This window comes from Microbacterium sp. LWH13-1.2 (assembly GCF_038397735.1).
Lineage (GTDB): Bacteria > Actinomycetota > Actinomycetes > Actinomycetales > Microbacteriaceae > Microbacterium.
Window position 1 is genome coordinate 3,593,704 of record NZ_CP151635.1, and the last position, 54,582, is coordinate 3,648,285.

Below are 54,582 nucleotides of genomic sequence, written 5' to 3' on the forward strand. Positions count from 1 at the left end.
GCTCTCGCCCCTGAAACGACCATCGCCATCGTCGGCGCCGGCCGTCTCGGCGGCGTACTCGCACGGGCCCTCCGCGCAGCGGGCTTCGTCGTCATCGGACCCCTCCGTCGCGACGACCGAGCGCCGGATGCCGACATCGCACTGCTCTGCGTTCCCGATTCCGCCATCCCGGCTGTGGCTTTCGCCGTGCGACCGCATGCGCGGCTCGTCGCCCACGTCTCGGGGGCGACACCGCTCACCGACGTCGACTTCAGCCTCCACCCACTGCAGACCTTCACCGGCACAGAGGCTCCCGAGGTCTTCCACGGCATCGGCGTGGCTATCGACGGCCGCACCCCCGAGGCGCTCGAGGTGGCCGAGCAGCTCGCGCGGGCGCTCGACGCGAACCCGTTCCACGTCGGCGACGCCCATCGCGCGGAGTATCACGCCTCCGCATCCTTCGCCTCGAACTTCGTGCTCACCGTGCTCGACGCGGCAGAACGCCTCGCGAAAGACGCCGGGGTCGACCGCGCCCACCTCGCACCGCTCGTTCGGCAGACGGTCGAGAACTGGGTGGCGTCTGGCGCGGCGTCCGCTCTCACCGGACCGATCGCGCGCGGCGACGAGGCGACGGTCGCGCGTCAGCGCGCAGCATCCGGCGACTACCAAGACCTCTTCGACGCCCTCGCCACCGCCACCCGCGCGGTCGCAGGGCGCGCGCCGCATGCGACCACAGACAAGACCACCGAGGAGCCCGAGGCATGAGAATCCTCCGCACGATCGCCGAGGTGCGAGCCGCGGTCCGCGACGCCAAAGCAGCGGGCCAGTCCGTCGGACTCGTCCCCACGATGGGCGCCTTCCACGACGGCCACCTCTCACTCATGCGCGCTGCGCGTGAGCAGAACGACCTCGTCGTCGTCTCGCTCTTCGTCAACCCGACCCAGTTCGCCGCGAACGAAGACCTCAGCACCTACCCGCGCGACGAGGCCCGCGACGCCGCGCTCGCCGAGGCCGAGGGCGTCGACATCCTCTTCGCACCCGAGCCCGCCGTGATCTACCCCGACGGCTTCGCCACGAACATCCACGTCGCGGGCATCACCGAGGTGCTCGACGGCGCGAGCCGCGGGCCCCATCACTTCGACGGCGTCGCCACCGTCGTCACCAAGCTGTTCGGCATCGTGCAGCCCGACGTCGCCTATTTCGGACAGAAGGATGCTCAGCAGGTGCTCGTCGTCCGCCGGGTCGTGCGCGACCTCGACCTCGACGTGCGCATCGAGGCCTGCCCGATCGTCCGCGAACCCGACGGACTCGCCATGAGCTCGCGCAACGTCTACCTCGACGCGGATGCTCGCGCCCAGGCGACCGCGCTCAACCGCGCCCTCGACGCCGCCGACGTGGCGCACCGATCGGGGGAGAGCATCCTGTCTGCCGCCCACGCTGTTCTCGACGAGGCGGGCATCGCTGTCGAGTACCTGGAACTCCGGGACGCCGAGACCCTGCAGCCCGTGACGGCCGTCGAACGAGACGCGCTTCTGCTCGTCGCCGCCCGTGTCGGCGCCGCCCGACTGATCGACAACCACCTGCTCCGGGCGGCCGAGACCACTTTGGCCAAGACCCACACCACCACCGACGGAAAGGGCGACGCCTGATGCGACGCACCATGCTGAAGTCGAAGATCCACCGCGCGACCGTCACCGGCAGCGACCTGCACTACGTCGGCTCGATCACCGTCGACCCCGATCTGCTCGAGGCCGCCGACATCCTGCCGCACGAGCAGGTGCACGTCGTCGACGTCGACAACGGGGCCCGCTTCGAGACCTACACGCTGGTCGGCGAGCGCGGATCCGGCGTGATCCAGGTCAACGGCGCCGCCGCCCGCCTCGTGCACACCGGCGACACGATCATCGTCATCTCCTACGCCGACTACTCGCCGGAAGACCTCGTCGACTACGAACCCGTCGTCGTGCACGTCGATCGGTCGAACGCGATCGTTCGCGTCGACGACGCCGTCGGAGAACTGGTGGTCACCGCATGAGCGCCCACGCCGCCCCGACCAAGCGCCTGACCCTCAGCGATCTGGCCGCGAAGAAGCACGCCGGCGCGCCCATCGTCATGGTCACCGCCTACGATTTCCCGAGCGCGCAGATCGTCGAGGAGGCCGGTGTCGACCTGGTGCTCGTCGGCGATTCGGCCGCGATGACCGTGCTCGGCTACGACAGCACCGTGCCCGTCACGGTCGACGAGATGCTCATGCTCACGAAGGCCGTGCGCCGCGGACTCGAGAAGCCGTTGCTGGTCGGCGACCTGCCCTTCGGCTCGTACGAGGCGTCGGACGAGCTCGCCCTCGCGACCGCGCAGCGCTTCATCAAGGAGGCGGGCGTCGACCTGGTCAAGATCGAGCGCGGCGGCACGACGGTCGACCGCGCCCGCGCGCTGGTGAATGCCGGCATCCCCGTGGTCGGGCACGTCGGGCTGACCCCGCAGACCGCGACATCCCTCGGCGGATACCGTGCCCAGGGGCGCACCGCCGACGCCGCACTCGCCGTGATCGACGATGCCCTCGCGCTGCAGGATGCCGGAGTCTCGCTGCTCGTGATCGAAGCAGTGCCGTCGGAGGTCACCGCGGCCCTCGCGCCCCTGCTGCGCATTCCGCTGATCGGCATCGGAGCGGGAGCGGATGCCGACGGCCAGGTGCTCGTCTTCCACGACCTGCTCGGCATCTACGCCGGCGGCGTCGCCAAGTTCGTCAAGCGCTACGCAGATGTGCGGGGAGTGTCGGTCGCGGGGGTCCAGGCGTATGCCGACGAGGTGCGCGACGGGGTCTACCCCGCGCCCGAGCACGGGTACGGAATGCCCGAGGCTGAGGCCGCGCGGCTGCGGGAACTGCTCGCGGAGCGGTAGGTCGCGGGGCCGTCCGCGGTCGGGCATCCGCGACCCTTACTCCGCCCGGCGCGCCCGCAGCACCAGCGCGACGAGCGCGAGCACGATGACCGCGACCCCGTATCCGACGCACACGACTCCGAGCCCGAACACCCCGACCAGCGTCCCGGCGACCACGGCGGGCACTCCGAACGCGAGGTAGGCGAGCAGGTAGATCACGGCGAACGTGTCGGCGCGGTCGGTCGCGGGGATCCGTGGCGCGAGCGAGGCGACGACCCCCGAGAAGGCGGTGCCGAATCCCATGCCGGTGATCGCGGTCGCGGCGAGATAGAAGGGGAGCGACTCGGCCGAGAGGGCCCAGAGCGACAGGGCGGTTCCCGTCGCGAGCGCCGCGGTGCCGAAGATCACGGAGGTGCGCGGCGTGCGGTTGCGGAACACGAACGCCGTGATCGCGCCGACTCCCGCGAGCATCGCGACCGCGAGCCCCTGCCAGACGTGCGCCTCGCCACCGAGCTCGGTGCGCACGATGTTGGCGCCGAGCGAGAGGAAGAGTCCACCGGTCGCCCATCCGGCGATGATCGCGGGCGCGCCCCGCCAGAAGTCCGAGCGGATGCCGGCCGGCACCGACAGGCGGAAGCTCAGCGACGCCAGCGCTCCCGGTCGAAGCGGTGCGGTCTCGGGCGCGAGGAAGAAGAGCGCGGCGAGCACGATGTAGACGACGGTCAGCGGCGCGAAAACGTCGAGCAGCGGCTGGCCGGTCAGGTCGAGGGCGATGCCCGAGATCAGCGCGCCGAGGGCGAGGCCGATGCCGGGGCTGAGTGCGTTCCACAGAGCGGCGACCCTCGACCGTCCGCCGGGAGCGAGGTCGAGCGCCGCGGCCGAGAGCGCGGCGATGAGCACACCACTCGCCGCGCCCTGGAGGATGCGCGCGAGCATGAGCGTCGCGACGCTGTCGGCATGCCAGAAGAGCAGCATGCTCGCGGCGAGCAGGAGGAGTCCGCCGATCGCGACGGGACGGCGTCCGACGTGGTCGGAGAGAGATCCGGCGGTGAGCAGCGCGAGCAGCAGGGCGATCGCGTACACCGCGAACACGGCGCTGATGACGATCGCGTCGAACCCGATCTCGGCCGCGAGCACCGGGTAGAACGGCGACGGCGCGCTCGCACCCATCATCATCGCGATCTGCGTGACGATCGCGAGCGCGAAGCCGAAGCGCGAGCGGCGGATCGGCGCGGCCGTCGTAGTGGCGATCGGTGACGTGGTCGTCATCTGTGCTCCCGCGGGTCTGGGGTCGAGTTCGAGGTCTCGAACGAGTTGGGTTCGAGAATCATCGAACTATCGGAGCGTACTCGCCTTCCCGCGATTGTTCAACTATTCTCGAACCATGCCAGGCGACCTTCCGCATCCGGATCGTTCCGAGATCCAGCTCACCGACGTGCTCTTCGCGCTCAGTGACCCCGAACGCCTGGCCATCGCTCGACAGCTCGCCGACGGTCCGCTCGACATGGCCGCATGCCACGCCACCGACCCGAACCTCCCGAAGTCGACCAAGTCGCACTTCATGAAGGTGCTGCGCGAAGCAGGAGTCATCCGCAACGAGCCCAACGGACGGCGACGGATGCTGACGCTGCGCCGCGATGAGCTCGACTCGCTCTTCCCGGGGCTGCTGGACTCGGTGCTGCGGGGGTAGGTCGCCGGGGCTCAGCGGAAGTACGACGCCCCGTTGAGGTCGAGCACCGTACCCGAGGCCCACGCGGCCGTGGGTGATGTGAGGTAGGCGACGGCATCCGCCACCTCTTCGGGAGTGCCCACCCGACCGAACGGACTCTGCCCGCGGATGCTGTCGCCCTGCTCTCCCTCGAGCTTCGCCGACTGGCGCTCGGTCGCGACCATTCCCGGTGCGACCGACGTGACTGAGATGCCGTGAGGGGCGAGCACCAGGGCCATCGACTGGCCGAACGCCTGCAGCCCCGCCTTCGTCGCGGCATACGCGGGGTGATCGGCCTCGCCGCGGAATGCACCACGGGAGCCGACGTTGACGATCGCTCCACCGGCACCGCGCTCGATCATGTGCTGTGCCACCAGCATCGTCACGTTCGACGCTCCGAGCAGGTTCACCGAGACCATCGCAGACCACGCGGCCTGCCACTCGGCGTACGACGTCGAGTCGACGCGATGCTCATTCGCCGCACTCGGCGCGACCGCCGCGTTGTTCACCAGGATCTCGAGCGAGCCCAGCGCGGCGATGGCCTCCTCGACCACGCGCTGCGCCTCAGCCGGATCACCCAGGTCGCCGCCCACGAGAGCATGCCCCGAACCGTCGAGCGAGGCGAGTGTCTCCTCGGCAGCGGCGCGATCCCGGCCGTAGTGCACGACGACCCGATCGCCTCGGCGGGCGAACGCCTGGGCGACAGCGCGGCCGATTCCCCGCGAACTGCCCGTGATCAGTGCATTCGCCATCTCAGGACGCGACCTGCACTCGTCCGATCGTGCGTACCGGCGGCTCGATCTCCGCCCACACCGAATCGAGCGAGAGGTGCAGCACGCCCGCGATCGCCGCGATCGTCGAGAACGCGGGAGTCGCCACGCGACCCGACTCGATCTTGCGCAGGGTCTCGGGCGAGACCCCGGCGTCGAGAGCGACGCTCAGCATCGACCGCTCGCCACGCGCTCGCCGCAGCAGGGCGCCGAGACGCTCGCCTCGTTCGACCTCGGCAGGGGTGAGCGGCATCCGAACCATCATGTGCCGATTCTAATCCCGGGATAGTATTACCGGGATAGTTATTGGAATGACCACGATGCCGGATGCGGAGAGCACCATGATCGAGATCCTCACCAGCGACGAACTGGCCAGGGCGAGGGATGCCGGGGCGCTCGTCGGCGGCATCCTGCAGTCCCTGAAGGAGCGCGCGACCGTCGGCGTGAACCTGCTCGATCTCGACCGCTGGACGAAGCAGATGATCGAGGATGCCGGAGCCGAATCCTGCTACGTCGGCTACGCCCCGTCGTTCGGCCGCGGACCCTTCGGACACTACGTCTGCACCGCCGTGAACGACGCGGTGCTGCACGGGATGCCGCACGACTACGCCCTCGCCGACGGCGACCTGCTCACGCTCGACCTCGCCGTCACGCTGCGGGGGATCTCGGCCGATGCCGCCATCAGCTTCGTGGTCGGTGAGAGCGCAGCATCCGCCGATCTCGCGATGATCGACACGACCGAGCGGGCGCTCGCCGCGGCCATCGCCGTCGCCCGTCCCGGTGCCCGCATCGGCGACCTCTCGCACGCGATCGGCGCGGTGCTCAGCAGCGCGGGATACCCGATCAACCTCGAGTTCGGCGGCCACGGCATCGGCTCGACCATGCACCAGGACCCTCACGTCGCGAACGACGGACGCCCCGGCCGTGGCTACAAGCTGCGCCCCGGCCTGCTGCTCGCCCTCGAACCGTGGGTCATGGCCGACACCGACGAGCTGATCACTGACGACGACGGCTGGACTCTGCGCAGCGCCACCGGCTGCCGCACCGCCCACACCGAGCACACGATCGCGATCACCGAAGACGGCGCGGAGATCCTCACGCTCCCGCGCTGAGGACGAGTCGGCACAGGCTCACTTCCGGCGCGACGCACTCCGCGAGCCGCCCCGCACCCGGCGCACCGCGCGGCCGGCGAGATCCTTCAACCGCCCACCGGGCCACTGGCGACGCAGCTCGACCGCGCCGCCGCGCCCCGCGACCGGAGTGCAGGTGCGACCGGCGAGCAACGGCGAGCGTCCTGCGGCGGCGAGCGTCGCCGCATCCGCCGTGAGGGGAACGTCGAACGTCCATCCGGCCCGCCGCACGCTCACGAACAGCCTCGCGCCGCGCGACTCGTCATCGGGGCCGAACACCTTCAGCGGATCGATCGCGAGAGCGACAGAGTCGAGGTCGCGCGGCTTCACGCGCGCCACGCGGCGCTCGAGCCCCGCAGCCTTATCGCGCAGCACGAGTTCGACCCGGTCGTTCTGCAGCTCGCGCCCGGCTTCGAGCAGTCCGGTGGGCAGGCCGTCCATCGCCACGGGGAGAGACGTCAGCACGCCGGTGCCTGGTTCGACGACGAGAGCATCCTGTCCATCGCGGGTGATCGACACGGCGACCGTCAGATAGAGTCCGCCACCCCGCGACCATCGCGCCGAGGTCACGACGGCGCGGCAGGTCGTCTCGACCTCGAATCGCGCGAATGTCACGAGATCCGCACGGCGGTCGGCCCGCAGCAGCGCCGCCCTGATCCGGTTCGGGAACGCGAGCCCGCCGTCGACGCCCGGTCCGAACCGACGCTGCGCGAGCGGCCCGACCACGTCGAGCAGCCGCTCGCGATACTCGTCGGGATACCCGAGGAACTTCTTGCCCGTCAGTCGCTTCAGGATCTTGCCGCGGAACCAGTGCCGCAGCAGTCGATCGCGCAGTCGCCCGGGCTCGGTGTACCGCTCGACCAGGTCGAGCACGGCCTCGAGGTGCGGGAAGTACGTCTCGGGGTCGATCCGCGACGAGCTCGCGCTGCCCGCGTGCTTGACCCAGGCGTAGCAGGGCTGGCTCGCGAGGATCGAGATGGTCGACGCCTCGAAGTACGCGCGCATGACGAACAGGTGGTCCTCGAGACGCACCTTGCCCTCGGGGAAGCGGATGCGGTTCTCGCGCAGGAACGACGTGCGGAACATCTTGTGCGGCGTGAGCATCTCGAGCAGCGGATCCTCGCCGAGCCGTGCCTGGGGCACATCGCGACGGAAGATCCGGCTCGGCAGTCGGCGCCCGATCCCGACCTCCTTGCCGACCATGACGTCGGAGCCGTGCTGGTCGGCGTAGTCGCACAGTGCCTCGAGCGCCCCGGGGTAGAGCCAGTCATCCTGATCGACGAACTGGATGTACGTCCCTCGCGCCTCGTCGATCCCGTGGTTGCGGGGCGTGCCCGGCCACCCGGAATGCGGCAGGAACGCCACATGCAGGTAGTCCCGATCACGGGCGACCTCGACCAGCCGTGCTGCGGTCTCCTCGCCCGACCCGTCGTCGCACAGCAGCACCTCGAAGCGTGAGTGATCGAGCGTCTGGGCGTCGAGCGAGGCGATGAGTTCGTCGAATGCCGCACCCGGCTTGAACACGGGGACGACCACGCTCACTCGGATCGAGGTGGACGCGGGCTGAACGGCAGGAGAATTCGACATCGACGGAAGTCAAACACTGAGAGCTATGCGGCGCACGGGGCTTGCGCTCAGGCGCGCGTGCATGCAGAGGAGCCCGAACTCCCACCTCATACTCAGCCTTAACGATATATCGTTGACTATCGCTCACCACTTCCGGGAGGTCACCATGAACAACGCATTCCCCTCTAACCCGTTCGGCGGATCCGGCTTCGGCGCGGGCCCCGGCGGCCCCGCATCCGCGATCTTCGATGCCATGGACCAGCTCCGCAAGACGTTCGAGCAGCGCCCCAGCGGCGGCTCGCGCATGGCGAAGGGCGACGTCCGCACCGCGGTGCTCTCGCTCCTCACCGAGAAGCCGATGCACGGCTACCAGATCATCAACGAGATCGCCGATCGCAGCGGCGGCTCGTGGAAGCCGAGCGCAGGCTCGGTCTACCCCACGCTGCAGCTGCTCGCCGACGAAGGACTCATCGAGGCCGAGGAGCAGAACGGACGCAAGACCTACTCGCTCACCGAGGCCGGTCGCGCTGTCGCGTCCGAGCACACCGAGACCCCCGCCCCGTGGGAGTCGCAGTCGAAGGGCGAGGGCTCGCACGACAACCCCCGCTACAGCGCACTGCCCAAGGCCGGTGTCGACCTCGCGGCCGCCGCCGCAGCCGTCGGTCGCAGCGGCAGCACCGAGCAGGTGCAGCAGGCGGTCGAGATCCTCGACGACGCCCGCCGTAGGCTGTACTCGATCCTCGCTCAGGACTGATCGCACACGACCCAGGGACGACACATGACGGATGCTGCGGCGCAGGGCGCCCATCGTGCCCGGTACCGCCGCATCCTCTCGTTCGCGGCGCGTGAATTCCTCAAGATCTGGTGGTTCGAGCTCGTTCTGCCGAAGTTCGGTCTGAGCTCCGTCTCGGAGCGCACCCGAGCGCCGCGCATGCAGCGCTTCGCGAAGCGCTTCCACCTGCTCGCGGTCGAGCTCGGCGGCCTCATGATCAAGGTCGGCCAGTTCATGTCGTCGCGCCTCGACGTGCTGCCGCCCGAGATCACGAAAGAGCTCGAGGGCCTGCAGGACGAGGTTCCGTCCGTGCCGTTCTCCGGCATCCGCGCTGCCGCCGAGGCCGAGCTCGGTATGCCGCTCGAACAGGCCTACGCCTGGTTCGACGAGACGCCGGTGGCCGCGGCATCCCTGGGGCAGGCGCATCGAGCCCGTCTCGCAGCCCAGGATGCCGTCGACACCGGACTCGGCAGCGTGGTCGTCAAGGTGCAGCGCCCCGGCATCGACGAGATCGTCGCGGTCGACCTCGCGGCTCTCCGCCGCGTGGCCCGCTGGCTGACCCGCGTGCGCCTGGTCGCCGACCGCGTCGACGCCCCCGGTCTCGTCGAGGAGTTCGCGCAGACGAGCCTCGAGGAGATCGACTACCTGCACGAGGCGGCCAGTGCCGAGCGGTTCCGCGAGAACTTCGCCGAGGATGCGCGCGTCAGCGCCCCCGAGATCGTCTGGGAGCGTTCGACCCGCCGCGTGCTCACCCTGTCGGACGTCACGGCCATCAAGATCAACGACACGGATGCTCTGCGCGCAGCGGACATCGATCCGTCGGAGGTCGCCGACGTGTTCGCCGAGGTGATGTTCGACCAGGTGTTCACGCACAGCTTCGTGCACGCCGACCCGCACCCCGGCAACATCTTCGTGACGCCGGAGCCCGCATCCACCACCGGCCGGAACTTCCGACTCACCTTCATCGACTTCGGCATGATGGCCGAGGTGCCGGCCAGCCTCCGCGACGGATTGCGCACGCTGCTCATCGCGGTCGCCGGCCGTGACAGCAAGGGGCTCGTGGCCGCTGCGCAGGAGATCGGCGTGCTGCTGCCGTCGGCCGACACCGCCGAACTCGAACGCGCTCTCCGGGCGCTGTTCGCCCGTTTCGGCGGCATGGGCTTCGCCGAGCTGAGCAAGGTCGACCCGAAGGAGTTCACGGACTTCGCCGACGAGTTCGGCGACATGGTGCGCTCGCTCCCGCTGCAGCTGCCCGAGAACATGCTGCTGCTGATCCGCGCCGTCTCGCTGACCTCGGGCATGTGCTCGAGCCTCGACCCCACCTTCAACGTGTGGGATGCCGCCGAACCCTACGCCGGGCGTCTGCTGCGCGACGAGTCCGGCAACCTCATGCAGGAGATGGCGCAGCAGGCCATGGAGACCGCGGCCGTCACCTACCGTCTTCCCAAGCGGATCGACGCGATCATCACCCGCGTCGACGACGGCAATGTCACGTTCGACACCTCGCGCCTCGAGCGTCGCCTCGACCGGCTCGAGGGCATCGCCCGCCGCATCGGATCCGGCGTGCTCTTCGCGGCGATGCTCGTCGGCGGGGCGCTGCTCGTCCCCTCCATCCCACCGCTCGGCATCACCCTCCTCTGCGTCTCGGCCCTGCCCCTGCTGCACGCGGTCTTCGGCGGGCGCCGCCTGCGCTGACGGTCCTCCCACCCCGGCCGCAGAATGCCGGCATGGGAGAATGGGTTCTCATGGACACTCCGGACGATAAGACGCCCCCGAGGAACGACGCTCCGAAGACCACCACCGCCGCTGTCCGGCAGGCCGCGAAGGCCACCGAGACCGCCCAGAAGATCGTCCGTGACATCGCCGCCGTGCCGCCGCGCGGCGTGCATCCGGCGCTCGTTCCCGGTGTCGCGGTCGAAGAGACGGGCCGCACCTACCGCACCGACCCGCTCGTCTTCGGCATCGCCGTCGCACTGACCGTCGCGTTCATCGCGTGGGGCGTGTTCGCGGGTGACAACCTCTCGGGCACGACGTCCACCGTGCTCGCATGGGTCGTGGAGTACTTCGGCTTCTTCTTCACGACGATCGCCACCGTCATCCTCGTCTTCATGCTGTTCATCGGCTTCAGTCGCTATGGACGCATTCCCCTCGGCCGAGACGACGAAGAGCCGGAGTTCTCGATGTTCTCGTGGATCTCGATGCTGTTCGCCGCCGGCATGGGCATCGGCCTCGTCTTCTGGGGCGCCGCCGAGCCGCTCACCTTCTTCGAGAACCCGCCGCCCGGCACCGTCGAGGCGAACACTCTCGACGCGATGCACACCGCGCAGGCGCAGGTGCTCTACCACTGGGGCCCGCAGGCCTGGGCGTTCTACGCGCTCGTCGGTGGCGCGATCGCGTACGGCGCCTTCCGCCGCGGACGCACTCCGCTGATCTCGTCGATCTTCGCGCCGCTGCTCGGCGAGGGTCGCACGACCGGACCCCTCGGCCGCACGATCGACGTCTTCTCGATCATCGTGACGCTGTTCGGCACCGCGGCCTCGCTCGGTCTCGGCGCCCTGCAGATCGGCCACGGCGTCGAGATCGTCAGCGGCATCGGCGAGCTCGGCAACGGCGTGCTCATCGCCGCGATCGCCGTGCTCACCGCCTGCTTCATCGCCTCCGCCGTGTCGGGTGTCTCCAAGGGCATCCGCGCGCTGTCGAACATCAACGCGGTCGTGGCCCTGCTGCTCGCGTTCTTCGTGTTCTTCGTCGGTCCGACGCTGCTGATCCTCAACGTCATCCCCTCGGTCGCCGTGCAGTTCCTCGGCGACCTGCCCGAGATGGTCGCCCGCTCGGCCTCACAGGGCGACGAGGCGCAGATGTTCCTGTCGAGCTGGACGATCTTCTACTGGGCGTGGTGGATCTCGTGGTCGCCGTTCGTCGGCATGTTCATCGCCAAGATCTCGCGCGGCCGCACGCTCCGCCAGTTCGTGTCGGTCGTCATCGTCGTGCCCGCCGTCATCTCGCTCATCTGGTTCGCGATCTTCGGGACCACGGCCATCCAGCAGCAGATGGACGGCGCGAACCTCACGGTCGATCCGCCTGAGGAAGTCCTCTTCGGCGTGCTCGAGAACCTGCCGTTCCCGCTGATCACCAGCATCGTGCTCATCCTGCTGATCGCGATCTTCTTCATCACCGGGGCGGATTCCGCATCCCTCGTGATGGGCACGCTGTCGCAGCAGGGGCGGCCCGAGCCGTCGCGCTGGGTCGCGGTCGTCTGGGGTGTGCTGGTCGGAGTCATCGCCGCGGTGCTGCTCGTCACCGGCGAAGAGGGCAGCGGCCTGAAGTCGCTGCAGAACGTCACCATCATCGCCGCCCTGCCGTTCGCGGTGATCATGACGTTCATGATGGTCGCGTTCATGAAGGACCTCCGGCGTGATCCGCTGATCCTGCGCGACCGCTATGCCCGGATGGCCGTGCGCCACAGCGTCATGGCGGGGCTCGAGGAGTACGGCGACGACTTCGCCCTCGTGCCGGTCGAATACGACCACTCCGAAGACGACCTCGCCTGGATCGACGAAGCCGACGTCGACGACAGCCTCGCCGAGGTCTACGCGACCGCGACCGAGGCGATCGACATCATCCCGGACGCCGGGGCGGATGCCGATCCCGGTGCCGGTGCGGACGCCGATCCCGGCGCCGACCCCGCGGGACTCGCCGAGCGCCCGTCCTGACGTCGGGTGCGCGAGTGGCCCCGCATGGGTTTCGGCCCGGTGCGGGGCCAGTTACGCATCCGAATCGGCTGATTGCGGTGCGAAAGTGACCCCGCGTGGAATTGCGGTGCGAAAGTGACCCCGCGCGGCGGGCGGACGGCCGGTGCGGTTCAGGCGACGGCGGCCGCCTCGGAATCCGCACCGGACGCATCGTCCGTCCCGGGCGCGACCGTCTCGACCGGAAGGGCCGCTGCGTCGGTGATCCGGGCGGCCATGCCCGCGAAGATGAACCCGTGGAACGGCAGCACACCGAGCCAGTACAGGCGGCCGGCGAGTCCACGCGGGAAGAACACGGCGCGCTGCTCGTAGCGTGACCCGTCGCCGTCCGGCAGTGCCCGCAGCTCGAGCCACGCCTCGCCCGGCACCTTCATCTCGGCGCGCAGGCGCAGCAGCCCGCCGCTCGCGGGGGAGTCGTCCGTCTTGCGCCCGGGCTCCTCGACGGCCTCGACGCGCCAGAAGTCGATCGCGTCGCCGACCCGGGCCTCGACTTTGCTGCGGCGCCCGCGGCGAAGCCCGACGCCGCCGACGAGGCGGTCCATCCACCCGCGCACCGCCCACAGGAACTTCGACGAGTACCAGCCGTTCGACCCGCCGATGCCGATGATCACGCGCCACAGCCCGTCGACCGGCGCGGCGGTCTTCAGCTTGCGGGTGTCGGTGAAGACGGTGCGCCCGGCCCAGTCGGGGTCGCTCGGCAGCGGATCGCTCGGGGCGCCAGAGACCTCGGCATCCTGCCAGCTCGTCTCGATCGTGTCGGCGTCGAGTCGGCCCAGCGCCATCGACACGGCCTTGCGGTAGGGCGTCAGTCCGCCCTCGGGCTTCGGGATCAGGTCGTCGACCGCGTGGTCCTTCACGATGCACTCGTTCTGCAGCGACGCGACGAGCGGACGAGCGATCGATCGCGGAACCGGCGTCACCAGGTTCACCCAGTGCGACGCCAGGCCGGGGGTCAGTACGGGCAGAGCCGCGATGGCACGCTGACGAAGACCCGCTTCGAGCGCGTACCCGTTCATCATCTGGCCGTATCGCAGCACGTCGGGGCCGCCGATGTCGACCGCGCGGTTCACGTCGGCATCCACCCGTGCAGCTCCGAGCAGGTAGTGCAGCACGTCGCGCACGGCGATCGGCTGGATGCGGTTGCGCACCCACTTCGGCGCCGGCATGTACGGCAGCACGTCGGTGAGGTGGCGGATCATCTCGAACGATGCAGACCCCGAGCCGATCACGACACCGGCCTGCAGCACCAGCGACGGCACGCCGGATTCGAGGAAGATCTCGCCCACGCGCACCCGGGAGCGCAGGTGAGGGGAGAGCTTCGCGTCTTCGGGATGCAGTCCGCCCAGGTAGACGATGCGGTGCACGCCGGCAGCGGCCGCGGCACCCGCCACCGTCGTCGCCGCGCGCTCGTCGCTGTCTTCGAACCCCTTGCCGGCGGTCATCGAGTGGATCAGGTAGTAGACGACATCGACATCCTTCATGGCTTCGGCCACGGCATCCGCGTCATCGGCCGAGCCCTCGACGATCTCGCACTCCGAGCCCCAGGGGAAGGATGCCGCGCGTGCGGCGTCCCTCGCGAGCGTTCGCACCCGATATCCGGCGTTCAGCAGGCGCGGGGTGAGGCGGCCACCGATGTATCCGGTGGCTCCGAGGACGAGCGCGCGGGGCGCCGATCCGTCCTCGCGGGGGAGTGCGCGCAGGGCCTCTTCGTGCCCGGTGGGCTGGGTGAGCTCGGTCATGTGTTGAGCGTAAGCGGAATGCCTGAATATTTCGCTAGGGTGACAATTCACTAGTTCACCTAGTAATCTTTGTGCGGAGGAAGGTGTGACGCCATGACGACAGCAGCAGAAGCCCCCACGCGCCGCGATCTCCGAGCGCGCCGGATCGTGAGCCCCGAGGCATCGTCGGTCGCCCTCGCCCCGCTGTCGGCCCGCGAGGCCGTGGGCAGGCGCACAGGCATCGACCGCGTCGCTGCTTCCTCGTCACGCGTTTCGTTCGCGCAGGCTTCCTCGTCGCGCGCTCCGCTCTGGCAGGCCGCAGGCATCGTCGGTCTGATCGCCCTGATCGCCGCCGCGACGCTGCCCCTGATCGCCCAGATCCTCTCGCTCCCGCTGTGAGCGCAGAGCCGAAGTCGTGGACCGACTGAAGACCACCAGACCAACTGAAGACCACCGCTGATGAGAGAAAGGATCCCCCATGGGACTCGATGACAAGATCAAGAACGCCGCTCAGGACCTCGCCGGCAAGGCGAAGGAGGCCGCCGGCAAGGTGACCGACAACGAGAAGCTTGAGGCGGAGGGCCGCGCCGACCAGGCGAAGGCCAACGTCAAGAAGGCCGGCGAGAACGTCAAGGACGCGTTCAACAGCTGAGAACAGCCACACAGTGCGGGGAGGCGGCGACAGCCGCCTCCCCGTCGTCTGTCCGGCCCGGCCTACGAGGCAGATCCGGCACGAGAGAGAAGATGACTGCATGTCCGATCCACTGAAGACCGAGAACCTGACCCTGTGGCAGCGACTGCTCCGTCGCCTGCGACCGGCCAAGGGGGATGAACTGCGGCGCCTGACCGTCGAAGACGTCACGGTGGTCGACCGTCCGATGCTCCGCCGCGCCGTCGCGGGCACCGTGGTCGGCAACCTCATGGAGTGGTACGACATCGGCGTCTACGGCTACCTCGCCGTGATCATCGGGCGCGCGTTCCTGCCCGACGCATCGGCCGGTGCGCAGTCGCTCTTCTCGCTCGGCGTCTTCGCCGTGACGTTCGTCGCGCGTCCGCTCGGCGGCATCGTGCTCGGCCAGCTCGGCGACCGCATGGGTCGCCAGCGCGTGCTCGCATTCACGCTCATCATGATGGCCGCGGCGACGTTCCTCATCGGTGTCCTTCCCGACTTCTCGGTGATCGGCGTCTGGGCGCCCATCCTGCTGATCGTCCTCAAGCTCGCGCAGGGCTTCTCGACGGGCGGCGAGTATGCCGGTGCCACGACGTTCATCACCGAATACGCGCCCGACAAGCGCCGCGGCTTCTACGCCTCTCTGCTCGACCTCGGCTCGTACATGGGCTTCGCGATCGGCGCCGCATTCGTGTCGATCCTGCAGCTCACGCTCTCGGCCGAGGTCATGCAGGGCTTCGCCTGGCGCATCCCGTTCCTCGTCGCCCTGCCGCTCGGACTGATCGCGATCTACTTCCGGCTCAAGATCGAAGACACCCCCGCCTTCCAGGAGGCGCAGGATGCCGCCCAGCGCGCGGCCGACGACGCGAAGGAAGCGGTCGACGCCCCGAAGGGCGTCATCGCGCTGATCCGCGCGTACTGGCGCGAGCTGCTCACGGCCTTCGTTCTCGTCGCTGCCGCGAACACGGTCGGCTACGCCCTCACCTCCTACATGCCGACGTACCTGACCGGAACCCTCGGCTACGACGAGGTGCACGGCACGCTGCTCACGCTCCCGGTGCTCGTGGCGATGGCCCTCTGCATTCCGCTCACCGGCAAGCTGTCCGACCGCATCGGACGCAAGAGGGTCCTGTTCATCGGCTCGATCTCGGCGATCGTGCTGGCCGTGCCGTCGTTCCTGTTCATGATGCACGGCGAGATCTGGTCGACTCTGCTGGGCCTCGTGCTGCTCGCGTTCCCGGTCACGTTCTACGTCGCGAACCTCGCGTCGTCACTGCCGGCGCTCTTCCCCACGTCATCCCGCTACGGCGGCATGGGCATCTCGTACAACCTCGCGGTCGCGCTGTTCGCGGGTACGGCTCCGGTGGTGATGGAGGCGCTCGTGCAGCTGACCGGGTCGTCGCTCGCGCCGGCGTTCTACGTCATCGGCACCTCGATCGCCGGCTTCATCGCCGTGGTCGTGCTCAAGGAGTCGGCACGCAGGCCGTTGCCGGGTGCGATGCCGAGCGTGCAGACGCACGAAGAGGCCGTCGAGTTGGTCGAGACGCAGGAGGAGAACCCCGACCTGGACCTCGACGAGCTCTTCCCCGAGCGCCTCGAGAACGCGGAGTACGTGGCCGAACTGGCCGCGCAGGCGGAGCACGATGCGGTGGCCGGGCAGGCCTCGCGCGCAGACGAGCAGGGCGAGGGTCAGGCCGAGAAGGCCTGATCGACCTGTCGAGTGGTCGGCCGATTCGCGGCCGGCCCTCGGCAGTCACTCGCCGGAGGACTCCGACTCTTCGTGCGAGCGGATGACGTCGCGCAGCTCCTGATCGAGGTCGGATGCCTCTTCGATCGCCGACGTCATGCCCGCGAGGAAGTGCGTGACGATGCCGCGCTCCTTGTCGCTCATCTCATCGACGAGCGCGAGCATCCGGCGGTGCATCGCCCCGAGGGTCTCGCGCACCTCGTCGTCGCTGCTGACGGTCGGCACGACGACGCCGGCACGGCGGTCGGTCGGGTGCGGCTCGCGCTTCGCGTGACCGCCCTTCTCGAGCCGGTCGATCAGAGTCGTCGTCGAAGCGGTCGAGATGTCGAGCATGCGGGCGATGTCGATCGGGCGCACGATGCGACCGGCCCGCTGTTCGCGCAGCAGGAAGCGCAGTGCCACCAGATCGGTCTCGTTCATGCCCATCGACACCCGGGTGCGGGCGCGCATGGCGGTCTCGGCCGCGCGGTAGCGACGCAGCATGTTCAGCACGTCGACCGTGCTGGCGGTGCTCGAATCGGGGTACCAGTAGCCGGAGCGGCCGAACTCCTCAGGCTTCTCCATCACGCCACCTCGCCATCGTCGCTGCGTGCGTCGTCGGTCGCGCGTTCGTCGGCCTCGCGGGAGAGCATCTCGATCGCGCCGGATTCGACCTCTGCGGGAACGATCTGCAGGATGCCGCCGGTGATGGCGTCATGCTCGGCGGAGACGATCTGGTCGAGGCGCCACGTAGGGACGGACGGGAAGCGTTCCCGCAGGCGATCGAGCATGTCGGCGTACATGATGTACCCCGCATCCTCGAGTGTGAATCGCTCGACCATGGCTTCCCTTCCCGCAGACATCCATCTTCGCACCCGAACAGAGTCCCTGGTCGCATTGGATTTCGCTAGCCAGCCTGGTTACCTTTTCATCGAGTATCATGGGAGCGTCAGGGGGTGACACATGGCAAGCAGGACCGAGCTGCAGACCACGACTACCGAACTCGTCGCGCGCGTCGATGAGCTTCGTCGCGCCGAGGCGCAGTTGGGGCGTCGGCTGGCGGCCATGCGCGCGCCGAATGACACCGATCGCGAGGCGATGCGGTTCATCGCGGATGCTCCCTCGGACGCGCCGGCCACGCCGGGCGGCCTCGCCGCTCATTTGAACGTGAGCACTGCGGCGATCACGAGCCTGCTGCGTCGACTGCAGGAGCGTGGGCAGATCGTCATCGCCCCGCACCCGGCCGATGCCCGGTCGAAGGTTCTGCGCCCGTCGCTGCGGGATCTGCACTCACCGGCCGATGAGCTCACGCAGCGCATCGAGTCTCTCGCGAGCGAGTTCACGCCGGAGCAGACCGAGGCTGTGACGCGTTTCCTCCGCCGGCTCGCCGAAGAGATCGGCGACCTGCCTTAACTTCCGACTGGGATTTAGCTAGGTAACCTAGTAATCTATCTTTCAAGCAGTATTTCGCTTGAGGAGTGATCATGGGTTACCTGACGTATGGAAACACCGCAGCGCCGATCGAGGTCGACGACGCGCTGCTCACGCACCTGAGGCTCGTGATCGTGACGAAGCTCCGGCGCAATGAGTCCTTCCCGCTGACGCTTCCTCTGCGAAGCGGCGTGGCTGAGACGCTTTGGCTCCATGCTTCGATCCCGCTGCGATTCGCGATCGAAGACGAGGCGGCGATCGATCGCCCTCTGGTGGTCGCGATGATGAACGCCGCGAGCTCATCCGGCGGTCTCGACGTCACGCGTGAGGAGTTCGCCGCCTCCGCGGTCGGTGCTCGCACGCTCCATGCGATGAGTGCGTGACCCATGTCAGCTCGGATCAGAAAAGCGGCGAAGGCCGTCGCCGGCGTGCGTGCGCGCTCGGCGTCCCGGTCAGGCGGACTCTGGGTCGAGGTCGACCCCGGCTTCCATGTCGGAAATGATCGACGCCAGTTCCTCGGCTCCATCGCCGGAACGCCTCTCGAGGGGTTCCGCGCCTTCGGCCCGCAATCGGACTTCCTCGGAATGTTCGACGAGCTCGATGCGGCGAAGGTCGCTGTGGCCGCGGCTGCATCGAGCGCGGTGACCGCTCCCGAGGTTGAGCCGCAGCTGAACTGAGTCCCCTCGGCTGAGGCTCGGTGCGATTTCCAGACGATGCCGATGGGCGTGTACGGTCGTTGCTATGACTTCGATCGAATCGATTCGACGACCGGCACCGGATCGGGCTTCCCGACGTGCGCGCATCGCCGTCTCGGCGCTGTTCCTGACGAACGGCGCGCTGTTCGCCAACATCCTTCCGCGCTACCCCGAGATCAAATCCGCACTCGGTCTCGACAACGTCGGTTACGGTCTCGCGATCGCGGCGTTCCCCGCCGGAGCGATCGCCGCCGGCCTCCTCGCCGCAGTGCTGATCCGTCGGTTCGGCTCGGCGCGCATCGCCGTGTTCGGCACGATCGCCACCGGGCTCGGTCTGCTCGCCGCCGCCGTCGCGCCCTCCGGCATCCTCTTCGCCGTCGCGCTGCTGCTCGGCGGAGCGTCCGATGCGATCACCGACGTCGCGCAGAACGCGCACGGCTTGCGCGTGCAGCGCCGCTACGGACGCTCGATCATCAACTCGTTCCACGCGATCTGGTCGATCGGCGCGGTGCTCGGCGGCGGAATGGCCGCCGTCGCGATCGCACTGCAGCTGCCCCTCGGCGTGCACCTCGGCATCTCGACCGCGGTATTCGCCGCCGTGGCGTTCACCGCGCTCTGGTTCGGCCTGCCCGGCCGCGACGAAGAGGCGGATGCCGAGGCCACCGCCGAACCCGTCGAGCTGCAGACCGCGGTGCGCCGCGGCGTGAGCCCGCGCATCGTGATGATGGTCATCGCCCTCACGCTCATCGCGATGGCGGGTGCGATCGCCGAGGATGCCGGAAACTCGTGGGCCACGCTGTACCTCAGCGAGTCGCTCGGCGCCGCGGCCGCGATCGCACCGCTCGGCTTCATCGCCCTGGTCGGCGCGCAGTTCATCGGACGGATGCTGGGCGACGGCATGACCGACCGCTTCGGCCAGCGGGCGGTCGCCAGGGTCGGCGGTCTGATCGCCGCGGGCGGTATGACCCTCGCCCTGATCTTCCCGAGCGTGCCCGGAACCATCGCGGGCTTCGCGGCGGTCGGCTTCGGCATCGCGACGCTCATCCCCGCGGCCATGCATGCCGCCGACGAGCTGCCTGGACTGAAGCCGGGCACGGGCCTCACGATCGTGTCGTGGCTGCTGCGGCTCGGCTTCCTGCTCTCGCCACCGTTCGTCGGATTCATCGCCGACACCGAGAGCCTCCGGGCGGGGTTGATCGTGGCGCCGGTCGCGGCACTCGTCGCGGTGCTGCTCGCCGGCGTGCTCGACAAGCGCAAGGTCCGGGAGTAGGGCTTGGGGCCGGCGGCCGAGGAGGTCGACAGAGGCCTCTAGAGTGGTGCCGAGAGCGTCTTCCCGCAGCGGGCCGCGAGTTTTCGCAGTATACGTATTCAATCCTCAAGAATTCCTGGAATATAGGCTTCCCTAAGTCCGTTGCATACGTATACCATCAGCGTCATGGGACATATCAAGCATCGGGCACTGCCGGTACTCGCCCTCGCAGCGGTGGGCATGATCGCCCTCTCCAGCTGCGGCGCCGGGACCCGCACCGACAACGCGAACTCGACAACGGTGTCGTGTGACTACACGGCTCCGGAGGGCAAGACCACGGTCAACGTCCTCGCCTACAACTCCTCGGCGATCGACCCGTTCACCGACACCATGGTGTCGAGCTGTTCGAACGACGACGTGACGCTGAAGCACGACCCGATCGACTTCGGCGGGCAGGTGACCAAGACCACGGCGACGCTCGCCGGCGACTCGGGCACCTACGACATCCTCGAAACCTACGGATTCGTCATCCCGGGCTTTGCCGAAGAGAAGAAGCTCGTTCCGCTGAACGACCTCTGGGACAAGTATGCCGACGACTACGGTCTGGGCGAGATCAGCGAGTCGATGGTGGAGGGCATGTCGTACGACGGCGACATCTACGCCATCCCGATGCAGGCGCAGATGTTCGTCATGGCATACCGCACGGATGTCTTCGACGACCTGGGGCTCGAGGTGCCGACCACCTTCGACGAGATGATCTCCGCCGCCGAGGCGATCCAGGCCGAGGGGCTCATGGACTACCCGATCGCGCTGCCGTGGCTCGCGACGAGCGACGTCTCCACCGGTTTCCAGGCCGCGATGAACTCGCTCGGCGCCGACTTCGTGAACGCCGACGGCGACGTGACGCTCGACGGCCCCGAGGCCAAGCAAGCCGTCGAGGCGATGCTCGCGCTCAAGCCGTACATGGATCCGCAGGTCACGACCTTCGACCAGCCCAAGGTGCAGCAGCAGATGTTCAACGGCACTGCGGCCATGTCGATCATGTTCTCGGGCCGGATGATCGACCTGACGCTGCCGGAGAACTCGAAGCTCTCCGACTCGTTCGGCTTCGCGGGGGCGCCCAAGCTCACGACTGACGCCGACTACTCCTACAACCGCCTGTCGATCGACGGATGGTCGATTCCGTTCAACACGAAGCTCGACCACGACATGCTCTTCCAGATGATGGCCTCGGCCGTCAGCGAAGACGCGTCGACGGCATCCGTTCCGGCGGCCTACCCGGCCCGCGAGGGGATGGTCACCGAAGAGAACTCGCCGTACGGCGCCGCCGCCAACGACTCGATCGCCTCGGCGATGCCGCCGATCGTGTCGCCGGTGCTGGCCGACCTGACGAACGAGATCCGCCCGATCCTCGTCGAGATCCTCAACGGCAACGTCTCCGTCGACGACGGGCTGGCGCAGATGCAGGCAACCGGCGAGTCCTTCGTCGGCTGATCCAGGACCGCCGGTCCGCGGCTGTGGCCTGAGCGCGAGTTCAGGCCACAGCTCGTCCAAGGGAGGACGCTTATGAAGACACGCGAGTTCTGGTTGCTCTTCGCACCGAGCCTGCTGGTGATGGGGGCGCTCCTCGTGCTCCCCCTGGTGCGCACGGTGCAGTGGAGCTTCGAGCAGGTCCGCTACGGCTCACCCGGATCGTTCGTCGGGCTCGACAACTTCGTCTACGCGCTGACTGATCCGCGCTTCCACCGGGCGGTCGCCTTCACCGTGATCGTCACGGTCATCACGACCGTGATCCTGCTCGTGTTCGGGTACATCATCGCGACAGGCGTCAACAGGATCACGACGTCCCGTCCGCTGGTACTCGGCATCCTGCTCGTCTCGTATGTGCTGCCCAACCTCGTGGGGGCTGTGGCGTTCTCGTGGCTGTTCGACGACAGCTTCGGCGGCGTCGTCAACCGGTTCATCGGGTTGATGGGCGGCACCCAGGTGCTCTGGTTCACCGACCAGGTTCCCAACGCGATCCTCGTGATCGCGAACACTGTCTGGTCGATGCTCCCGTTCGCGATGCTGATCATCCTGGCGGGGCTGCAGGGGGTGCCGAACGAACTGAAGGAAGCCGCGAAGATCGACGGAGCGAACGCCTTCCAGACCCACATCAGCGTGATCATCCCGACCATTCGCGGGGTGCTCGGGTTCGTGACGCTGATCACGATCATGGACGTACTGAGGATGTTCGACAACCTGATCCCCCTGTCGCCGCAGGCGCAGTCGATCGGCAACGAGTCGATCATGCTCTACGTCTACTCGGTCGCCTTCGCCGACGGCGCACAGAACCTCGGCCTCGGCAGCGCGATCAACGTGCTCACCATCGTCCTCATCCTCATCATGCTGATCCCGTTCATCCGGGGCATCTTCAAGGAAGCGAAGGCAGAACGATGAGCCTCACGACCTCCGAGCTCTCCGACTCCGAGCTCTCCACCCGGGCGATCATCACCAGCGGCGCATCGAAGCGCAAGCGGCGCGGACCGAACCGCCCCCCGGTCGTCACCGGACTGCTGCTCGGCATCCTCTGCATCGTGATGCTCAGCCCGTTCATCTGGATGGCGCTGTCGGTCACGAAGCCCACAGACGTCGCGTTCTCGAACCCGCCGGTGTTCTGGGACTACGAGCCCACGCTGCAGGCCTTCGTCAACCTGTGGGAGACGACCTACTTCGCGGACTACCTCGTCAACACCCTCGTGGTCGCCGTCGTCTCGACCGTGCTCGCGCTGGTCATCGGCATCCCCGCGGCGTACGCGCTCTCGAGGTTCCCGAGCTATGTTTCGGCGCTGCTGCTGGTGCTCGCCCTGATCTTCCGGGCGCTCCCGCGCTTCTCGGTCGTGCTGCCGATGTACGACATCAGCAGGGCGCTCGGCATCTACGACACGACGTTCGCGTTGGCGATCGCCCTCGTCGCGATCAACCAGCCGTTCACGATCTGGCTGCTGCGCAACTTCTTCGCCGAGATCCCCCGGGAGCTCGACGAGGCCGCCATGATCGACGGATGCACCAGGATCGGGATGCTGCGCAGGGTGATGATCCCGCTGATGGGCCCCGGCATCCTGACGGCCGGTATCTTCGTCTTCCTGTTCGCGTTCCAGGAGTACCTCACGGCGCTCGTGCTCACCGACACCTCGTCGAAGACCGTGCCGGTGTTCATCGCCACCCAGCTCGGGCAGACCCTGCCGATGCTGCAACAGGCGGGAGCCGCATCCATGCTGCTCACGATCCCGGTGTTCGTGATCGCGTTCATCGCGCAGAAGTACCTCGTCGCCGGCCTCAGCGACGGCGCTGTGAAGGGCTGACATGGCGGTCGCGGTGCCGCCGCTCGTGCTGCTGGCCGGCATGAACTGCACCGCCGATCTATGGGAGGACGGCGGTTTCGGAGGGGGAGCAGGTGGGGCGATCCGGCCGGTGCTGGATCGCCCCACCGTCTCGGGGCAGGTCGATGCGCTGCTCGACGAGCTGCCCGATTCGTTCATCGTGGTCGGGCACTCGCTCGGCGGCATCGTCGGCATGGCGCTCGCGCTCGCCGCTTCGACGCGTGTCGCGGGGCTCTGCCTCGTGTCGACCAACGCCAAGGCGCCGACCGATGCGCAGCGCTCCGGCTGGACGAGCTGGCTGGATGCTCTCGAAGGTGGTGCTGAGCCGCGAGCGCTGCAGGACAGCATCCTCCAGCCTCTGCTCGGAGAGAACGTCGTGCGAGATCGTCCCGACCTCGTGGAGCGCACGCTGCGCATGGGCGAGGAGACCGGGGCCGAGCGGCTGCGGGCTCAGCTGCGGATGCAGCTCACACGCGCCGATCTGCTGTCGCGACTCGGCGGACTGACCATGCCGACGCTCGTCGTCTCAGGACTCGACGACGTCATCTGCCCGCCGCGCTTCCACACCGAGATCGTGTCGGCGATGCCGGACGCACGGCTCGTGTCTCTGGATGCCGGCCACCTGCTGCCGCTCGAGAGGCCGCGGGAATTCGGTGGACTCGTGCGGTCGTGGCGCTCGCACCTCCGCATCTGAGCCGACAGACGCTCGGGCGCCGTCGCGCGGCCTCCCGAAGGGTCGGGATGGAGCCGCGAGGCCCGAAGGGTGGGGATGCGGCGGCGGGCTCAGCGCTCGGGCGTCGCCAGGCCGCGCAGATGCGCCATGAGCGACGATGCGAGGTTGTAGACCACGAGGTCGGCGCCGTCGGCGAACGCCGCGCTCGCCGCATCCCGGGTGCCGACGATGTCCATGCGCAGCGAACCGGCCCGTGCGAGAGCAGAGTGCACCGCGGCGATCGCCTCGGGCACCGGCTGATCGTCGGGGCCGGAGCTGGCGGCGAGATCGGCGGGCCCGACCATGATGCCGTCGAGTCGCGGCACCGCGACGATGTCGTCGACGTTCGCGACCCCGCCCGGAGACTCGACCATGCCGAGCACGAGCGTGTTGTCGAGCCACCACTCGCGGTGGTCGGCGGGGTCGACCAGACCGAAGCGCCCTGCCCGGCTGTACGTCGCGAAACCACGCGACCCGACCGGGGGATACATCGCCGCGGCGACCAGCGCCTCGGCATCCGCAGTCGTGTCGAGGTGCGGAGCCAGGATGCCCTCGGCTCCCTGATCGAGCACCCGGAGGATCTGACCCCGATCGCCCTCGCCGACGCGCACGATGACCGGTACGTCGTGCACCTGCGCGAGCGCGATGTGCTGGCGCAACGCGACGAGGTCGGCCGGCCCGTGCTCGCAGTCGATCAGGACGAAGTCGAACTCGGCGACGGCGAGCATCTCGACGAGCTCTTCCGACGGCATGCGCAGCAGCGCGCCGATCAGCTTCTCGCCGGCGAGCGCGCGGGCGCGCAGCGACGGCATCAAGCCACCATCCCGGCCGAGAGGTCGATGTCGGCGCCGCACATGCCCGGCATCGCGAGCATCGCGATGACCGCGGCGCCGACCTCCTGCTCCGTCACCATGCGACCGAGGGCTGCACGAGAGACGAACGCCTGCTCCGCGTCGTCGATGCTGGTGCCCGATCTCTCGGCCTCGAGGCGGAAGTTGCGCTCCATGCGCGGTCCCTGCACCGGCCCCGGTGACAGTGAGTTCACGCGCACTCCGGCTGGACCGACCTCGAACGCGAGGGTCGAGGTGAGTCCGATCACGGCCATCTTCGAGGCGCAGTACGGGGTGCGGTGCGCGAGCGGTCGCTTGCCCGAGACGGATGCGACGTTGATGACGTCGCCGTCTCCGCGCTCGACCATGCCGGGCAGCAGCGCCTTGCAGAGCAGGAATGTGCCCCGCACGTTCACGGCGAACACCTCGTCCCAGTCCGCGGCATCGATGTCGGTGAGAGCCGCGACAGGGCCGGGGACGCCGGCGTTGTTCACCAGGATCGACACCTCGGTGCCGACGAGCTGTTCGTGCAGCGCATCGACGGATGCCGCGTCGGCCACGTCGCACGTGAGGGCGCGAGCACGCGAGCCCAGCTCGGCGACGACGCGGTCGAGCTTCTCGGCATCCCTCCCGACGACGACCACCTGCGCGCCGGCGGCGTGCAGCGCCCGGGCGATGGCCGCCCCGAGTCCGCTGCCGCCGCCGGTGACCACCGCAGTGCGACCGGCGAGGTCGGTCATCGCGCCGCCGCGCCGACCGCCGCGTGGCTCTCGTCGATCCACGCGAACTCGGTGCCGGCATGACGCCAGGCACGGGCGTCACCCGAGCGGGCGTGGCCCTCGAACAGCTCGACCCGGGCAGCGCGCCCGCAGACGGCGCCGAGCTCGGCCGACGACTCGGTGTTCTGCACTTCCTGATACGTCACGGTGCGCAGATACTTGCCGACCCAGAGCCCGCCCGTGTACCGGGCAGCGCCGAGCGTCGGCAGCACGTGGTTGGTGCCGATCACCTTGTCGCCGTAGGAGACGCAGGTGTTCTCGCCGAGGAACAGCGCGCCGTAGTCGTGCATCTTCGTCAGAGCCTCGCGAGGGTTCTGGGTGAAGATCTGCACGTGCTCGAAGGCAAAGTCGTCGGCGATCCGATAGGCCTCGTCGAGGTCGTCGGCGACGATCACCTGACCCCAGTCGCGCCAGGCCGGACCCGCGTAGTCGCGCGTGGGCATGCCGGGAAGGATCTTCTCGATCCAGTCCATGACCTCTTCGGCCAGCGCCTGCGACGTCGTGACGAGCACGGCGGGCGAGTCGGGTCCGTGCTCGGCCTGAGAGAGCAGGTCGACCGCGGTGAAGAACGGGTCGGCGTGCTCGTCGGCGACGATGAGGATCTCGGTGGGGCCGGCGAACAGGTCGATGCCGACCTCGCCGAACAGCTGGCGCTTGGCCTCGGCGACGTAGGCGTTGCCGGGCCCGGCGATCATGTTGACGGGCTCGATCGAGTCGGTGCCCACGGCCATCGCGGCCACGGCCTGCACTCCGCCGAGGATGTAGATCTCGTCGGCGCCGGCCATCTTCATCGCGGCCACGGTCGCCGCGGGGATCTCGCCGCGGATCGGCGGGGTGCACGCGACGACCCGAGGGACCCCCGCCACCTTGGCCGTGATGATCGTCATGTGCGCGGACGCCGTCAGCGGGTACTTGCCTCCGGGGATGTATGCCCCCGCAGCCTGCACGGGCACGTGCTTCTGGCCGAGGAACACCCCCGGAAGGGTCTCGACCTCGATGTCGACCAGTGAATCGCGCTGCGCCTGCGCGAAACGGCGCACCTGGCTCTGCACGAACTCGATGTCGGTGATCACCTGTGCATCGAGCGTGCCGATGATCTCCGTGATCTCCTCATCGGAGAGTCGGTACGAGTCGCGACTCCAGTTGTCGAACTGCTCGGCATACCGACGCACGGCGACGTCGCCGTTCTCGCGGATGTCGCCGATGATTCCCCTCACCCGCTCGGCGACGTCCTGCTGAGCGGTGTCCGCGAACGTCTTCGTCGGCGCGGTCTTGAGATGCAGGGGCATGGCCCTTCCTTCCGTTGCATACGTATGTGCTGATTATGACCGCGTATGCATTCGGGCGTCAAGAGCAGTAGAATCCGTGAGATCGAGGGGGAGGCGCCAGATGGTCGTCACGAGTCGTGATGTGGCCCGCTTGGCGGGTGTCTCGCAGCCGACGGTGTCTCGGGCGCTGCGCGACGATGCGCGGGTGTCCGAGGCGACGAAGCTCCGGGTGCGCGAAGCGGCCCAGCTGCTGGGCTACGTGCCGAGCGAGGCGGGGCGTGCCCTGTCGTCGGGTCGAACCCGGCGCATCGGCCTGCTGCTGACCGATCTCGACAACCAGTTCTACTCGCACATCATCGCCCCGGTGCACCGGGAGCTCGAGACCCTCGGCTACCAGCTGATGCTGCACACCGAGTCGGCCGACAACGACACGATCGTCGAACGGCTGCTCGCCAACGGTCTCGACGGCGTGATCCTCGCGACCACCACGGTCGAGTCCGTCGCACCGTTGCGCCTGAAGGACCGCGGCCTGCCGTTCGTGTACTTCAATCGCACCGGCTCGTTCGTCGAGGCGGATGCCACCGTCGTCGATCCCGCGCCGGGCTATCGCGACGCTGTCCGGCGGGCGGTCGAGCTCGGTCACACGCGCGTGGGAGCGGTGCTCGGACCGAGCAACACCAGCACGGCGCAGAGCCGGGAGGCGGCCTTGCGCGACGCCCTCGTCGCCGAGGGCGTGACGCTGCACGAGAGCGATGTGCGGCGGGTTCCGTACGGAGCAGCTGAGGGTGAGGCGGCGGCATCCGAGATCCTCGCCGGAGCGGACCGCCCGACCCTCCTGTTCTGCGGCAACGACGTGGTCGCATACGGGGCGCTCAACGCCGCCCACCGCGCGGGTCTGCGTGTGCCGGAGGACCTCTCGGTCCTCGGCTTCGACGATCTGCCCGAGGCTGCCTGGCCCATCATCGACCTGGCCACGATCGGATACGACATCGCCGGCATGGCGCGCGCCGCCGCAGACCTCATCGTGCGTCGCATCGAGGACCCGGACGCCGCACTCGAGAAGACGCGGTTCGAATCCGCTTTCGTGCCGCGGCGCACTCTCGCGGCCCCGCACGCCGGCTGACCCCGCCGCTCGGCGATGATCACCGTGTGCGCTGGATCTTCTCTTGCGCTGGTTTGTGCATACGCATACACTGACGAAGACGGAGCCAGCGATCACCGATGAACCGCAGCTTCGCATCCTGAAGGAGTGAAAAGCGTGTCTCTCGACCCGGTTGCTTACCTGCCGTACCAAGACCCCGACGACTTCATCCGTGAGGTCACCGATCTGATCTGGGTCGATCGGTCGATCAGCTTCATCCGTGAAAACTACGAGCCCGACTCGATCGTGCACGGCGCCTACGGCACCTCGACCACGCGGCAGGAGGTCATCGAGGGAACGCTCATGCGCATCTCGGCGACCCCCGATCGCACCGGGCAGGCGGAGGACGTCATCTGGGAGGCACGCGGCGACGACGCGTTCCTCAGCTCGCACCTCGTGCTCTCGGGTCATCTGCAGACGTCATCCCACAGCCGCACCATCGCCAACTGCCTCTACCGCAAGGGCCGCATGGTCGAGGAATGGGTCGTGCGCGATTCGCTCGCCGGGGCGCTCGAGCGCGGCGACGACCTCGATGAGCTGGCCCGTGCGCAGGCCTTCCGTGGCTACTCGGGCTCGTGGCTCGAGTCGGCACCCGCCGATCCGATCGCGAAGGGCGACTCGGGCGTGCGGCCCGACGACTACCGCTCCGAGGTCGAGACCGTGATCGACATGATCCAGACGGTGTGGAACGAGCGCGACCTGCAGAAGGTCGAGAAGTTCTTCCACCGCGACCTCGTGCTGCTGACGGTGGGCAACCGCGTCGTCATCCGCCCCGAGGGCTACCGCCGCGCGCTGCTGCGCTTCCTCGAGTCGTTCCCCGCTGGGCAGTTCGAGATCCGCGACATCCAGACCAACTACGACGTGCGGTACGCAGGCCTCCGCGTCGCGGTCACGTGGAAGTTCGTCGGCGACTACAACGGCGTCCCCAACTACGGCAGCCTCACCGGCAAGCCGATCGACCTGATCGGCATCTCGCAGTTCACGTTCCACCAGGGAGCCCTCGTCAAGGAGGTGCGCCTCTGGGACGACATCGCCCTGCGCGCTCAGATCGCGGGCGTCCGCGGCGACGAGCCCGCAGCATTCAGCAACATCTACTGATCAGCGACTGATCGACAGGGAGAAGAAGAAATGAGCAACGCCATCGTCGACCAGGTCGACGTCATCGTCCCCGCGGACGAGATCGAACGCCGCACCATCCGTCGCACCGACTGGGTGCCGTGCAACTCGGCCTTCATCGACTGCCGGACCCCGGGGTCGGACCGCAAGGAGAACTACTCCTTCATCGGTGCCGGCGTCTCGCAGAACGCGAGCCAGTACGTGAACCTCGAGGTGAACCACGGCTTCAACACCGGAGCCGCCGGCATGCCGAACGGCATCTCGAACAACCTGCACCTGCACTTCACGGCAGAGGTGTTCATCAACCTCGGCGGCGAGTTCCGGCTCCGGTGGGGCGTCGACGGCAAGCAGGGCGAGTACATCAGCCACGACGGTGACATCGTCACGATCCCCACCTGGATCTTCCGCGGCTTCACGAACGAGGGGCCGGACGACGGCATCCTCTACACGGTGCTCGGTCGCGACGACAACGGCGGCATCATCTGGGGCCCGTCTGTGCTGCGCGAGGCCGAGTCCTACGGGCTGCACCTCACGGCCGACAACAAGCTCATCGACACGGTCGCGGGCGATGTGCTGCCCGACGACGTGCCGCTGATCACGCCGATGAAGCAGCACTACATCGACGAGCTCACGACCTACACGGTCGACGACATGCGCTCGCGTGTGATCCAACCGGGTGACCGCAAGTACTCGTCGGCGGCACTGCTCTGCGCGGCGGTCGACGGCGGCCGGGTCGAGCTCGCCACCGCCATCGGCTACGGCATGAGCGAGAACCGTCGCCAGGTGCCGAACGTGACCGAGCCGCACTCGTTCACCCTCGCGTGGGTGCGTGCCGAGGCGGGCCAGGGCGTGCTCCGTCACCGCCACGACAAGACGCAGGCGCTGCTGTTCAAGACCGGCCGGTGGGAGGTCACCCTCAACGGCGACCCGTCGACCGCGGTCACGCTCGGCGCGGGCGACACGTTCTCGGTACCCGAGGGCAGCTGGCGCTCGTACGTCTGCGTCGAGGGCGACGAGACCGGCACCGGAACCGTGCTCGTCATCAACGGCGGCGACGACCGCGTCTACCTCGAGTGGGCTCCCGAGGTCGTCGAGGCCGCAGCCGCCGCCGACTGGACCATCGACCCCAACGGCTACCTGGCCCCGCTCGGAGTGATGGTCACCGCCACCGAAGATGACTGATAATGCAGGGGCGCGAGGGGCTTCCGGCTCCTCGCGCCTCGGCGACTCCTCGGCCCTCTCTGCGAACGACGCAGGTGGGGCGGATACAGCGGCGCTGCGCGTCGCGGCGCTGTCGCCCGAGATCGTCATCGGCGATCTGGAGGGCAACCTCGACCGCATCCGCTCGGCGATATCGGCGGCCGCCCGGCGGGAGGCGCAGCTGATCGTGCTGCCGGAGCTCGCCACGAGCGGTTATGTGTTCACGGATCAGGACGAAGCGCGGGGTGCGGCGATGAGCGCCGACGACCCTCGATGGTCGACGCTGCAGCAGGTGATCCCCGACGATGCCGTCGTCGTGGTGGGATACGCCGAGAGCGACGGCGACCTGCTGTTCAACACCGCCGCCGTGCTCACCCGCGATCGACGTCTCGCCGACTATCGCAAGTCGCACCTGTGGGGCGGCGAGAAGCTGGTCTTCGACAGCGGCGCGGAAGCCGGGGTCGTGGTCGATGCGCCGTTCGGTCGACTCGGCGTGGCGCTCTGCTACGACAACGAGTTCCCCGAGGTGCCTCGTCGCCTCGCGCTCGCCGGCGCCGATGTGCTCGCGCTTCCGGTCAACTGGCCGCTCGTGCCTCGCCCTGAGGGTGAGCACGCTCCCGAGCTGATCCAGGCGATGGCGTCGGCGCGGTCGTCGAGACTGCCGGTCGTGATCGCCGACCGGTGGGGAGCCGAGCGCGGGGTCGACTGGACCGACGGCACGGCGATCATCGACGAGCAGGGCTGGATCGTCGCCTTCCGCGCCGTGATGGGGGCGACCGCCGTTCTTTCGCTCGACGCCGCGCGCAGCAAGGCGCTACCGCCGCACAACGACCTGTTCGCCGACCGTCGGGCCGACCTGTACTGAGTGGAAATCCGGCGTCAGTCGAGCGCCGTGCGCCCCTCGTGCTCGGGCAGGCGTTCGCGCAGCATCCGCTCTGCCAACTCGGCGAGCTTCTGCGTCGCGGGTGACAACAGCACACCCTCTCGCTGCACGAGTGCGATGGTGTCGTGCATCGGTTCGGCGAACGGGAAGGTGCGGATGCCGACGGGGAACCCCTCGGACTCGGCGATCGAGCGCGACACGATCGTGTCGGCGGTGCCCGCCGCGACCAGACTGAGGGCCGTCTCGACATGCTCGACCTCGACCGCCGGTTCGATCGTCAGCCCCCGGAGTCTTGCGCGTTCGAGGAGCTGGCGTCTGGTCGGGTCATCCCACCCGGCGAACGCGTCGTAGAGCACGAGCTTGGCGTCGGCGAACTCCTCTGTCGTAACGGGGCCCGCCTCGGGCTCGCGCGTGGCTGAGGCGTAGAGCACCTCGTCGCGGAACAGCGGGCGCACCTCGAGGCCGTCTTCATCGACCGGCAGCACGAGCAGGCCGGCCTCGAGTTCGCCGGCGGCGATCGAACGAGCCACATGTGCGGAGTTGATGCCGACCAGCCGCAGTCGCACGTTCGGATGCCGGTGGTGGAAGGTCTCGGCGAGATCGGCGAGTGCGTAGTACGCCGCGTTGCGCAGCACGCCGAAGGTGCAGGTGCCACGATCGAGCGACGCGAGCGCCTGGATCGTGTCGATGCCGTTCTGCACCGCGCTCACCGCCTGCGCAGCGTGCGGTCGCAGTTCGAGCGCTGCGGATGTCGGCACGAGACGTCTGCTCCCGCGGGCGAACAGCGCGACGCCGAGTTCGCGCTCGAGCCGCGCGACCAGCTCGGATACGGATGCCTGCGTCATCCCGAGGCTCTTCGCGGCCGCCGTGAAAGAGCCGTCGTCGAGAGCAGCGAGAAAGGCCGTGAGCTGGGTGATCGTCACACCCAATGGTAAACCCGATGGCTAGCGCAGGATCACCAGGGTTGTCTCGTGGATCAGTCGGATCTAGCCTTCCTGCATGCGTTACTCCTCAGCAGTGCTCGCCCGCTTCGACGGCGACTTCCATCACCTCAAGACCCCGCTCATCGATGCGCCCGCCGCGCAGCGCGATCCCGCCGTCATCGAAACCGTGACCACCATGCTCGCCGACATCCGCGAGCGAGGCCTCGACGCCGTGCTCGACTATGCGCGAAAGCTCGACAACTACCAGGGCACCGACATCGAGCTCACCGCCGAGCAGATCGCGAGCAGCGGAGACCGGCTCGACCCGGATCTGCGTGCGGCGATCGAACTGGGCGCCGAGCGCACGCAGGCCTTCGCTCGCGCCTCCCGCGAGCACCTGACGGACTTCGAGACCGAGTTCGTTCCCGGCATCGTGACCGGCGCGAAGTACATCCCCGTCTCGCGTGTGGGTGCGTACCTTCCGGCGGGCCGCTTCCCGCTCACGGCCAGCGCCTTCATGACGGTCGGAGTGGCCAAGGCCGCCGGGGTGCCGACCGTGATCGCCTGCACGCCCCCGCAGCCCGACGGCGGAGCGAATGACGCCGTCGTCTACGCGGCGCACCTCTCGGGCGTCGACCGCGTGTTCGTGATCGGGGGAGTGCAGGCGCTCGCGGCGATGGCCTACGGCCTGCTCGGAGATCTGCCCGTCGACATGCTCGTCGGTGCCGGCAACGCGTTCGTCGCGGAGGCCAAGCGTCAGCTGTTCGGCACGGTCGCGATCGACCTGCTCGCCGGTCCCAGCGAAGTGGCCGTCATCTCGGACGAGACGGCCGACCCCGTGCTCGTCGCCGCCGACCTGCTGGGGCAGGCCGAGCACGGGCCGAACTCGCCCGCGGCGCTCATCACGACATCCGAAGAGCACGGTCATGCCGTGATCGCCGAGATCGAACGGCAGCTCGAGACGCTGGCGACCGTCGACATCGCGGGCGCCGCGTGGCGCGACTACGGCGTCGTCACGGTCGCGAAGGATCGCGAGACCGCTGCGGCCCTCATGGACGATCTCGCCCCCGAGCACCTCGAACTGCTCACGGCCGACGACGACTGGTACCACGAGAATCTGCACAACTACGGCTCGATCTTCCTCGGGCCGTGGAGCACCGTCGCCTACTCCGACAAGGGGATGGCGGGCACCAATCACGTGCTGCCGACAGCTGGCGGCGCCAAGCACAGCGCTGGCCTCTCGGTGTCGCGCTTCCTCAAGCCGCTCACCTATCAGCGCATCAGCCGCGAGGCGACGCCGGAGCTCGCGAACGCGGTGCAGGTGATCTCGGACTCCGAGGGCATGGCGGCGCACAGCGCGACGGCCACGCTGCGGCTGGACCGCCTCGCGTGATCACCTCGGGGGTGTGACCCCCGAGGTGGCCTGATCCGGCGCCGACGGGTAGGTCGGTGCCGAATGTAGGGCCGAAACGCGGATGCAGGGCGAGATCGCCGATCTCGCCCTGCATCCGTTCTTTCGTCCTGCAGGTGTGCCGCGCTGCGCACGGACACCGCGACTCAGAGGGCGGTGTAGCCGCCGTCGACGAGGTGGTAGCTGCCGGTGATGAAGCTGGCGGCGTCGCTGGCGAGGAAGGCGATGAGGTTCGCGACCTCGTCGGCCTGACCGAGACGGCCGATCGGGTGCTTGCTGATCAGGAAGTCCTTGGCCTCGTCACCCATGGTGGCGAGCAGCGGGGTGTCGATGAAGCCGGGGCCGACGGAGTTCACGCGCACGCCCTGCGCGGAGTACTCGAGGGCGGCCGACTTGGTCATGCCTACGACCGCGTGCTTGGCGGCGACATAGGCGGGCGAGTTCGCGAAACCGACGCTGCCGAGGATCGAGGCGATGTTCACGACAGAGCCGCCGCCGTTCGCGAGGATCGAGGGGATCTGCGCCTTCATGTTGCGGAACACGGCGTTGAGGTTGATCGAGATGACCTTGTCCCACGCGGCGTCGTCGTATTCGGCGGTGGGGGCGGATGCTCCGCCGATGCCGGCGTTGTTCACGCCGATGCGCAGCGGGGCGAGCGTGTTCGCGAGCTCGACCGAGCTGGCGATCCAGGCGGTGTCGGTCGCATCTCCGACCGATGCCTCGGCGATGCCGCCGGCAGCGCGGATCTCGTCGACGACCGCGTTCGCGTGCTCCGCGTTCAGGTCGTTCACGACCACGGATGCGCCGTTCTGGGCGAGCAGCAGAGCGGTCGAGCGTCCGATTCCGCTGCCTGCTCCCGTCACGATCGCCGAGCGGTTCGAGACGTCGTACTGAGCCACGAGTGACTCCTCTTCCGGACGATCGCGGTGCCGGGAGATCTTCTCGGACGGTCCGTCCTTCTCTCCAGCCTACGCCTGCGAGAGTGAGGTGGATGCGTGTGAATGGAATTTCTCGGTCAGCCCACGGAGCGTATCGAGGCCCGCTCGATGACCGGCATCGGGATCAGCACCGCGCCGAGCGGGCGCTCGCCGAGCAGCATCTCGACGGCCGTGCGACCCATGACGTCGTAGGGGAGCCGTGCAGTCGTCAGGCCCGGTCGCTGGAAGCTCGCGAGCTCTTCATCGTCGAACGATGCGACCGAGATATCGTCGGGAACCCGCAGCCCGCGCTCCGCGATCGCCTGGTACGTGCCGAATGCCACGCCGTCGTTGCCGGCCAGGATGGCTGTGAGGTCGGGGTGCGCGTCGAGCATCTGCAGCGTCCGCGTGTATCCGATGTCGGGGTTCCACTCGGGGACGTCGATGATGAGCGGGTCGACGCCCGCCTCGGCGAACGCGGCGCGAATGCCGTCGAAGCGCGGCCCGATGGTGACCGAGTGCAACGGCGACGAGACCGCGCGCGGGTTGTTGCCGATCACTCCGACACGACGATGTCCGGCTTCCGTGAGCAGGCGCGCCATCGCATGGCCAGCGGTGCGTTCGTCGGGGAGCACGGAGGGGTGCCCCGTCGTCGAGGTGCCGTTGACGATCACGACGGGAACGTCGGCGGGTGTCTCAGGTACCTCGATCATGCGGGCTCCGAGGAGTCCGATAAGGATGCCGTCGACTCGGCGATCGATCATCGCCTGGATCTCGTCCGAGATCGTCGCGTCGTCGCCCTCCGTCTCGGCGATGAGGACGGTGTGGCCGTGCTCCTTCGCCGCGGAGAGCAGGCCGCGGATCATCTCGGATGCGTAGCGGGTCACCGTGATCTGGTCGGAGATGAACCCGAGGGTCTTCGTCTTGCCGAGCCGCAGGCTCTGTGCAGCCGGGTTCGGGCGGTAGCCGAGCTCCTCGGCGGCGGCGCGGACCCGACGTGCGGCATCGGCCGAGAGGCGTGAACCGGGCCGGTCGTTCAGGATCATGCTGACGGCGGTCTTCGACATTCCCGAGAGCGCGGCGACATCGGCGAGCGTCGGCCTGCGATCGACGTTCTTCGGCACCGGCTTCCTCCTGTCGTGACATCTCCAGCTTAGGCAGTGCGCGAGACGCCTCGGAACCACCTGAGTTGAATTGATTTAGCAAAATGCTTGCAGCCCCCCATCCGCGATGCTAATCTCGGCGTGCTGAATCAATTCAGCACCTCCGCGCGGAGACTGCATCCCGCCTGCGGAGTCACTCACTCAGGAGAGAACATCGTGGTTGATCTCACTCGCAGGGCTCTGCTCGGCGCGATCGGTCTGGGCATCGTGGGTACCGTCGTCTCGTGGCCGAGACTCACCGGAGCCGACATCCCCGGCCGCGGCACAGACACTCTGACCGTCGCCCTCTTCGGCACTGCCCAGGACGCCGTGGCGCGTCAGGCGCTGGTCGACGGCTTCCAGCGCAAGCACCCCGGCATCGAGGTGCGCATCGTCGCCATCCAGGGTCAGGACTGGAGCGAGTACTTCGCGAAGATCCTCACGATGATCGCCGCGGGCACGCCGCCCGACGTCGTCACGGTCGCGACCGAGGGGGCGCAGCTCTTCGCATCGCGCCTCGCGCATCCTCTCGACGAGTATGTGCGCCGCGACGCGTCGGAGATGCAGGAGTACTTCGACGACGTGAACCCGACCCTCATCGAGGCGTTCATGTACCAGGGCAGCCTGTTCCAGATGCCCGACAACTTCAACGCGGCGAACGTCTTCTACAGCACCCAGGCCATGGAGCGCGCAGGGCTCGAACGCCCCGCCGACAACTGGACGCTCGAGGAGTTCCTCGGCACCGCCCGTGCGATGAAGAAGAGCGCGTCGGGTCAGTTCCTGCCCTACTTCTGGAACAACCGGCTGTGGGGCGGCGTCGTCCCCTGGCTGTACGTGAACAACACGAGCTTCCTCCGAGAGGAGAAGTCCGGAGGCGGTGACTGGTTCTGGGACCGCTTCTATCCGGACCAGCCTGCCCGCAGCGGAGGCTATGTGTGGAAGCAGGCCGACGCGCTCAACGAGCACGCGATCGAGAGCTTCTCGGTGCTCGAGCGCATGGTCTCGGAGGGCCTCGCCGCGAACCCCGCACAGGGTGGCGGAAACGAGCTGGTCTCCCTGTTCTCCACGGGGTCGGTCGGGATGACCCCCGCGGGAGGATTCTGGGTTCGCGGTCTCGAAGAGGCCGGCGTCGCCAATGACGCTTATGACGTCACCTACTTCCCGCGGATGTCGGGGCAGCGGCATCAGTTCGGCGCGGGCGGGTACGCGATCATGGAGACCTCTCCGCGCAAGGACGAGGCGTGGGAATGGCTCAAGTACTGCGTCTCGGTCGAGGGCATGAAGATCGCCCACCCGAAGCCCGACTCGTCGCTTCCGCGTCGCTCGCTCAACGCCGAACTGTACGGAGCCGGAGTGGGTCCCGCCCACTGGGAGGTCTTCTACGACACCCTCGACAAGTTCCCCGACACCGGCCCGATGCCGGCGCCTCCGCAGCAGGCCGCCGTCGAGTCGGCGCTGCTCAAGAACGTGGTGTCGACCATCACCAACGGCCCGTCCGGTGTGCGCCGGGGCCTGGAGACGATGCAGCGAGATCTCGAGATCGCGCTGGGAGGACGATGATGTCGGAGAGCACTCGAACCCTCACGGTCCCGCCGGGAGCACGCGCCGAGACCGGCACCGTCGCCCGCTCGGGCCGGTCCATCATCTGGGTCTTCCTGGCCCCCACGGTGATCGGCCTCGGGCTGTTCAACCTGGTCCCGATCGTCGGATCGTTCGTCCTGGCGTTCTTCCGCTGGGACATCATCTCGGACCCCGTGTTCGTCGGGCTCGACAACTTCGTCGACCTCGCAACCAATCCCACGGTGCGCGTGTCGTTCCTGAACACCATCGGCTTCGTCATCGTGGCGGTCATCCTGCAGCTCACGGTCGCGCTGGTGCTCGCCATCCTCGTCCAATCGAAGATGCCGACGTGGCTGCGGACCTTCTTCCGGTCGTCGCTGTTCTTCCCGCTGATCCTCTCGGCCGCATCCGTCTCGCTCATCATGGCGTACCTGTTCAACCAGGAGTTCGGGCTCGTGAACCAGACGCTCAACCTGATCGGCATCGCCGACGTCGGGTGGCTGACGACCGGTTTCGGGGCGAAGGTCGTGGTGCTGCTGGTCTACGTGTGGCAGAACTTCGGCTTCACGTTCCTGCTCTTCATCGGAGGTCTCGCTGCGATCCCGAGCGAGGTCTATGAGGCATCCTCGCTCGACGGCGCGGCCGGGTGGACGCAGTTCCGCATGATCACGCTGCCCCTCGTGAGCCCGACCCTGCTGGTCGCATCCGTCATGGCCATCATCAACGCGCTGCAGATCTTCGATCAGCCGTGGGTGCTCACCCGCGGCGGTCCCGGTGATGAGACCCGGACCGCCGTGATGGTGATCTACGAGTCCGCCTTCCGGGAGCTCGACTTCGGGGGCGCCTCCGCCATCGGAATCGTGCTGACGCTTCTCATCATGCTCGTCACGGCCATCCAGTTCCGGCTGAGCCGCCGATTCGTCTTCTACGGGTGAGGCCATCATGACTACGACAATCATCACGAAGCGCTCGTGGGCCCACAGCCTCGGCACAGGCGGAAAGTTCGTCATCCTCGGGCTGGCTGCGTTCCTCACTCTCGGACCGGTCGTCTGGACCCTCGTCACGGCGCTCTCGCCCACCGACAGCGTCACTCAGGAGGTCACCGTCGGCTTCGGAGCGTTCGCCGATGTCTTCACCAAGATCCCGCTCTGGCTGTACGCCTGGAACAGCGCGCTCGTGGTGATGCTCGTCGCGGCGGGGCAGATGCTCTCTGCGGCGATGGCGGGCTACGTCTTCGCCAAGTTCGAGTTCCGCAGCAAGAAGATCCTCTTCGCTCTGATCCTCGCGACCATGATGGTGCCGCTGCAGGTCACGATCGTGCCCGTGTTCATGCTCGTGAGGGGCATGGGGCTCGCCGACACGCTCCTGGCGCTCATCGTGCCCGCCCTGCCCACCGCGTTCGGCACGTTCCTGATGCGGCAGTACTTCATGGGGATCCCGACGGAACTGGGCGAAGCCGCGCAGCTCGACGGCGCAGGGCCCTGGCGCACGTTCTTCGGCGTCTACCTGCCGCTGGCGACGCCGGCACTCGCGATCGTCGGCATCCTCGCCTTCAACTATCACTGGAACGAGTTCTTCCGGCCGCTCATCATGACGATCAGCGACCAGAACTTCACCCTGCCATTGGGACTCGTGACGCTGCAGGGCAACCTCGGCACCGGCAGCATCTCGACGGTGCTCGCCGGCGTGATCCTCTCGATGATCCCTGCGCTCCTGGTGTTCTTCTTCGGGCAGAAGCCTCTGCGCGAAGGACTCACAGCGGGCGTCGGCAAGTGACGCACGCCCCCATCAAGGAGAAAGACGACTGCCCGGTGACCCCCACTGACCTTCCCCCGGTCCGCACCACGAGCCCGCGCATGCACTTCGCCCCGCGCAACAACTGGATGAACGATCCGAACGGTCTCGTCTTCCATGACGGCCTGTACCACCTGTACTTCCAGTACAACCCGCAGGGCGTCGAACACGCCAACCTCAGCTGGGGTCATGCGACGAGCACCGATCTGCTGCGATGGACCGAGCACGACCCGGCGATCCTCTGCGATGACGACGCGCAGATCTTCTCGGGCTCCGTCGTGGTCGATCACGGCAATACGTCCGGCTTCGCCACCGACCAGGATCCGGCGCTGGTGGCGCTCTACACGGCCGCGGCGCCGGGGCATCAGGCGCAGGCGCTCGCGTACAGCACCGACGGCGGGTACGTCTGGACGAAGTACTCGGGCAACCCCGTGCTCGACCGCGGCACGAGCGACTTCCGCGACCCGAAGGTGTTCCGCTACGACGACGGAGGAGACGGGTACTGGGTGATGGTCGCGGTCGAGGCACAGGACCGCCAGGTGCTGTTCCACCGCTCCGACGATCTCAAGACCTGGACCTACCTGTCGTCCTACGGTCCGGCGGGGCCGGTCGGCGGTGTGTGGGAGTGCCCCGACATGTTCCCGCTCGCGGTCGACGGCGATGACGACGACGTGCGCTGGGTGCTGCTGATCAGCCTCAACCCCGGGGGTATCGCGGGTGGTTCAGGCACGCACTACGTCGTGGGCGATTTCGACGGCACGACGTTCCGCGCCTCCGTTCCCCACCCCACTCCGACGCGTGCGCTGCTGAGAGACGGGAGTCAGTCGCGCGACGAGTTGGAACGCTACGGCTGGATCGACTTCGGACCCGACTGCTATGCCGGGGTCACGTTCGACGGCCTCTCGCGCAACGAGCGGACGCTCATCGCCTGGATGGACAACTGGAAGTATGCCGGTCGCATCCCGACCGACGATTCCGATGAACACCGCAGCGCGATGACTCTTCCCCGACGCCTCTCGCTCGTACGCGATCGGGACGGAGCGATACGACTCCGGCAGCATCCGGTGATGGATCTCGAGGCGCCGGAGACATCGGACCTGGGCTCGCTCACCGAGGGTGCCGCGCTCGTCGCGGACGCGTCGGATGCCGTGCGGATCCGGGTCTCGGCGCTGTTCGGGGAGGCGCAGAGCGTTGAGCTGCGCATCGGATCAGAGGCGGAAGGCGGCGCGGTCGTGGTCCGGCAGGACCATGCCGGTTCCCGCATCGAGCTCGACCGTCCGGAGGCGGGGATGCCGGACGGATTCCGGAGTTCGCCCTCCGCTCCTCTCGCCCGGGGCGACGAGATCGACTGGGAGATCTGGATCGATGCACTCAACGAACGGGTGTCATCACTCGAGCTCTTCGCCGAAGACGGGGAGAGGGTGCTCACCGCACTGATCCCCGCGTCGTCGTGCACCTTCGCGCTCGCCGCGGTCGGCGGCCGGCTCCTCCAGGCACGAGCGGACGTCGTGGAGATGCGGTGGTGACCGCTCCGCGCTGTCTCGTGGTCGGCGAGGCTCTCGTCGACGTCGTCGACGGCATGGCGCACCCGGGCGGCTCACCGCTGAACATCGCCGTCGGCCTCGCCAGACTCGGACTCTCGACGAGCCTTCTCACCCGGATCGGAGACGACGCGCACGGACGGCTGCTCGAAGAGCATCTGGTCCGAGAGGGAGTCGGGGTGCCGCTGGTGAGCATCCGACCAGGGACGAGGACTTCCCGTGCGATCGCCGTGATCGGAGCTGACGGCTCGGCCGCCTACGACTTCGACATCGAGTGGGAGCTGTCCGCGCGCGCCGCGATCGTCGAGGCTGCTGATGCCGAGATCGTTCACGTCGGATCGATCGGTGCGGCACTCGAGCCGGGAGCCACGGCCGTGCGGGCGATGCTCGCCACTATCCCTCGCGGGATCCTGCGCACATACGACCCGAACATCCGGCCGGCGCTGCTCGGACCGCGAGACGCCGCCGTGTCGCGCATCGAGTCGATCATGGCCGCATCCCACATCGTGAAGCTGAGCGATGAGGATGCCGACTGGCTCTACCCCGGTCGCACCGTCGATGATGTGCTCGCGCATGTGCTCGGCCTCGGAGCCAGGCTGGCCGTCGTCACGAGAGGAGGCGAGGGCTGCGTCACCGCGATCGCCGGCGCGGGAGAACCGGTGACGAGGCGTGCGTCGCCTGCGACCGTGGTCGACACGATCGGTGCCGGCGACGCGTTCATGTCCGGTCTCGTCTATGGGATCGTCTCGTCCGGCCTCGTCCCGGCGCTCACGGCCGCGATCTTCGCTCCCGACGCCGATGTCCCGAGCATGCTGGATCAGGCGACGGGAACGGCCCTCGCCAGTGCGGCGATCGCGGTGTCTCGTGCCGGGGCGGCGCCTCCACGCGCCGAGGACCTGGCGCGCTGGCCGAAGTCAGGAGGAAGCGCACCCCGTCTCGACTCTGCGCCCGCATCGGAGCGCATTCGCGTCGGGTGATCGCGATCGGAGGTGACACGCGTCGCTCGACTCCGGGATACTCGGCGAAGTGCGGGGTGCCGTCACGGAGCAGGGGTGCGACAATCGATGCAATCCGGGATGCCGTCGGCGTCGAACAACTCTCGGACATCGAGCCCGTCGACGATGCGGATGCTCACGGAGTCGAGAGGATGCCATGGGACTCGCCACGACACTCAAGCGGATCGAACTCGAGACGCGACCGATACATCCCGAGACCAGACGTGCTCTCGCCATCCGCTGGTCAGAGTTGCCCGAGCACGCGAAGACACCGAATCAGCTGCTCGGTCGTTGTGCGGTGGGATGTGAGGGAACCCATGGTGTCTTCCCGAAGTGCAACCTCACGTGCTCGCCCTGCTACCACTCGGCGGACGCCAACAAGGTGCGCATCGACGGTGACCACACGATCCAGAACGTCGAGCGTCAGATGTCGTATCTGCGTCAGGTGCGGGGGCCGCGAGCGCATGCGCAGCTGATCGGCGGTGAGGTCAGTCTGCTCTCGGCGGAGGATCATGCCCAGGCGCTTCTCGCCATGCGCGCGGTCGGACGCGAGCCGATGTCGATGACCCACGGCGACTTCGAGTACGACTATCTGCTCGATGTCGTGCTCGACCAGGATCGCAAGCCGAGGTTCGACAAGGTGTCCTTCGCCGCACACTTCGACTCGCTGATGCGAGGTCGCAAGGGTGCGGTCCGCCCACACAGTGAAGCCGAGCTCAATCCGTTCCGCGAGAAGTTCGCGCAGATGTTCATCGACCTCAAGCGCGATCACGGAGTCGACAGCTACCTCGCGCACAACATGACCGTGACGCCGTCCAATGTCGACGAGGTCGAGCAGGTCACCCGCGACGTGCTCGACATGCCGTTCGACATGATGTCCTTCCAGCCGGCCGCGTTCATCGGCGACGACCGGCGCTGGCGCGAGGACTTCGGCGAGGTCACCATCGACGCCGTGTGGGAGCGGATCGAGGCGGGTGCCGGCCACAAGCTGCCCTGGCAGGCGACCCAGTTCGGCGACCCGCGATGCAACCGCTCCACGGTCGGCGTGCGGGTCGGCGGCGGGTTCGCGGCGTTGCTCGACCCCGACGATCCGAAGGACATCGCGGCACGCGACCGGTTCCTCGATCACTTCGGTGGAATGATCTTCGGCGGGATCCCGAAGCCTGTGCTCGTCGTGAAGGTGGTCCGTGCCGTCGCCGGCCACCCGGGTGACATCCCTCCTCTCATCGGCCTCGCCCGACGCGTGCTCCGCCGTGCGGGCGGACTGCGTCGCGTGCTGCGCGAGGCACGTCGGGGCAAGGTGTCCTTCAAGACCTTCGTGGTGCACAACTTCATGGACGCCGAGCAGGTCGACCCGGCGTGGAAGCTCATGGAACAGGGCATCGTCGCCGATGATCCGCTGCTGAAGGAGACTCAGGAGCGCCTCGGTTCGTGCATGTACGCGATGGCGCATCCGGAGGACGGACGCCTGGTTCCGGCGTGCGTGCAGCACTCCGTGCTCGACCCGATCGAGAACGTCGAACTGCGGCGTCTGCTGCCGATCCCCTCGATCCGCGACGGTGTCGAACCCCAGGTCGTCTCACGGCCCTCGGGGCTCACGGGCGTCAGGGAGACCGGCGCAGCTCGCTCCGCCTCTCGCTGATCCGTGCGGCTCGTGGTGGCAGATCCGCTGCCTCGGGTGGCCGGATCAGTCGGCGACGACGTGCACGGCGGTCGTCGGCAGCATCACACGTATCCGATCGCCGAGCTGGCATCGCTGCGTCGGCGGCGCCTCCGCGTGCAGCAGGGCCTCGCCGCAGCGGACGGTGATCTCGGAGCGCGCGCCGGTCACCCGGATCGACTCGACCACACCTGCGATCGAACCGGTATCCGCGGGTCCGACGCCGCCGTCGAGGACCGCCACATCCTCCTGCCGGATCACGAGCGTCCCTGACCCTGTCGGTGTGTCCAGCGGCACCGGAACTGCTCCGAGCGCGCTGTGATGTCTGCCGTTCCGCACCTCGCCCGGCACCGCATTTCGACCGCCCATGATCTGCGATGCCCGCAGGTTCTGGGGGCGTCTGTACGCGTCGAGCACCGTGCCTTCGTGCAGGAGCACGCCGTGCTCGAGAAGGGCGATGCGATCCGAGGCTCGAGCCGCCTCGTCTCGGTCGTGGGTGACGAGCACGATCGTGGGCGAGACCGCCTGCCGCACGGAGTCGAGCAGGTCGTGCATGTCGCTGCGGAGAGCGGGGTCGAGTGCGCTGAACGGTTCGTCGAGCAGGAGCACAGACGGTTCGGCAGCGAGGGCCCTGGCGATCGCGACCCGCTGCTCCTGTCCGCCGGACAGCTCGCCGACCCGCCGATCCCCGAAGCCCTGCAGCTGCACCATCTCGAGGTACTCGCTGGCGCGAGAGCGCGCGGCCCGGCGGTTCATCCCGGAGACCCGGTCGGAGAACGCGACGTTGTCGAGGATCGTGAGGTGGGGGAACAGCAGCGAACGCTGGAAGACCATCCCGACTCCGCGGTGTTCTGCCACGACGTCCGCGACATCCGTTCCGCCGATGCGGACTGCTCCGGCATCCGGCGACTCCAGCCCCGCGATGACCCGCAGCAGGGTGCTCTTTCCCGAGCCGCTGGGGCCGAGAACCGCCGTGCATGTCCCTGCGGCCACGGTGAGCGAGAACCCGCGCAGCGCCGGGGTGGGCGAGCCGGGGAATCTCTTGTCGAGTCCGTCGAGGACGAGGTCGGCGCTCACGCGGATGCTCCTGAGGTCGTGGGGTGGGAAGACGAGGTGGAAGACGCGATGTTCGGGGCGGCGGATGACAGGCGGCGCCTTCCGGCGGTGGCTCGGCCGGATCCGCGCACCGCCAGCACGGCGATGAGCAGCAGCACCGGGGGGACGACCGCTCCGAGCGACATGACGGCGACGGCGGCATCGTTGCCGAGGCCGGCGGCGGCTCCTGCCACGATCAGCGGAAGGGTGACGAGTTCGCCTCCGCCGACGATGACCGTCACGATGTAGTCGCTCCAGGCGACGAGGAACGCGAGGAACGCGGCGCGAGCGAGCGCAGGAGAGATCATCGGCAGATGCACGCGTCTGAGCACCTGCGCGCGGGAGGCGCCGAGCAGTCGCGCCTCCTCTTCGTATGAGAGGTCGTAGGCTCCGTAGGCTGTGCGCATCACGAACGTCGTATAGGGCAGTGCAAGGACCACGAGCACCAGGACCACTCCGATGACGGGAGGGACGTACGCCCTCAAAAGCAGGACGTTGACGCCGAGGACCGCAGCGAACGGCGGCAGGGCGATGGGCGCCAGCAGCAGTGCCGAGATCGTGCGAGGGAAGGGGACGGTGCCGAAGGTCAGCGCCCGCGCGGCGAGGGCGCCCAGCGGTGTGGAGATCGCGGCGACGACCAGCCCGAGCAGCACCGACCGAGCGAATCCCGGAAGCAGCCCGAAGCCCAGCGCATCCTCGATGCCCTGGACTCCCCAGGCTGTGGGCAGCGGCGACGGGAACGACCAGCCGTCGGCGAACGCCCAGAGCGCGAGAGGAAGGAAGGGCAGGGTGAACCAGACGATCAGCAGTGCGGTGATGGCGAGACGGATGACGCGGCCGGGGCCGCGAGGGGTGGTGAGGGTGCTCGACGTCATCCGGTCACCGCCAGACAGCCGTGCGTCGCAGCGCAGCGAAGGTGAGTGCCACGACAGCGAGCGAGATCGCGCAGGTGACGAGCGCGACCGCGGCCGCTTCGGGACGAGATGCCAGCGAGACGCCCTGGAACAACCGGACGGCCAGCACGGGCAGAGGCTCGGGATAGGTGCGGCCGAGCAGCCAGGTCACTTCGTACGATCCGAGCGCGTAGACGAAGCTGATCGCCGCGCAGATGACGATGGTCGGCGCGGTCAAGGGTAGCAGGACGTGACGGAAGCGGCGCCACCGACCTGCCCCGAGCAGCGCGGCCGTCTCGTCGTAGGTGGCGATGCGGGTCGCGAGGGTGCCGGTGACCACGAGCGCGACGAACGCCGACTCCTTCCAGGCGAACTCGGCGATGGCCGCACCCCACAGGGGGCCGCCGACCCACGGCGCCCACACTTCGGGTGGGATGCCGAGCAGCCGCGGAAGCACTCCCGCGTCCGCGAGCAGGAGTCCGATGGTCGCGGCTCCGATGAGGTGAGGCACGGTCACGGTCGTCGCACCGAGGGCGGCGAGCAGTCGACTCCCTGCGCGTCCGGAGGCGATGACGACCGCGGCGCCGGTGCCGACGACGACCGCGATGACCGTCGACACCGCCGCGACGGCGATCGACACCGCGGTCGCGGCCGCGAGGTCGTCGGGATGGGCGAGGAACGCGTCGACGCCGGGAGTCACGGGCCCGGCGACCGGCATCAGGCCGAGTGCCTGGAACACTGTCGCGCCGATCCCGCCGCCCACGACGAGCAGGATCACGGCGGCCGCAGGGAGCACCAGCAACGCGCCGCTCAGGAGCTGACGAGCGCTCCCGCGGCGGCGCGCCACCGGCGCGAAGCTCATCGGCCGAGCACGCCGGTTCGCCAGCCCTCGTCGAGGGCGGGGACCCACTCTGCGGAGAGTTCGCCGTGCGCGTTCTCCGACAGCACCTCGTACCCGGGAACGACAGGCGATTCCGGGAGCGTGTCGAACAGGGCGCGGTCGGCATCCGAGAGGCCATCGATGTCGAGAACCGTGAACTGTCCCCACACATCGGGCTGCGCCTTCGCCACCTGCTGCTCGACCGAGAGCGCGACGTTCGCGACGACCATCGCGCCCGCGATCGAGTCGGAGTTCGCGGGCAGTCCGAGGAAGCTCGCGTTGCCCACGGTGCCGTCCTCGAGAGGCAGCACAGTGGTTCCCGGCGGGTAGGTGCCGTCGGCCACGAGATCGGTGAGCGTCGCCGGCCCATACGTCATCGTGATGTCGATCTGCCGGTCGGCGAAGAGCTGTCCGAGCTCGGCCTCGTTCGCCGGGTAGGTGTCGCCGCCACGCCACAGACTCGGGGCCAGGTCATCGAGCCGCTCGTAGAGGGCAGGGCTCAGTTCGTCGAATGCCTCGTCCGAGTACGCCGCGGGCACCTCGTCGGCGCCGCCCGAGACGCTCGCCAGCACCTCGCGAACGAACACCGAGCCGGTGAAGTCCGGCGGGGCGGGGTAGGTGAAGCGTCCGGGATGGGCTTCGGCCCAGTCGAGCACCCCGGCGAGAGTCGTCGGCGGGTCGGGGATCGCCTCGGCGTTGTAGGCGAGCGTGAACTGCGCTTTGTGCCACGGGGCCTCGCAACCGTCGACGGGCGTGCCGAAGTCCGACTGCAGCAGCGGGTCTTCGGGATCGGTGGCAGCCATCGACGGCAGCAGGTCGGTCCAGCCGCACAGCCAGGCATCGGCCTCCTTGCCGGTGCGGAAGTTGTCGCCGTTGACCCAGATGAGGTCGACAGTGCCGTCTTCGCGGCCGGCCTGGATCTCGGTGAACACCCTGTTCAGTGCATCTCCCGTATCGGTCACGGGCACGCGCTCGAGCGTCACTCCGTACTCCGCCACGGCCGGGGCGAGGATGTCGTCGACATAGGCGTTGCCCTGGTCGTCGCCGCCGTACATCCACAGCTGCACGGTCTGACCCTCGGCATCCTCGAGCACGGCATCCCAGTCGTCGTAGGTCGTCGACGCGCTGCTCTCGGGTGCCGCGCAGGCCGTGAGGGCGAGCAGCGGCACGGCGAGAGCGAGGGCTGCAGTTCTCCGAGGTCGTCGTGCGATGCTGCTCATCAGGGGTTCCTCGCTTCGGAATCGGTGTATCGGCATATCGCGCCGGGCTAGGGTATAGGAGTCGGGGAGGATGCTGTGGACGCTGGTGATTCGCGTGTCAGAGACGCCCCCTCGAAGCGGTCGGCGATCGTCCGCCTCGTGCTTCTCCTTCTGTTCGTCGCCCTCGTCGGAACGGTTGGGTATTTCCTCGCTCCGAGCGATATCGACGTGGTCAGAGAGTGGGCCGCAGGCCTCGGACCGGGCGGCGCGCTGCTCTTCGTGGCGGGGTATGCCGCCCTCACACTGACACCCGTGCCGAAGAATCTGCTCACGATCGCGGCGGGTCTCGTGTGGGGCTTCTGGCTCGCGCTCGTGCTCGTCTACGTCGGAGCCCTTCTGGGCGCCGCCGCATCGTTCGTGATCGGTCGAGCGCTCGGCAGGGAAGCCGTCGAGCGGCTCACCGGAGCTCGGGTCGCGCGCCTCGACGCCGCGCTGGCGCACCGCGGATTCCTCGCGGTGCTCGGGGCGCGGCTGGTGCCGATCATCCCGTTCACGCTCATCAACTACGGCGCCGGCCTGACGGCGGTGCGACGCCGCGACTACGCGCTGGGCACGGCCATCGGCATCCTGCCCGGGTCTGCCGCCTACGTGGCGCTGGGCGCGTTCGGGCTCGAGCTCGGGCCGCCCTTCTGGGTGGCGGTGGCCGTGCTGGGTGTGCTCATCCTCGGCGGCGTCGTGACAGCGGCGATCCTGCGCCGCCGGAACGGCGACCGCTCGTCGTCGGCGCAGAAGGCCGAAGGCGGTCTCGATGCTTGACCGTTCTCTGCGGGCCGTGCTCGCCAGACCACTGGAGGCGACAGCGGCGGCCCTGGACCGACCCGGGATCACGCCCGATCGGCTGACGGTGCTCGGGCTCGTGCTCGGCGTCGCTTCCGCTGTGACGGCAGGATTCCAGCTGTGGGGGGCCGCTCTCGTGCTGTGGCTCGTCTCCCGCATCGCCGACGGGCTCGACGGGACCCTCGCCCGACGTCGCGGACGGTTGGCGGAGTCGCAGGGGCGGGAGTCCGCGCCCTCGCATGCGGGCGGATTCCTCGACATCACCGCCGACTTCGTCGTCTACGGCGCCACGGTCGTCGGCGTCGCCTTCGGCGCCACGTCGCAGTTCGACGCCCCGTGGTGGCCGTTCCTCGTCGTGCTCCTGGTCTATTACGTGAACGGCACGGCCTTCCTCGCCTTCTCCTCGATCGCCGAGCGCACTGGGCGCACGATCGACGACGGACGCTCACTGTCGTTCCTCGGCCGGATCGCCGAGGGCACCGAGACCATCGCGGTGCACGCGCTGTGGCTCATCCTGCCGTTCTGGGCATGGCAGATCGCGTTGCTGTGGGCGCTCTTCGTCGCCGTGAGCGCCGTGCAGCGCATCATCGTCGGCTATCGCAGCCTGCGCTGAGTCGGGTCGGGCAGGCTCAGGCGCGGCGGCGGTGGCGACGGGCGAGAAGGCGGATGCCCAATGCGACGAGCCCGCCGCGGAGGCCGCGCTGCGCCTCTTTCACGACGGCGTTCCACCCGGCGTCGGAGTAGCTCGGGTAGGCGTGCATCGTCGTGGCCAGCGTGCGCACGTTCAGGCCGGTCTTCACCGCCACGGTGTACTCCGCGAGCGATTCGCCTGCCCGCGGCCCGACGATCGCGGCGCCGACGACCCGGCCTCGCCGATCGACCACGATGCTCGTGAAGCCGTCGGTGTGTCTGTCGGCGATCGCCCGATCGAGATGAGCGTGGGAATGCACGATCACACGCATCCCTCGTGCGCGAGCAGCATCCGGCGTGATGCCCACCGCCCCGACCTCGGGCGAGGTGAATGTGATGCGGGGAACGACATCGACGTCGGCCTTGCGGCCGAGCCCGAGCACCGCGTTCGTCGCGGCGACGCTGCCGTACATGCCGGCCGTGTGCGTGAATCTCGGCAGCGGGGTGACGTCGCCGGCGGCACGGATGCGGGGGTTCGACGTGCGCAGAGCGGAGTCGACGTCGACGGCTCCGTGTGGGTCGAGCCGCACAGCCGCTGCCGGCAACCCCAGACCCGCGGCTTCGACGCGACGCCCGAGAGCGGCGAGCGCTCGATCGAATGCGACCTGCGTGCCGTCGCTCAGTGTCGCGGTTCCTGACGGGGAGGGATCATCGTCGGAGCCGGGGGACTCGAAGGCGCGCACGGTCGTGCCGAGACGCACGTCGACGCCGTCCGCGCGCAGGGCGGCGAGGATGACAGCGCTCGCCGCGGCATCCTCCTTCGGCAGCAGTCGATCGCCCCGGTGCACCAGCGTGACCGCGCTGCCGAGACGCGCCATCGCCTGCGCGAGCTCGCAGCCGATCGCGCCGCCGCCCTGCACGAGCAGACGCCGGGGCAGCTCGTCGAGGTCCCAGAACGTCTCGTTCGTGAGCACGTCTATTGCAGCCTCGCCCTCGACCGACGTGCGCACCGGCATGCTTCCCGCCGCGATCAGCGCGTCGCGGAAGCCGATGCGCTCGTCGTCGACGACGACGGATCGAGGGCCGTCGAACCGCGCGCGTCCGGTGAGGGTGTGCACGCCGTCCCGGTTCAGCGTCTCGGGGGAATCCACCGGCTCGATCTCGCGGATCGCGGAGTGCACGTGCCGCATGACCGCTGAGAAGTCGATGTCGACCTCGGTTGAGCGCACGCCCAGGTCCGTGCTGCTGCGTGCGGCGTGAGCGGCGGCGGCCGAGGCGATGAGCGCCTTCGACGGGACGCATCCGGTGTGCAGGCACTCTCCGCCGAAGCGGTGGGCCTCGATCAGCAGCACGCTCGCACCGAGCGCGACGGCGGTGCGGGCCCCGACGAGCCCGGCGCTGCCGGCCCCGATGACGACCAGATCCCACGTGCGTGCGCCGGCTTCGCGGGCCGAGAGGGCACGCGCGGGTCTGCGAGAAGGAGTGCTCATGCCTGAAGCCTAGAGTGGACCCGGAGGCGGGAGGCCGGATGGCTGCACTGATGCGGCGGTACAGCGCGGGTGCGCGCTGGTACGACGCGCTCTCGGGTGAGCGCCTGGTGTATCGGGCCGGGCGGCAGGCGGGGATCTCGCTGCTCGCGCCGGGATCCGGCGACGTCGTCATCGATCTCGGATGCGGGACCGGCCTGAACTTCGCACCCCTGCTCGCGGCGACGGGCCCGTCGGGCAGCGTGATCGGCATCGACCGCAGCCCCGAGATGCTCGACATGGCCCAGCGGCGGATCGACCGGGAGGGGTGGGGAGACCGCGTTCGCCTGATCCGGACGGATGCCGCAGAGCTGCAACCGGAGACGGTGGCCCCGGCCGTCGCCGACCTGCGCGGCCCCGGTGACGGACGCGCGGATGCTCTGCTCGCGACGTACTCGCTCAGTGTGATCGCCGAGCGCGAGGAGGCGTGGCGTCGTGCGCGAGCGTGTCTGCGCCCCGGCGCGCGTGCGTGCGTCGTCGACATGCAGCCACCGCACGGCTTCTGGAGCGTGCTGTCACCATTGGCGCGGCTCGCGTGCGCGACCGGGGGAGCCGACATCGTGGCGCGACCATGGCGGATGCTCGAGCGAGATGCCGTCGATTCCTCGCCTGTGCGCCGGGTCGAGCGCAAGGGCGGTCATCTCGTCGCGGTCGTTGCGACGGTCGACGGCGGTTCGCCGCTCTGACCTGACCGAGGGGTGACCGGAGCGCCGTGCGGTCGGTGCCCGACCGCACGGCGCTCGTGAGTCACGGGACGATGACCGCGCGGCCGCGGATGCTGTTCGCGGCGAGGTCCTCGTACGCCTTCGGGCCGTCGTCGAGGGAGTAGGTCTCGGTCTGGACGTGGATCTTGCCGGCGCGAGCGAGGTCGAGCACCTCGATCAGCTCGGAGCGTGAGCCCCAGTACGGGATGCGCACGGCAGCGTCGTAGGCGATCGCACCGAAACCGAGACTCATCGTCCCGCCGCCGATGCCGACGATCGTGACGTCGGAGTCGAGCGCCGCCACGCTCTGCGCGAGGGCCATGGTCGGGTTGGCTCCGACGAAGTCGAACACCGCGTTCGCGCCGAGGCCGCCGGTGATCTCACGGATCTTCTCGGCGGCGGACGCGTCGCTGATCAGCACGTGATCGGCACCCACCTCGGTGGCGAGGGCGAGCTTGGTGTCGTTCACGTCGAGCGCGATGACGGTGGCGCCCGAGATCGCCTTCAGGATCTGGATGCCGACGTGGCCGAGGCCGCCGGTGCCGATGACCACCGCGAAGGTGCCTGCACCGAGCTTCGGGAGTGAGCGCTTGATCGCGTGGTACGGGGTGAGGCCGGCATCCGTCAGCGAGACGTTCTGCACGGGGTCGAGGTCGCCGAGCGGCACGAGGTGGCGGGCGTCGTCGACGATCATGTACTCCGCCATCGAGCCCTGGCTGCCGAGACCGGGAGGGCGGATGCCCTCAGCGGCGGCGTTCGTGCAGTAGTTCTCCATGCCCTGTGAGCAGTTGTGGCAGCGTCCGCAGCCCCACGGTCCGTAGACCGCGACGGCGTCTCCGACCTTCAGCGTCGAGTCGACGCCCTCACCGATCTCGTGCACGATGCCCGCGCCTTCATGACCGAGCGTCAGCGGCAGCGGGTAGCTCTGCTCGAGGTAGTCCTTCTCGGGGAGGCCCATGACGTAGTCGTCGGAGTGGCAGACGCCGCCCGCTGTGACCTTGAGCAGAACCTGGCCCGGCCCCGGCTTCGGAATCGGGATGTCGACGACGACGGGGGGCTTGCCGATCTCGACGTAACGGAGAGCTTTCATGTGATTCTTCTTCCTGGCGCACGAGCGGTCTGCCGCGCGGTGCGGAAGGCGGGAGCGCTCGGAGCCGTCTCTCCAATTATCCGCCCGCAGGAAGAGGCGGCGTTTCGTCTCGTCGGCGATCCCGGCTACGGTGGTCGGGTGAGTTCACCCGAAGCATCCACTGTCGAGCTGCCGGCACGCCGGTAGCTCACCACCTCGACATCGCCCCATCTGAGCGGGCGCTCTCCGCGATCTCGATCGCGTCTGTGTGAGTTCCGATGTGCTGGTCCGCCGTGACCGTCGCACCTCATCGAAAGACTCACCATGCCCTTTGTCATCGTCCTGCTCGCCGTCGCGGTCTTCGCGCAGGGAACATCAGAATTCATGCTCGCCGGGCTGCTGCCCGCGATTGCGAGCGACCTCGCGGTCAGCATCCCGCAGGCGGGGCTGCTGACCTCAGCCTTTGCCCTGGGGATGATCGTGGGGGCTCCGCTCATGGCCATCGTCGGCCGCCGGTGGTCCCCTCGGCTCGCACTGTCGGCCTTCCTCCTCGTCTTCATCGCCATGCACGTTCTGGGAGCGTCGACAGACGACTTCGGTGTGCTTTTCGTCACCCGGATGGTTGCGGCGATCACCAATGCCGGCTTCCTCGCCGTCACTCTCTCGACGGTCTCAGCCCTCGTGCCGGCTGACCGCACCGCCCGAGCGCTCTCGGTCATTCTCGGCGGAACGACTCTGGCGCTGATAGCGGGAGTCCCCGCCGGCGCGGCTGTCGGGGCTCTGCTGGATTGGCGTGCAGCCCTCTGGGGAGTCGCCGTCATCTCGGTGCCCGCCCTCGTCGCAGTGCTCCTCGCGACTCCCACGCGATCGATCGGCACCAAGCGTTCCACGACGCTCAAGGACGAGCTCGGGTCGTTGCGTCGTCCAGCGCTGCTCGTACCTCTCGGACTGGGGGCCCTGGTCAATGGTGCGACATTCTGTGCCTTCACCTACCTCGCTCCGGTCGTCACCGAGTCTGCGGGCCTGCCGGACGCAGCAGTTCCCGCCGCGCTGGTGATATTCGGTGTCGGATCATCTGTCGGAGTGTGGGTGGCTGGACGGTACGGCGATCGCCACGCGGCCCGCATCCTCACAGTCGGCGGAGTGGCCCTGCTGATCGGTTGGGGAGCATTTGCGACACTGTCGGCGATCCCCGTCGCACTGTTCGCGTTCGCCTTCGTCCAGGGCGCGCTCTCCTTCGCGGTCGGGAGCACGCTCATCGCGTCGTCGATCCGGGCTGCAGCGAATGCTCCGACGATGTCGGGATCGTTCGCGACAGCGTCACTCAATGTCGGTGCCGCCGCGGGTCCGGCCCTCGGTGGGATGGCCTATGCGACAGCCGCCGGCGCAACCGGGCCGCTGCTGGTCAGCGCAGCACTGCTCTGTGCTGCGGTTTTGGCGTTCACAGCCATGAGGGGCCTCGCGAAGCGAGATGACCTCCGAGATGACCGGTCGGGCGAAATGTCAGAATCGCGATGAAATCGGACTAAGTCCGATGTAAAGCGAGAATCAGGTTTTCCCGCCGCTCGTGTGCCCCGGTGTTGAGATCATACGAGCGGGGTCTGACATTCACTATCGTGACCTTCCCCGGAGCTTCTGCGGCTCTCGCCCAAACGTCGTGACAGGTGCCGACTCGAAGTCGGCCGGTTCAACGCCCATCGAGGCTCTCCGGTTCATCGCCAGTCGCTCTCGTTCTCCGGCTGTGGTCCGGCGGCGTACATCTCGGTGATCCCATCGAGCATGCCTCCCAGGAGCTCGAACTCGGTGTCTAGGATGGCGACTAAGTCGAGGAAGTCGAGAGTCTCCTGGATGTCGGGCATCTGCCCGGAGTAGGGGAAGGAGGTTCCTGTGCCGTCCGCTTCGTGCAGAAGAAGCAGCAGCTCCTTGATCGACTCTCGAAACGGCTCATCCGTTTCCAGGGCGTTGTAGTGACCTATCAACTCGTTCGTCTAAGCGTCAAGGTTGTGACCCAGGATGCGAGACGTTCGAAGCCGCTGCTCGATTTTCGCTGACGCAAGGTCCGGGTTGCCCGACTCATGAAAGCGCCGACGCAATGACGCGAATTCTCGGATCATGGCCCTCAGCCGGAGTTCGAACGCCTGCCGATAGAGCGTCAAGGATGGTAGAAGCATGGTGTCATCGATCGGCTCCCCTCTGAAGGGCCCGGCAGGGCGCCCGGCAGCCTGCTGGAAGCTCGCCGCGAGGAGCGCATCGTCCTGGTAGGGATAGCGGAAGATCAAGCGGTCGTACCGGTTGCCGGGAGCCTTAAAGAATAGGGACGTGGGCTCGCTCTTGCCGCTCTTGCCGCTCTTGCGCATCCTCGATCGTCGCATCGCGTACGTGGTCGGCGCCACCCTAGAAGCAGAACTGCACAGTCGCATGCGCTCTGGCAGCAGCGATCGCCTACTCCTACTTTTTGATCCGGTAGCCCAG

56 protein-coding genes (1 of these 56 only partly in view) are annotated in these 54,582 nt (G+C 68.4%); 35 read left to right on the forward strand and 21 right to left on the reverse strand.

Annotated elements, in window-relative coordinates; genetic code table 11:
* The 4 genes in view from MRBLWH13_RS17365 to panB are tightly spaced (each overlapping or abutting the next) and all read left to right on the forward strand, a layout consistent with a single transcriptional unit that may run on beyond the window.
* On the forward strand, positions 1-744 hold the 3' portion of the coding sequence (locus MRBLWH13_RS17365) for a DUF2520 domain-containing protein (protein ID WP_341956159.1). Its footprint begins 15 nt before the window's first position; the window shows 744 of its 759 coding nt (coding positions 16-759); its start codon lies off the left edge, out of view; its stop codon occupies positions 742-744.
* Positions 741-1,628, forward strand: coding sequence for a pantoate--beta-alanine ligase (gene panC / locus MRBLWH13_RS17370; RefSeq protein WP_341956160.1), 888 nt, complete (start codon positions 741-743; stop codon positions 1,626-1,628). Before MRBLWH13_RS17365 ends, panC begins: the two co-directional genes overlap by 4 nt.
* Positions 1,628-2,014 (forward strand): aspartate 1-decarboxylase, encoded by a 387-nt coding sequence (gene panD / locus MRBLWH13_RS17375; protein ID WP_341956161.1) that lies wholly within the window; start codon positions 1,628-1,630, stop codon positions 2,012-2,014. Before panC ends, panD begins: the two co-directional genes overlap by 1 nt.
* A complete protein-coding gene (panB, locus tag MRBLWH13_RS17380) occupies positions 2,011-2,880 on the forward strand; it encodes a 3-methyl-2-oxobutanoate hydroxymethyltransferase (RefSeq protein WP_341956162.1) in 870 nt (289 codons plus the stop codon). The genes panD and panB overlap by 4 nt, the downstream gene beginning before the upstream one ends.
* Positions 2,881-2,916: 36 nt before the next feature.
* Here the strand turns inward: panB and MRBLWH13_RS17385 are convergent, their stop codons facing one another.
* Positions 2,917-4,128, reverse strand: a complete 1,212-nt coding sequence (locus tag MRBLWH13_RS17385) for an MFS transporter (protein WP_341956163.1) — start codon at positions 4,126-4,128, stop codon at positions 2,917-2,919.
* Between the two features lie 115 nt (positions 4,129-4,243).
* On the opposite strand from MRBLWH13_RS17385, the gene MRBLWH13_RS17390 reads away from it, so the two are divergent.
* Positions 4,244-4,549 (forward strand): transcriptional regulator, encoded by a 306-nt coding sequence (locus MRBLWH13_RS17390; protein WP_341956164.1) that lies wholly within the window; start codon positions 4,244-4,246, stop codon positions 4,547-4,549.
* An 11-nt stretch (positions 4,550-4,560) separates the two neighbouring features.
* On the opposite strand, the gene MRBLWH13_RS17395 is transcribed toward MRBLWH13_RS17390, so the two are convergent.
* On the reverse strand, positions 4,561-5,319 hold the full coding sequence (locus tag MRBLWH13_RS17395; RefSeq protein WP_341956165.1) for an SDR family oxidoreductase: 759 nt from the start codon (positions 5,317-5,319) through the stop codon (positions 4,561-4,563).
* A 1-nt stretch (position 5,320) separates the two neighbouring features.
* Entirely contained in the window at positions 5,321-5,599 is a 279-nt protein-coding gene (locus MRBLWH13_RS17400) for a helix-turn-helix transcriptional regulator (protein ID WP_056512766.1), read from the reverse strand.
* A 79-nt stretch (positions 5,600-5,678) separates the two neighbouring features.
* On the opposite strand from MRBLWH13_RS17400, the gene map reads away from it, so the two are divergent.
* Positions 5,679-6,449, forward strand: coding sequence for a type I methionyl aminopeptidase (gene map, locus MRBLWH13_RS17405; RefSeq protein ID WP_341958344.1), 771 nt, complete (start codon positions 5,679-5,681; stop codon positions 6,447-6,449).
* Positions 6,450-6,467: 18 nt separating this feature from the next.
* On the opposite strand, the gene MRBLWH13_RS17410 is transcribed toward map, so the two are convergent.
* Positions 6,468-8,054, reverse strand: coding sequence for a glycosyltransferase family A protein (locus MRBLWH13_RS17410; RefSeq protein ID WP_341956166.1), 1,587 nt, complete (start codon positions 8,052-8,054; stop codon positions 6,468-6,470).
* 145 nt (positions 8,055-8,199) lie between these two features.
* On the opposite strand from MRBLWH13_RS17410, the gene MRBLWH13_RS17415 reads away from it, so the two are divergent.
* Genes MRBLWH13_RS17415 through MRBLWH13_RS17425 form a run of 3 tightly spaced genes read left to right on the forward strand, consistent with a single transcriptional unit; the run spans position 8,200 to position 12,518 of the window.
* Positions 8,200-8,787: a PadR family transcriptional regulator gene (locus tag MRBLWH13_RS17415; protein WP_341956167.1), complete on the forward strand. Its 588-nt coding sequence runs from the start codon at positions 8,200-8,202 to the stop codon at positions 8,785-8,787.
* Between the two features lie 24 nt (positions 8,788-8,811).
* A complete protein-coding gene (locus MRBLWH13_RS17420; RefSeq protein WP_341956168.1) occupies positions 8,812-10,500 on the forward strand; it encodes an AarF/ABC1/UbiB kinase family protein in 1,689 nt (562 codons plus the stop codon).
* Positions 10,501-10,550: 50 nt separating this feature from the next.
* Positions 10,551-12,518: a BCCT family transporter gene (locus MRBLWH13_RS17425; protein WP_341956169.1), complete on the forward strand. Its 1,968-nt coding sequence runs from the start codon at positions 10,551-10,553 to the stop codon at positions 12,516-12,518.
* 149 nt (positions 12,519-12,667) lie between these two features.
* On the opposite strand, the gene MRBLWH13_RS17430 is transcribed toward MRBLWH13_RS17425, so the two are convergent.
* Positions 12,668-14,293, reverse strand: coding sequence for an SDR family oxidoreductase (locus tag MRBLWH13_RS17430; protein ID WP_341956170.1), 1,626 nt, complete (start codon positions 14,291-14,293; stop codon positions 12,668-12,670).
* Positions 14,294-14,386: 93 nt separating this feature from the next.
* Here MRBLWH13_RS17430 and MRBLWH13_RS17435 point away from each other — a divergent pair, with 93 nt between their 5' ends.
* The 3 genes from MRBLWH13_RS17435 to MRBLWH13_RS17445 all read left to right on the forward strand — a co-directional run bounded on the left by MRBLWH13_RS17435 (position 14,387) and on the right by MRBLWH13_RS17445 (position 16,650).
* Entirely contained in the window at positions 14,387-14,671 is a 285-nt protein-coding gene (locus tag MRBLWH13_RS17435) for a hypothetical protein (RefSeq protein WP_341956171.1), read from the forward strand.
* A gap of 79 nt (positions 14,672-14,750) precedes the next feature.
* Positions 14,751-14,924: a CsbD family protein gene (locus tag MRBLWH13_RS17440; protein WP_082477872.1), complete on the forward strand. Its 174-nt coding sequence runs from the start codon at positions 14,751-14,753 to the stop codon at positions 14,922-14,924.
* 100 nt (positions 14,925-15,024) lie between these two features.
* A complete protein-coding gene (locus MRBLWH13_RS17445) occupies positions 15,025-16,650 on the forward strand; it encodes an MFS transporter (RefSeq protein ID WP_341956172.1) in 1,626 nt (541 codons plus the stop codon).
* A gap of 45 nt (positions 16,651-16,695) precedes the next feature.
* On the opposite strand, the gene MRBLWH13_RS17450 is transcribed toward MRBLWH13_RS17445, so the two are convergent.
* Positions 16,696-17,253, reverse strand: coding sequence for a MarR family transcriptional regulator (locus MRBLWH13_RS17450; RefSeq protein WP_341956173.1), 558 nt, complete (start codon positions 17,251-17,253; stop codon positions 16,696-16,698).
* A complete protein-coding gene (locus MRBLWH13_RS17455; RefSeq protein ID WP_341956174.1) occupies positions 17,253-17,510 on the reverse strand; it encodes a hypothetical protein in 258 nt (85 codons plus the stop codon). The genes MRBLWH13_RS17450 and MRBLWH13_RS17455 overlap by 1 nt, the downstream gene beginning before the upstream one ends.
* Before the next feature lie 121 nt (positions 17,511-17,631).
* Here MRBLWH13_RS17455 and MRBLWH13_RS17460 point away from each other — a divergent pair, with 121 nt between their 5' ends.
* The 8 genes from MRBLWH13_RS17460 (at position 17,632) to MRBLWH13_RS17495 (ending at position 24,099) form a co-directional block, all read left to right on the forward strand.
* On the forward strand, positions 17,632-18,081 hold the full coding sequence (locus MRBLWH13_RS17460) for a MarR family transcriptional regulator (RefSeq protein ID WP_341956175.1): 450 nt from the start codon (positions 17,632-17,634) through the stop codon (positions 18,079-18,081).
* Between the two features lie 71 nt (positions 18,082-18,152).
* Complete coding sequence (locus MRBLWH13_RS17465) at positions 18,153-18,482, forward strand: hypothetical protein (RefSeq protein ID WP_341956176.1); 330 nt, start codon at positions 18,153-18,155, stop codon at positions 18,480-18,482.
* A gap of 3 nt (positions 18,483-18,485) precedes the next feature.
* Positions 18,486-18,776 carry a hypothetical protein gene (locus MRBLWH13_RS17470; RefSeq protein WP_341956177.1) on the forward strand — a complete coding sequence of 97 codons (291 nt, stop codon included), beginning with the start codon at positions 18,486-18,488 and terminating at the stop codon, positions 18,774-18,776.
* A 64-nt stretch (positions 18,777-18,840) separates the two neighbouring features.
* Positions 18,841-20,064, forward strand: coding sequence for an MFS transporter (locus MRBLWH13_RS17475; RefSeq protein WP_341956178.1), 1,224 nt, complete (start codon positions 18,841-18,843; stop codon positions 20,062-20,064).
* A 165-nt stretch (positions 20,065-20,229) separates the two neighbouring features.
* Positions 20,230-21,537, forward strand: coding sequence for an extracellular solute-binding protein (locus tag MRBLWH13_RS17480; RefSeq protein ID WP_042537269.1), 1,308 nt, complete (start codon positions 20,230-20,232; stop codon positions 21,535-21,537).
* A gap of 72 nt (positions 21,538-21,609) precedes the next feature.
* A complete protein-coding gene (locus tag MRBLWH13_RS17485) occupies positions 21,610-22,482 on the forward strand; it encodes a sugar ABC transporter permease (protein WP_042537267.1) in 873 nt (290 codons plus the stop codon).
* Complete coding sequence (locus tag MRBLWH13_RS17490; protein WP_056375345.1) at positions 22,479-23,387, forward strand: carbohydrate ABC transporter permease; 909 nt, start codon at positions 22,479-22,481, stop codon at positions 23,385-23,387. The genes MRBLWH13_RS17485 and MRBLWH13_RS17490 overlap by 4 nt, the downstream gene beginning before the upstream one ends.
* A gap of 1 nt (position 23,388) precedes the next feature.
* A complete protein-coding gene (locus MRBLWH13_RS17495; protein ID WP_341956179.1) occupies positions 23,389-24,099 on the forward strand; it encodes an alpha/beta fold hydrolase in 711 nt (236 codons plus the stop codon).
* Between the two features lie 89 nt (positions 24,100-24,188).
* Here the strand turns inward: MRBLWH13_RS17495 and MRBLWH13_RS17500 are convergent, their stop codons facing one another.
* Genes MRBLWH13_RS17500 through hisD (MRBLWH13_RS17510) form a run of 3 tightly spaced genes read right to left on the reverse strand, consistent with a single transcriptional unit; the run spans position 24,189 to position 27,015 of the window.
* Positions 24,189-24,929 (reverse strand): aldolase/citrate lyase family protein, encoded by a 741-nt coding sequence (locus tag MRBLWH13_RS17500; RefSeq protein ID WP_341956180.1) that lies wholly within the window; start codon positions 24,927-24,929, stop codon positions 24,189-24,191.
* Complete coding sequence (locus MRBLWH13_RS17505; protein WP_341956181.1) at positions 24,929-25,687, reverse strand: SDR family oxidoreductase; 759 nt, start codon at positions 25,685-25,687, stop codon at positions 24,929-24,931. The genes MRBLWH13_RS17500 and MRBLWH13_RS17505 overlap by 1 nt, the downstream gene beginning before the upstream one ends.
* The gene (gene hisD / locus MRBLWH13_RS17510; protein WP_341956182.1) at positions 25,684-27,015 is read right to left on the reverse strand and encodes a histidinol dehydrogenase; all 1,332 of its coding nucleotides are present in this window, start codon (positions 27,013-27,015) and stop codon (positions 25,684-25,686) included. The genes MRBLWH13_RS17505 and hisD (MRBLWH13_RS17510) overlap by 4 nt, the downstream gene beginning before the upstream one ends.
* 100 nt (positions 27,016-27,115) lie before the next feature.
* Here hisD (MRBLWH13_RS17510) and MRBLWH13_RS17515 point away from each other — a divergent pair, with 100 nt between their 5' ends.
* From MRBLWH13_RS17515 to MRBLWH13_RS17530, 4 genes are all read left to right on the forward strand, one after another.
* Positions 27,116-28,117: a LacI family DNA-binding transcriptional regulator gene (locus tag MRBLWH13_RS17515; protein ID WP_341956183.1), complete on the forward strand. Its 1,002-nt coding sequence runs from the start codon at positions 27,116-27,118 to the stop codon at positions 28,115-28,117.
* Positions 28,118-28,252: 135 nt separating this feature from the next.
* The gene (locus MRBLWH13_RS17520) at positions 28,253-29,233 is read left to right on the forward strand and encodes an ester cyclase (RefSeq protein WP_341956184.1); all 981 of its coding nucleotides are present in this window, start codon (positions 28,253-28,255) and stop codon (positions 29,231-29,233) included.
* A gap of 30 nt (positions 29,234-29,263) precedes the next feature.
* Positions 29,264-30,433, forward strand: a complete 1,170-nt coding sequence (locus tag MRBLWH13_RS17525; protein WP_341956185.1) for a hypothetical protein — start codon at positions 29,264-29,266, stop codon at positions 30,431-30,433.
* Positions 30,426-31,316, forward strand: a complete 891-nt coding sequence (locus tag MRBLWH13_RS17530) for a nitrilase-related carbon-nitrogen hydrolase (protein WP_341956186.1) — start codon at positions 30,426-30,428, stop codon at positions 31,314-31,316. Before MRBLWH13_RS17525 ends, MRBLWH13_RS17530 begins: the two co-directional genes overlap by 8 nt.
* Positions 31,317-31,330: 14 nt before the next feature.
* Here the strand turns inward: MRBLWH13_RS17530 and MRBLWH13_RS17535 are convergent, their stop codons facing one another.
* Positions 31,331-32,257: a LysR family transcriptional regulator gene (locus MRBLWH13_RS17535; RefSeq protein ID WP_341956187.1), complete on the reverse strand. Its 927-nt coding sequence runs from the start codon at positions 32,255-32,257 to the stop codon at positions 31,331-31,333.
* A gap of 76 nt (positions 32,258-32,333) precedes the next feature.
* Between MRBLWH13_RS17535 and hisD (MRBLWH13_RS17540) the strand changes: the two genes are divergently transcribed.
* Positions 32,334-33,650, forward strand: coding sequence for a histidinol dehydrogenase (hisD, locus tag MRBLWH13_RS17540; RefSeq protein ID WP_341956188.1), 1,317 nt, complete (start codon positions 32,334-32,336; stop codon positions 33,648-33,650).
* Positions 33,651-33,814: 164 nt separating this feature from the next.
* Here hisD (MRBLWH13_RS17540) and MRBLWH13_RS17545 read toward each other — a convergent pair whose 3' ends face one another.
* Together MRBLWH13_RS17545 and MRBLWH13_RS17550 are read right to left on the reverse strand one after the other, a co-directional pair.
* Positions 33,815-34,567 (reverse strand): SDR family NAD(P)-dependent oxidoreductase, encoded by a 753-nt coding sequence (locus MRBLWH13_RS17545; protein ID WP_341956189.1) that lies wholly within the window; start codon positions 34,565-34,567, stop codon positions 33,815-33,817.
* A gap of 116 nt (positions 34,568-34,683) precedes the next feature.
* Positions 34,684-35,709 carry a LacI family DNA-binding transcriptional regulator gene (locus MRBLWH13_RS17550; protein ID WP_341956190.1) on the reverse strand — a complete coding sequence of 342 codons (1,026 nt, stop codon included), beginning with the start codon at positions 35,707-35,709 and terminating at the stop codon, positions 34,684-34,686.
* Positions 35,710-35,904: 195 nt separating this feature from the next.
* Here MRBLWH13_RS17550 and MRBLWH13_RS17555 point away from each other — a divergent pair, with 195 nt between their 5' ends.
* From MRBLWH13_RS17555 to MRBLWH13_RS17580, 6 genes are all read left to right on the forward strand, one after another.
* The gene (locus tag MRBLWH13_RS17555) at positions 35,905-37,287 is read left to right on the forward strand and encodes a sugar ABC transporter substrate-binding protein (RefSeq protein ID WP_341956191.1); all 1,383 of its coding nucleotides are present in this window, start codon (positions 35,905-35,907) and stop codon (positions 37,285-37,287) included.
* Complete coding sequence (locus MRBLWH13_RS17560; RefSeq protein WP_341956192.1) at positions 37,287-38,222, forward strand: sugar ABC transporter permease; 936 nt, start codon at positions 37,287-37,289, stop codon at positions 38,220-38,222. Before MRBLWH13_RS17555 ends, MRBLWH13_RS17560 begins: the two co-directional genes overlap by 1 nt.
* Positions 38,223-38,229: 7 nt before the next feature.
* Positions 38,230-39,063 (forward strand): carbohydrate ABC transporter permease, encoded by an 834-nt coding sequence (locus MRBLWH13_RS17565; protein ID WP_055876214.1) that lies wholly within the window; start codon positions 38,230-38,232, stop codon positions 39,061-39,063.
* A gap of 35 nt (positions 39,064-39,098) precedes the next feature.
* Positions 39,099-40,607, forward strand: coding sequence for a glycoside hydrolase family 32 protein (locus MRBLWH13_RS17570; protein ID WP_341956193.1), 1,509 nt, complete (start codon positions 39,099-39,101; stop codon positions 40,605-40,607).
* Positions 40,604-41,599 (forward strand): carbohydrate kinase, encoded by a 996-nt coding sequence (locus MRBLWH13_RS17575; RefSeq protein WP_341956194.1) that lies wholly within the window; start codon positions 40,604-40,606, stop codon positions 41,597-41,599. The genes MRBLWH13_RS17570 and MRBLWH13_RS17575 overlap by 4 nt, the downstream gene beginning before the upstream one ends.
* Positions 41,600-41,774: 175 nt before the next feature.
* Positions 41,775-43,259 (forward strand): hypothetical protein, encoded by a 1,485-nt coding sequence (locus MRBLWH13_RS17580; RefSeq protein WP_341956195.1) that lies wholly within the window; start codon positions 41,775-41,777, stop codon positions 43,257-43,259.
* A gap of 45 nt (positions 43,260-43,304) precedes the next feature.
* Here MRBLWH13_RS17580 and MRBLWH13_RS17585 read toward each other — a convergent pair whose 3' ends face one another.
* From MRBLWH13_RS17585 to MRBLWH13_RS17600, 4 genes are read right to left on the reverse strand one after another with little or no spacing between them, the layout of a single operon-like run.
* Entirely contained in the window at positions 43,305-44,354 is a 1,050-nt protein-coding gene (locus tag MRBLWH13_RS17585; RefSeq protein WP_341956196.1) for an ABC transporter ATP-binding protein, read from the reverse strand.
* The gene (locus MRBLWH13_RS17590; RefSeq protein WP_341956197.1) at positions 44,351-45,247 is read right to left on the reverse strand and encodes an ABC transporter permease subunit; all 897 of its coding nucleotides are present in this window, start codon (positions 45,245-45,247) and stop codon (positions 44,351-44,353) included. Before MRBLWH13_RS17590 ends, MRBLWH13_RS17585 begins: the two co-directional genes overlap by 4 nt.
* 4 nt (positions 45,248-45,251) lie before the next feature.
* Complete coding sequence (locus tag MRBLWH13_RS17595) at positions 45,252-46,127, reverse strand: ABC transporter permease subunit (RefSeq protein ID WP_341956198.1); 876 nt, start codon at positions 46,125-46,127, stop codon at positions 45,252-45,254.
* Positions 46,124-47,365: an ABC transporter substrate-binding protein gene (locus MRBLWH13_RS17600; RefSeq protein ID WP_341956199.1), complete on the reverse strand. Its 1,242-nt coding sequence runs from the start codon at positions 47,363-47,365 to the stop codon at positions 46,124-46,126. Before MRBLWH13_RS17600 ends, MRBLWH13_RS17595 begins: the two co-directional genes overlap by 4 nt.
* Positions 47,366-47,503: 138 nt before the next feature.
* On the opposite strand from MRBLWH13_RS17600, the gene MRBLWH13_RS17605 reads away from it, so the two are divergent.
* Positions 47,504-48,160 (forward strand): TVP38/TMEM64 family protein, encoded by a 657-nt coding sequence (locus MRBLWH13_RS17605; protein WP_341956200.1) that lies wholly within the window; start codon positions 47,504-47,506, stop codon positions 48,158-48,160.
* Positions 48,153-48,794 carry a CDP-alcohol phosphatidyltransferase family protein gene (locus MRBLWH13_RS17610; protein WP_341956201.1) on the forward strand — a complete coding sequence of 214 codons (642 nt, stop codon included), beginning with the start codon at positions 48,153-48,155 and terminating at the stop codon, positions 48,792-48,794. The genes MRBLWH13_RS17605 and MRBLWH13_RS17610 overlap by 8 nt, the downstream gene beginning before the upstream one ends.
* A gap of 16 nt (positions 48,795-48,810) precedes the next feature.
* On the opposite strand, the gene MRBLWH13_RS17615 is transcribed toward MRBLWH13_RS17610, so the two are convergent.
* Complete coding sequence (locus tag MRBLWH13_RS17615; protein WP_341956202.1) at positions 48,811-50,301, reverse strand: FAD-dependent oxidoreductase; 1,491 nt, start codon at positions 50,299-50,301, stop codon at positions 48,811-48,813.
* A gap of 38 nt (positions 50,302-50,339) precedes the next feature.
* Here MRBLWH13_RS17615 and MRBLWH13_RS17620 point away from each other — a divergent pair, with 38 nt between their 5' ends.
* Positions 50,340-51,023: a methyltransferase gene (locus MRBLWH13_RS17620; protein WP_341956203.1), complete on the forward strand. Its 684-nt coding sequence runs from the start codon at positions 50,340-50,342 to the stop codon at positions 51,021-51,023.
* 61 nt (positions 51,024-51,084) lie between these two features.
* Here the strand turns inward: MRBLWH13_RS17620 and MRBLWH13_RS17625 are convergent, their stop codons facing one another.
* Complete coding sequence (locus MRBLWH13_RS17625) at positions 51,085-52,131, reverse strand: NAD(P)-dependent alcohol dehydrogenase (RefSeq protein ID WP_341956204.1); 1,047 nt, start codon at positions 52,129-52,131, stop codon at positions 51,085-51,087.
* A 303-nt stretch (positions 52,132-52,434) separates the two neighbouring features.
* On the opposite strand from MRBLWH13_RS17625, the gene MRBLWH13_RS17630 reads away from it, so the two are divergent.
* Positions 52,435-53,628, forward strand: a complete 1,194-nt coding sequence (locus MRBLWH13_RS17630) for a Cmx/CmrA family chloramphenicol efflux MFS transporter (RefSeq protein WP_341956205.1) — start codon at positions 52,435-52,437, stop codon at positions 53,626-53,628.
* 194 nt (positions 53,629-53,822) lie between these two features.
* Here the strand turns inward: MRBLWH13_RS17630 and MRBLWH13_RS17635 are convergent, their stop codons facing one another.
* Together MRBLWH13_RS17635 and MRBLWH13_RS17640 are read right to left on the reverse strand one after the other, a co-directional pair.
* The gene (locus MRBLWH13_RS17635) at positions 53,823-54,089 is read right to left on the reverse strand and encodes a hypothetical protein (RefSeq protein WP_341956206.1); all 267 of its coding nucleotides are present in this window, start codon (positions 54,087-54,089) and stop codon (positions 53,823-53,825) included.
* A gap of 9 nt (positions 54,090-54,098) precedes the next feature.
* A complete protein-coding gene (locus MRBLWH13_RS17640) occupies positions 54,099-54,467 on the reverse strand; it encodes a hypothetical protein (RefSeq protein WP_341956207.1) in 369 nt (122 codons plus the stop codon).
* Positions 54,468-54,582 lie beyond the last annotated feature (115 nt).

Excerpts from the sequence above, each read along its gene's own strand:
- MRBLWH13_RS17490 (WP_056375345.1), top strand. The coding sequence starts at position 22,479 with ATGAGCCTCACGACCTCCGAGCTCTCCGACTCCGAGCTCTCCACCCGG.
- MRBLWH13_RS17455 (WP_341956174.1), bottom strand. The coding sequence starts at position 17,510 with ATGGTCGAGCGATTCACACTCGAGGATGCGGGGTACATCATGTACGCC.
- MRBLWH13_RS17395 (WP_341956165.1), bottom strand. The coding sequence starts at position 5,319 with ATGGCGAATGCACTGATCACGGGCAGTTCGCGGGGAATCGGCCGCGCT.
- MRBLWH13_RS17525 (WP_341956185.1), top strand. The coding sequence starts at position 29,264 with ATGAGCAACGCCATCGTCGACCAGGTCGACGTCATCGTCCCCGCGGAC.
- MRBLWH13_RS17495 (WP_341956179.1), top strand. The coding sequence starts at position 23,389 with ATGGCGGTCGCGGTGCCGCCGCTCGTGCTGCTGGCCGGCATGAACTGC.
- hisD (WP_341956182.1), bottom strand. The coding sequence starts at position 27,015 with ATGCCCCTGCATCTCAAGACCGCGCCGACGAAGACGTTCGCGGACACC.
- MRBLWH13_RS17440 (WP_082477872.1), top strand. The coding sequence starts at position 14,751 with ATGGGACTCGATGACAAGATCAAGAACGCCGCTCAGGACCTCGCCGGC.
- MRBLWH13_RS17385 (WP_341956163.1), bottom strand. The coding sequence starts at position 4,128 with ATGACGACCACGTCACCGATCGCCACTACGACGGCCGCGCCGATCCGC.
- hisD (WP_341956188.1), top strand. The coding sequence starts at position 32,334 with ATGCGTTACTCCTCAGCAGTGCTCGCCCGCTTCGACGGCGACTTCCAT.
- MRBLWH13_RS17410 (WP_341956166.1), bottom strand. The coding sequence starts at position 8,054 with ATGTCGAATTCTCCTGCCGTTCAGCCCGCGTCCACCTCGATCCGAGTG.
- MRBLWH13_RS17610 (WP_341956201.1), top strand. The coding sequence starts at position 48,153 with ATGCTTGACCGTTCTCTGCGGGCCGTGCTCGCCAGACCACTGGAGGCG.
- MRBLWH13_RS17600 (WP_341956199.1), bottom strand. The coding sequence starts at position 47,365 with ATGAGCAGCATCGCACGACGACCTCGGAGAACTGCAGCCCTCGCTCTC.
- panD (WP_341956161.1), top strand. The coding sequence starts at position 1,628 with ATGCGACGCACCATGCTGAAGTCGAAGATCCACCGCGCGACCGTCACC.
- MRBLWH13_RS17620 (WP_341956203.1), top strand. The coding sequence starts at position 50,340 with ATGGCTGCACTGATGCGGCGGTACAGCGCGGGTGCGCGCTGGTACGAC.
- MRBLWH13_RS17470 (WP_341956177.1), top strand. The coding sequence starts at position 18,486 with ATGTCAGCTCGGATCAGAAAAGCGGCGAAGGCCGTCGCCGGCGTGCGT.
- MRBLWH13_RS17425 (WP_341956169.1), top strand. The coding sequence starts at position 10,551 with ATGGACACTCCGGACGATAAGACGCCCCCGAGGAACGACGCTCCGAAG.
- panC (WP_341956160.1), top strand. The coding sequence starts at position 741 with ATGAGAATCCTCCGCACGATCGCCGAGGTGCGAGCCGCGGTCCGCGAC.
- MRBLWH13_RS17515 (WP_341956183.1), top strand. The coding sequence starts at position 27,116 with ATGGTCGTCACGAGTCGTGATGTGGCCCGCTTGGCGGGTGTCTCGCAG.
- MRBLWH13_RS17590 (WP_341956197.1), bottom strand. The coding sequence starts at position 45,247 with ATGACGTCGAGCACCCTCACCACCCCTCGCGGCCCCGGCCGCGTCATC.
- MRBLWH13_RS17560 (WP_341956192.1), top strand. The coding sequence starts at position 37,287 with ATGTCGGAGAGCACTCGAACCCTCACGGTCCCGCCGGGAGCACGCGCC.
- MRBLWH13_RS17625 (WP_341956204.1), bottom strand. The coding sequence starts at position 52,131 with ATGAAAGCTCTCCGTTACGTCGAGATCGGCAAGCCCCCCGTCGTCGTC.
- MRBLWH13_RS17420 (WP_341956168.1), top strand. The coding sequence starts at position 8,812 with ATGACGGATGCTGCGGCGCAGGGCGCCCATCGTGCCCGGTACCGCCGC.
- MRBLWH13_RS17475 (WP_341956178.1), top strand. The coding sequence starts at position 18,841 with ATGACTTCGATCGAATCGATTCGACGACCGGCACCGGATCGGGCTTCC.
- MRBLWH13_RS17580 (WP_341956195.1), top strand. The coding sequence starts at position 41,775 with ATGGGACTCGCCACGACACTCAAGCGGATCGAACTCGAGACGCGACCG.
- MRBLWH13_RS17480 (WP_042537269.1), top strand. The coding sequence starts at position 20,230 with ATGGGACATATCAAGCATCGGGCACTGCCGGTACTCGCCCTCGCAGCG.
- MRBLWH13_RS17445 (WP_341956172.1), top strand. The coding sequence starts at position 15,025 with ATGTCCGATCCACTGAAGACCGAGAACCTGACCCTGTGGCAGCGACTG.
- MRBLWH13_RS17485 (WP_042537267.1), top strand. The coding sequence starts at position 21,610 with ATGAAGACACGCGAGTTCTGGTTGCTCTTCGCACCGAGCCTGCTGGTG.
- MRBLWH13_RS17435 (WP_341956171.1), top strand. The coding sequence starts at position 14,387 with ATGACGACAGCAGCAGAAGCCCCCACGCGCCGCGATCTCCGAGCGCGC.
- MRBLWH13_RS17630 (WP_341956205.1), top strand. The coding sequence starts at position 52,435 with ATGCCCTTTGTCATCGTCCTGCTCGCCGTCGCGGTCTTCGCGCAGGGA.
- MRBLWH13_RS17530 (WP_341956186.1), top strand. The coding sequence starts at position 30,426 with ATGACTGATAATGCAGGGGCGCGAGGGGCTTCCGGCTCCTCGCGCCTC.
- MRBLWH13_RS17390 (WP_341956164.1), top strand. The coding sequence starts at position 4,244 with ATGCCAGGCGACCTTCCGCATCCGGATCGTTCCGAGATCCAGCTCACC.
- MRBLWH13_RS17400 (WP_056512766.1), bottom strand. The coding sequence starts at position 5,599 with ATGGTTCGGATGCCGCTCACCCCTGCCGAGGTCGAACGAGGCGAGCGT.
- MRBLWH13_RS17500 (WP_341956180.1), bottom strand. The coding sequence starts at position 24,929 with ATGCCGTCGCTGCGCGCCCGCGCGCTCGCCGGCGAGAAGCTGATCGGC.
- panB (WP_341956162.1), top strand. The coding sequence starts at position 2,011 with ATGAGCGCCCACGCCGCCCCGACCAAGCGCCTGACCCTCAGCGATCTG.
- MRBLWH13_RS17415 (WP_341956167.1), top strand. The coding sequence starts at position 8,200 with ATGAACAACGCATTCCCCTCTAACCCGTTCGGCGGATCCGGCTTCGGC.
- MRBLWH13_RS17465 (WP_341956176.1), top strand. The coding sequence starts at position 18,153 with ATGGGTTACCTGACGTATGGAAACACCGCAGCGCCGATCGAGGTCGAC.
- MRBLWH13_RS17640 (WP_341956207.1), bottom strand. The coding sequence starts at position 54,467 with ATGCGCAAGAGCGGCAAGAGCGGCAAGAGCGAGCCCACGTCCCTATTC.
- MRBLWH13_RS17595 (WP_341956198.1), bottom strand. The coding sequence starts at position 46,127 with ATGAGCTTCGCGCCGGTGGCGCGCCGCCGCGGGAGCGCTCGTCAGCTC.
- MRBLWH13_RS17460 (WP_341956175.1), top strand. The coding sequence starts at position 17,632 with ATGGCAAGCAGGACCGAGCTGCAGACCACGACTACCGAACTCGTCGCG.
- map (WP_341958344.1), top strand. The coding sequence starts at position 5,679 with ATGATCGAGATCCTCACCAGCGACGAACTGGCCAGGGCGAGGGATGCC.
- MRBLWH13_RS17565 (WP_055876214.1), top strand. The coding sequence starts at position 38,230 with ATGACTACGACAATCATCACGAAGCGCTCGTGGGCCCACAGCCTCGGC.
- MRBLWH13_RS17505 (WP_341956181.1), bottom strand. The coding sequence starts at position 25,687 with ATGACCGACCTCGCCGGTCGCACTGCGGTGGTCACCGGCGGCGGCAGC.
- MRBLWH13_RS17430 (WP_341956170.1), bottom strand. The coding sequence starts at position 14,293 with ATGACCGAGCTCACCCAGCCCACCGGGCACGAAGAGGCCCTGCGCGCA.
- MRBLWH13_RS17615 (WP_341956202.1), bottom strand. The coding sequence starts at position 50,301 with ATGAGCACTCCTTCTCGCAGACCCGCGCGTGCCCTCTCGGCCCGCGAA.
- MRBLWH13_RS17450 (WP_341956173.1), bottom strand. The coding sequence starts at position 17,253 with ATGGAGAAGCCTGAGGAGTTCGGCCGCTCCGGCTACTGGTACCCCGAT.